This window comes from Muricoccus pecuniae (assembly GCF_014199205.1).
Classification (GTDB): domain Bacteria; phylum Pseudomonadota; class Alphaproteobacteria; order Acetobacterales; family Acetobacteraceae; genus Roseomonas; species Roseomonas pecuniae.
The window spans coordinates 55,176-108,841 of sequence record NZ_JACIJD010000012.1 but is presented as its reverse complement, the minus strand read 5'-3'; the positions used below and the strand labels follow the sequence as shown (position 1 = coordinate 108,841).

The window sequence follows — 53,666 nt, the reverse complement described above, 5'->3', positions numbered from 1 at the left end:
TTGCCCACGCGCAGCTTCGGCCCCTGCACGTCGGCCAGGATGCCGATGGGCCGCCCCGTGCGCCGCTCGATGTCGCGGATGGTCGCGATCCGGGCCGCGTGGTCCTCGTGGGAGCCGTGGGAGAAGTTCAGCCGGAAGATGTCGGCCCCCGCACGGAACAGCCGCTCGATCACCTCGGGCGAGGCGCTGGCCGGGCCGAGGGTCGCGATCAGCTTCGTGCGCCGGCGGCGCCGGATGGGGATGCGGGTGGCCAAACGGGGCGCTCCTGCGGGCTTGGGATCGGGGGAGGCGGGCTGGGCGAGGGTTTCCGGCGGCACCTCCATGATGCGCGCCACCTCCTCCAGCCTCTCCGGCGGGACGCGGCGCCACTGGGAGACGGCGGCGGTGGAGATGCCGAGGCCGGAGGCGATGCGGGTGACGGCACCGCGCCGGGCAAGGAGGTGTTCGAGGGCCTTGTCGCGCATGGCCCTAACTTAGCATCAGTAAGAACCGATCAACAGGAGGGAGCGCCTTACATTTACTAAGTTACGATGACAGCCCGGAAGTCGTTCACATTGGTCAGCGTCGGCCCCGTCACCACGAGGTCGCCGAGAGCCAAGAACACGTCGTGGCTCCGATGGGCGGCGAGGGCGGCGAGCGGGTCCAGCCCGCCGGCGCGCGCGCGGGCAAGCGTGTCGGGCGCGGCGATGGCGCCAGCATTGCTCTCGGACCCATCGATCCCGTCGGTGTCGGCCATGATCGCCCAGATGCCGGGATGCCCGGCCAGGGAGGCGGCGAGGCCGAGCAGGCACTCCCCGTTCCGCCCGCCCGCACCGCTTGCCCCGCCGAGGGTGACCGTAGTCTCCCCGCCCGAGAGGAGCACGGCGGGCGCTCGCGCCGGCAGCCCGTGCGCCGCGACGGAGCGGGCGATGCCGGCGAGCAGCGTGCCCGCCTCGCGCGCCTCGCCCTCCAGCGCGTCGCCGAGGATGAGGGGGGTGAGGCCCAGCGCCTCCGCCTCCCGCGCCGCGGCGCGCAGGGCCATGAGGGGGGTGGCGATCATCCGGTACTCCGCTCGGGAGAGGCGGGGATCGCCGGGCTTGGGCGTCTCCTCCGCGGCGGCCTCCAGATGGGCGCGGACGGCCCCGGGCAGCTCGATGCCGTAGCTCGCGACGATGGCCCGGGCATCGGCGAAGAGGCTGGGATCGGGCACGGTCGGGCCGGAGGCAATGGCGGCGGGGTCGTCCCCGGGGACGTCCGAGATGGCGAGGGTGACCACCCGCGCCGGATGCGCCGCGGCGGCCAGGCGCCCGCCCTTCACCGCCGAGAGATGGCGGCGGACAACGTTCATCTCGTTGATGGTGGCCCCGCAGGCGAGCAGGGCACGGTTGACGGCCTGCTTGTCCGCCAGCGTCAGCCCCGGCGCCGCGAGCGGCATGAGGGCGGAGCCCCCGCCGGAGATGAGCGCGAGCACGAGATCATCCGCCGTGAGCCCCTCGACGAGCTGCAGTATGCGTGCGGCCGCCCTCTCGCCGGCAGCGTCCGGCACGGGATGCGACGCCTCGACCACCTCGATGCGCGCGGTCGGCACGGCGTGGCCATAGCGCGTGACGACGAGGCCCGTCACGGGCAGGTCGGGCCAGGCTTCCTCCACGGCCGCGGCCATCACCGCGGCCGACTTGCCCGCGCCGACCACCACGACGCGCCCCGATGGGCGCTCGGGAAGGTGATCCGCCAGCACGGCGCGGGGATCGGCGCTGCGGATCGCGGCATCGAGCAGGCGGCGCAGCGCGTCACGGGCGCGGGCGTCGTCCCAGGGACCGGTGGTGGTCATCGCGGTTCTTCCTCCATTGTCCCGGACGGCGGGTGCATCATCGCCGCCCCATCCCAGCCGGCAAGCCCGCCAGGAAAAGCGCTCGCCACTGGTATGGATCGTGGTATGGAAGATGGGGCAGAGGGAAGGGGCGTTCCGGATCAATGGCCGGCAAGGCGCATCAGTGGCAGGGAAAGGGTGTGCAGGATCTCCGCGCTTGCCCGCTGCCGGTGCGCGGCCAGGGCCTCGCGGGCGCCCTCCGCATCCCCCGCCTCAATAGCGCGGAGAATGCGGGCGTGCTCCTCGGCCGAGCCGCGCGGCTCCGGGCGCAGCGATGCCGTGGCAAGGCGGGCGCGCTGGGCGAGGTCCGCCGCCTCCCCGGCCATGCGGGCGAGCCGCGCATTGCCGCAGCCGCGGACGAGGGCGCGGTGGAAGGCGTCGTCGGCCGTCGCCCAGGCCCGGCGGTTCCCCTCGGCCAGGGCCGTGCGCATCGCCTCCGTCGCCTCCGCCATCAGCCGCGCCGCTTCCGGGTTGGGATGCGCGGCCAGCCGGGCCGCGGCGGCGCCCTCCAGCGCGATCAGGATCTCGTAGGTCTCGGCCATGCCCGTGGGGTCGATGGGCAGCACGCGGATGCCGCGCCGGGGCTGGACCTCCAGGAAGCCTTCGGATTGCAGGCGCAGCACGGCCTCGTGCACCGGCGTGCGGCTCATGCCGAGCTGGGCGGCCAGCTCCCCCTCCGCGGCTTGGTGGCCGGGCGGCAGGGTCATCTCGAGGATCCGCGCGCGCAGGGCGCGATAGGCGGATTCGCCGAGGCTGCTTCGCCCCTCCGCGGGGGTGGCGGAATCGCTCTTCATCGCGCCGGCATGCCAGCCGGCGCGCTTTTTTCCAACAGCCAGGGACTCCCCTCATCATGCGTCGTCACCGCATCGCCGCCATTCCCGCCGACGGCATCGGCAAGGAGGTCATCCCCGCCGGGCTCCGCGTGCTTGAGGCGCTCGCGCGGCGCGACGGCGGCTTCGCCCTCGATGTCGAGACGCTGCCCTGGGGGAGCGACTACTATCGCGAGACCGGGGTCATGATGCCCGAGGACGGGCTGGAGACGCTGCGCGGCTTCGACGCCATCTATTTCGGCGCGGTGGGCGACCCGGACCTGCCGGACAGCATCACCCTCTGGGGCCTGCGGCTGAAGATCTGCCAGGGCTTCGACCAGTACGCCAATATCCGCCCGACCCGCGTGCTGCCGGGGCTGACCAGCCCGCTCCGCGCCGTGGAGCCCGGCGACATCGACTGGGTGATCGTGCGCGAGAACTCGGAGGGCGAGTATGCCGGCCATGGCGGCCGCGCCCATCGCGGCCATCCGGAGGAGGTGGCGACAGAGACCTCCATCTTCACCCGCGCCGGGGTGGAGCGGATCATGCGGGTCGCCTTCGATATCGCGCGCTCCCGGCCGCGCAAGCTGCTGACGGTGGTGACGAAGTCCAACGCCCAGCGGCACGGCATGGTGATGTGGGACGACATCGCGGCCGAGGTGGCGAAAGGCTACCCGGACGTGACCTGGGAGAAGGAGCTGGTGGACGCCATGGCCGCGCGCATGGTGAGGAAGCCCGCCAGCATCGACACGGTGGTGGCCACGAACCTGCACGCCGACATCCTCTCGGATCTCGCCGGTGCGGTGGCGGGCTCGCTCGGCGTGGCGCCGACGGCGAATCTCGACCCCTCCCGCCGCGCGCCCTCCATGTTCGAGCCCATCCACGGCTCGGCCTTCGATATCATGGGCAAGGGCATCGCCAATCCCGTCGCCACCTTCTGGACGGGCGCGATGATGCTGGAGCAGCTCGGCGAGGCCGATGCCGCGCGGGCGCTGATCGCGGCGGTGGAGCGGGTCTGCGCCGACGGCGTGCTGACGGCCGATCTCGGCGGCACGGCGGATACGGAGACGGTGACGCGGGCCGTGATCGCGGCCATCGAGGGCGCGAATGCGCCCGGGGGCGCGAGAGCCGCAGCCTGAACTCCAGAGACTACAACAAGGAGAGGAAACGTCCCATGGCTGAAATATCCCGCCGCGCAACGATCGCGGCCTCCCTCGCGGTGCTCGCGGCGCCGGCCGCGAAGGCGCAGTCCTTCCCGAGCCGGCCGCTGACCGTGGTCGTGCCCTTCGCCGCCGGCGGGCCGACGGACGTGATCGCGCGGCTCGTCGCGGAGGGCATGGCCAAGGACCTCGGCCAGCCCGTCGTGGTGGAGAACGTCACCGGCGCGGGCGGCACCATCGCCGCGGCGCGCGTGGCCAATGCGCGGCCGGACGGGCACATGCTGCTCGTCCACCATATCGGCCACGCGACGGCGGCGACGCTCTACCGCCAGCTTCCCTACAACGTGGAGACCTCCTTCGCGCCGCTCGGCCTCGTCTCCGACGCGGCGATGACGGTCGTCGCCCGGCCGGACTTTCCGGCCAACGACTTAGCGGGCTTCGTCGCCGAGCTGAAGGCGCAGGGGGACAAGCTGAACCTTGCCCATTCCGGGCTGGGCGGCGCGAACCAGCTCTGCGGCATGCTGGTGCAGCAGGCGGCGGGGACGCCGCTGACCACGGTGGTGTTCCGCGGCTCCGCCCCCGCGCTGCAGGAGCTGATGGCCGGGCGGATCGACGTGTTCTGCGACCAGGCGACGAACACCGCGCCCTTCATCCGGGACGGGCGGATCAAGGCCTTCGCCGTCACGCTCGAGCGGCGGGTGGAGGGGCTGGACCTGCCGACCGCGGCCGAGGCCGGCTCGCCGGGGATCGGGATGAGCACCTGGCACGGGGTCTATGCCCCCGCCGGAACGCCCGAGGCGGTGCAGGAGAGGCTGGCGACGGCGATCCGCGCCGCGCTTCGCGAGGAGCGGCTGCGGGCGCGCTTCGCCGATCTCGTGACGGAGGTCGCGACGCAGGAGCAGGCCACCCCCGCCGCGCACCGGCGGCACCTATCGGCGGAGGTGGCGCGGTGGCGGCCAATTATTCAAGCGGCGGGTCTGTACGCGGACTAGGCCTTCGAGGTGTATCCGGCCGCCCCTGGCGGGGGCGGCCGGAGGGACGGGTTCAGAGGAACAGGATGCCGAACTGGGAAGGTATCTCCCCGCCGACGGTCGCCGCGGTGAGCTGGATGTGCTCGGGGCTCTCGGAGAAGCCAAGAGCGACGTCGGCGCGGCTGAGGGTGCCCGAGTCCAAGGCGTTGACCCAGGCGGCCTTGCCCGCAGCGTCGGGCTCGCGCTCGAGCGTGTTGCGGTACAGAGCCGTTACGAAGGTGTCAGCCGTAGGGAACCCGCCGTAGATCGCCTGCGACTCGGCGCTGTCAATGAAGCCCTGCGCAACCTGATTGGGCCTGAGTTGACCGCTGTCCAGGGCAGAAGCCCAGTTGGCCAGCCCGCCTTTGTCCGGAAGACGCCCGAAGAGCGTATCGTAGAGGCGCGCGACAAGCGCCGCGCTCTCATCCCGGTCCCAGATGCCGGCGGTAACGATGCTCGCGGTTTTCTGCTGATTCTCCAGACTTTCGGAGAATCCGACGAGCATGTCAGCCCGTGTGGCGCCAGCATCGAGCGTGGCGACCCAGGCAGCCTTACCTCCGGGATCGGATGGCCGGTCCAGGACGTTGAGATAGAGCTGCTCCACGAAGCCGTCGTTGGTCAGGGCTCCGTAACGCTGCGCGAATTCAGAGCTGCCGATGAAATCCTGCGCGATGCTGCTGAGCGAGCGACCCTGGTAGATCGCGGCAGTGTAGGAGTTTAGCCCTCCCTGGTCAGGGCCACGGTCCAGCGCAGCAAAGTACAGACGCGTGACCTGCGCCAGCGGCTCCGTCGGCTCGAAGACGAGCCGCCCGTCCAAGAAGTCGATCTGCTCAATATTCGTGTAAACATCGGTGTCAAAGGAACTGGTGATCGTCACCGTCCCAGGGGCCGTCGTGATGACGCCGGACCGATATCCCATGTTGAAGCGATTTACGACGTCGTAAGCCGCCAAGCCGTCGAAGTTGTCGCTCTCGCTCGTGTTGACGAAAACATCCGGCCCATTGGTGCCAACAGCAGTGACCATTGCTTCCTCCTACCCCTGAGGGAAGTCTGATTGACACATGTTGCCGATTCGCAAACCAATAAAGAATGTGTGATTTTTTAGAATGCTTTCCGGTGTGTCGAAGCAAGCTCTGAATTGAGCATCGATGCTCAATGTCCGGTTGTTCGCTCTTGCTGACTATGGGCGGCTGAGGGCGAAAACTGGAACAAACATGCGGAATGCGTGTGCGGCGTGATCGGCGCTGTCCTCATCCCCATTGGTCTGGCCTTGGATCAGTCCGACAGACCGCCGGGGGACACCGTGCTCCTGACCGGATAGCTTGCTGAAGAGGTCTACGCCGCCGGAAGACGAGGAACGAGGAATGGCGCGATGCGGTCCTTCTCCCCATCTCGGCGGCCGAGAGAGGGCCATCCATGACCGAGATCGACGACGCGACCCGCACCGAGCTGGAGGCCGCCGCCTTCCGGCGCCTCGTGCAGCACCTCCGCGAGCGCACGGATGTGCAGAACATCGATCTCATGAACCTCGCCGGCTTCTGCCGGAACTGCCTCTCCCGCTGGTACCGCGAGGCGGCGGAGGGGAGGGGGATCGCGCTGCCCGACCCGGAGGCGCGTGAGATCGTCTACGGCATGCCCTACAAGGAATGGCAGGCCAGGCACCAGCGCGAGGCCTCGGCCGAGCAGAAGGCGGCCTTCGCCGCGGCCAATCCGGGGCACTGAGCGCGCGTGTCCGCCGTGATCGCGAGCCTGACCCTGCCCTTCGGCCAGGTCTTCGAACGCGGCTTCCGGGGGCCGCTCATCAAGGGCGTGCTCGGGGCCGTGCTGACGCTCGGGGCGCTGATCGTGCTGGCGGGCTGGGGGGTGGAGGCGCTGGCGGGGGGCACGGGCTGGCTGGCCACCGCCGCGGGCGTGCTGGGCGGCGTGGCAGGTCTCTTCGCGGCCTTCTGGCTCTTCGTGCCCTTCGCCCTCGCCATCGCCGGCCTCTTCCTGGACGAGACGGCGGAGGCGGTGGAGCGGCGGCACTATCCCGGCCTTCCCCAGGCCCGCGGGGCGTCGCTCGCCGCCCAGGGCGTCTTCAACGTGACGCTAGCGCTGAAGGTCCTGGCGCTGAACCTCGTGCTGCTGCCGGTCGCGCTGCTGCTGCCGCTGATCGGGGCCGCGATGCTCTGGCTGGTGGCCGCGGTCTCGCTCGGCCACGGGCTGTTCGAGGGGGTGGCGCAGCGCCGGATGGGCGTGGCCCAGGCGCGGCTCCTGCGGAAGCGGCGGGAATTCTCGGTGCTCGCCGTGGGAGGGGTGATGGCGCTGCTGGCCCTGCTGCCCTTCGCCAACCTGCTGGTGCCCGTGCTGGGCACGGCGGCGATGACCCATCTCCTCCATCGCGGCGCCGACGGGCCGGTGGCCTGAGCTCCAAGTGTTTGTTCCCTAATGGTTCTCCTTTCCCCATTGAGGCGCGCCGGTCTGCCGGGTAAGACGCGCGCCTTCGCGTAGGGGGAGTTAAGGGTATGTCGGAGACCGAGGTTCAGGAGCAGGAGGCGGACACCGATGTCGGGGGGATCGCGGCCGACCGCCTGCGCTCCATCATCGAGCGGGTCGAGCGTCTGGAGGAGGAGCGCAAGGGCCTCGCCGACGACATCAAGGACATCTTCGCCGAAGCCAAGTCTGCGGGGTTCGACGTGAAGGTGATCCGCAGCATCATCCGCATCCGCAAGCAGGAGCCGGCCGAGGTGGAGGAACAGGAGACGCTGCTCGACCTCTACCGCCGCGCGCTGGGGATGTAGCCTGCCGGGGCCGGGCGATCGTCGCCCGGCCCCATCTAGTAGAGCGCCTCGATGGCTGGCGCCTGGCGCTCCAGCACGACGCGCCGCTTGACCTTCATCGTGGGGGTCAGCGTGCCGTCCTCCACGGTGAAGGGCGCCACGGTCGCCCATTTACGGACCCGCTCGGGGCCGGGGAGCTTCGCGTTCACGCGCCGCACGGCGGCGTCCGGCGCCGCCCCCTCGGCGGGGACGAGGAGGGCGACGATGCCCGGGCGCCCCTCGCCGGCGACCACGGCCTGGGCGATCTCGGGCTCGGCCATCAGCAGCGTCTCGATCCGGGCCGGGCTCACCATGTCGCCGCCGAGGGTCTTGATGAAATCCCGCTTGCGGTCGGTGATGATGATGCGCCCGGCCTCGTCGATTCGCCCGACATCGCCCGTATGGAGCCAGGGGGCCGCCTCCCCGGGGGGGGTGGGGAGGGCGCGGGCGGTGGCCTCCGGGTCGCCCCAGTAGCCGTCCATCACGAGGGGGCCGCGGATGAGCAGCTCCCCGTCGCCCGCGATGCGCGCCTCGACGCCCGCCACGGGGGCACCGACGGTGCGGCGGTGATTGTCCCAGGGCAGGTTCACCGAGACGACCGGGCCCGCCTCCGTCTGCCCGTAGCCCTGCAACACCGTGACCCCGAGGGCGAGGAAAAAGCCGGAGAGGTCGGGGTCCAGCCGCGCCCCACCCGAGACCATGGCGACGAGCCGGCTGCCGAAGCGCGCGCGCACCTTGTTACGGACCAGCCGCTCCAGCACCGCGTCCTCCGCCCGCTCCAGCAGGTTGAGGGGCGGCCCGTCCATCCTCCGCAGCCCGAGCGAGAGCGTCCGCTCGAAGAGGCGCCGCCGCCAGGGCTTCTCCTTCTCCAGCCCGGCCAGGATCCGCGCCCGCAGCACCTCAAAGAGGCGGGGGACGGCGGTGATGATGGCGGGCTCGATCTCCCTGAACTCGGCAGCCAGGCGCTCGGCCCCGCGGGAGAACACCACCTCGATCCCGCAGGCCGGGAAGAGGAAGCCGCCGACCGTGTGCTCATAGGCGTGGGAGAGGGGCAGGAAGGAGAGATAGCAGGCCCCCGACCATTCCAGCCCGAGCTGCCGCAGGAAGGGCCGCACCCCCGCCGTGTTCGCCAGCATGGCGCGGTGGGGAAGCATCACCCCCTTCGGCCGCCCGCCCGTGCCGGAGGTGTAGATGAGGCAGGCGAGCCGCCCCTCCGGGATGTGCTGCACCTCGGCCACGAGCATCGCGAGGTCCCCGGGCGTCGCGGCGAGGGCGGACCAGGGCACTGTCTCCGGGTTATCGGAAGCGGGGGCATCCTCCAGGCAGACGAGGAGGTCCAGCCCCCCCGGCCCCGCGGCCTCCCGCAGGCTCGCGGCCAGGCGCGCGGTGCCGGCGATGGCGGCCCTGGCACCGCTGTCGCGCAGGATATGGGCGTGGTCGGCCACCGTGTTCGTCGTGTAGGTCGGCACGGTGACCGCGCCGATCGCCATGATGGCGGTGTCGGCGATGAGGAACTCCGGGCGGCTCTCGCTCACCAGCACCACCCGGTCCCCGGGCGAGACGCCCCGCTCGCGCAGCCCCGCGGCGATGGCCGCGACGGCGAGCGCGAAGTCCCGCCAGCTTGTGCGGCGCCAGGCGCCCCCTGCCCAGTGGCGGATCATCGGCCGGTCGGGATTGCGGGCGGCGAGGCCGAGCATCATGCCGGGCAGGCTGGTCCAGCCCGCCGCCTCCTCGCCTGTCTGACTCCCCTGCATTTCTCTCCCCGACACCTGTTTCCGGCATCCGCCCCGGGCGCGGCCTTGGCTCGCCCTTGCGGGGGCTTATATCGGGACGGCAAATCCCGATACCACAAGGCGCCCCGTCCTGATGACCCTGCGAAAGCCCAGCGCCCCGCGCGACACCGAGGCCCGGATCGGTTCCGTCCCGGCCGGGGAGGCGTTGCCGGAATGGGACCTGCGCGACCTCTATGCCGGCCCGGAGGACCCCCGGCTGCTCGGCGATCTCGACGCGGCCGAGACGGCGGCGCGGGCCTTCGAGGGAGGGCATGCCGGCCGGCTCGCCTCCCTCTCGGGTGACGCGCTGGATGCGGCGCTGCGGGAATACGAGCGGGTCGAGGAAGTGCTGGGGCGCGTGATGTCCTACGCCCAGCTTCTCTTCAGCGGCGACGCCCAGGATGCCGGGAACGGGCGCTTTTACCAGACGATGCAGGAGCGGGTGACCTCCATCGGCAGCCACCTGCTCTTCTTCACCCTGGAGCTGAACCGGCTCGACGACACGCTGCTGGAGGCGCGCATCGCCTCCTCCCCGGCGCTGGCGCGCTGGCGGCCCTGGCTGCGGGACCTCCGCGTCTTCCGCCCGCACCAGCTCTCGGACGAGGTGGAGAAGCTGCTGCACGAGAAGGAGGTGACGGGCCGCTCCGCCTGGAACCGGCTGTTCGACGAGACGATCGCCCATATGCGCGTGCCCGTATCGCGCGGCGGCGCCCCGGAAGAGATGACGGTCTCGGCCGCGCTGAACCTCCTGTCGGACCGCGACCGCTCTGTGCGCGAGGCGGCGGCGACCGGCATCTCCAAGGCCTTCGGCGAGAATGTCCGCCTGTTCTCGCTCATCACCAACACGCTGGCGAAGGACAAGGAGATCATCGACGGCTGGCGCAACTACCCGCGCCCCGGCACCTCCCGCAACCGCGCCAACATGGTGGAGGACGAGGTGGTGGACGCCCTCGTCTCCGCCGTCGTCGAGAGCTTCCCGCGCCTGTCGCACCGCTACTACGCCATGAAGGCGAAGTGGCTGGGCCTGGAGCGCATGAAGCACTGGGACCGCAACGCGCCGCTGCCCGGGGACATGGACCGCACCATCCCCTGGAAGGACGCGCGCGAGCAGGTGCTGACGGCCTACAACGCCTTCAGCCCGGAGCTGGCCTCGCTCGGCCGCGACTTCTTCGACAAGCCCTGGATCGACGCCGCGCTGCGCCCGGGCAAGGCGAGCGGCGCCTTCGCGCACCCGACCGTGCCCTCCGCCCACCCCTACCTGCTCGTGAACTATCACGGGAAATCGCGGGACGTGATGACGCTGGCGCATGAGCTGGGCCACGGCGTCCACCAGCGCCTCGCCGCGAAGCAGGGCTACCTCATGTCCGGCACGCCGCTGACGCTGGCCGAGACCGCGAGCGTCTTCGGCGAGATGCTCACCTTCCGCGCCATGCTCGATGCGGAGACGGATCCCAAGCGGCGCCGCCTGATGCTCGCCTCCAAGGTGGAGGACATGCTCAACACCGTCGTCCGCCAGATCGCCTTCTACCGCTTCGAGACGCTGCTGCACGACGAGCGGCGCAAGGGCGAGCTGTCCTCCGAGCGGATCGCGGAGATTTGGATGGGGGTGCAGAGGGAGAGCCTCGGCCCGGCCTTCGACTTCACGCCGGATTACGGGGTCTACTGGTCCTACATCCCGCACTTCATCCACACGCCCTTCTACGTCTACGCCTACGCCTTCGGGGACTGCCTGGTGAACGCGCTCTACGGCGTCTATCAGGACGGGGAGGTGAAGGACTTCGCGACCAAGTATCTCGACCTCCTCCGCGCCGGCGGCACGCTGCGGCACCAGGAATTGCTGGCGCCCTTCGGCCTCAATGCGTCGGACCCGAAATTCTGGAAAAGGGGGCTGGACGTGATCGCGGGCTTCATTGACGAGCTGGAAGCCTCCCCGGGGCAGGCCGATGGCTGAGGACCGCGAGAACACGCTGTTCGGCGAGATCCGCCGGATGGCGCGCACCTCCGGCGCGGTCGGCGGTATCGCCGCGCGCGTGGCGGGGGAGCGCTTCCTCGGCATCAAGACCGATAAGGTGGCGCATGCGGAGGACCTGAAGTCGATCCTCGGCGGGCTGAAGGGCCCGCTGATGAAGGTGGCGCAGTTTCTCTCCACCGTGCCGAACGCGCTGCCGGAGGAGTACGCGCAGCAGCTCGCCTCTCTCCAGGCGAACGCGCCGCCCATGGGATGGGCCTTCGTGCGCCGGCGCATGGGCACGGAGCTCGGCCCGGCCTGGGAGTCGAAGTTCAAGGAGTTCGGGCGCGAGGCGGCGGCCGCGGCCTCGCTGGGCCAGGTGCACCGCGCCCTGCTGCACGACGGCACGCGCGTGGCCTGCAAGCTGCAGTATCCCGACATGCCGAGCGTGGTGGAGGCCGACCTCCGCCAGCTCCGCCTCGCCATGGGGCTCTATGCCCGCATGGACAACACGATCCAGCACGACGACGTCTATGACGAGTTGCGTGAGAGGCTGCGCGAGGAACTGGACTACGAGCGCGAGGCCGCGCAGATGCGGATGTACGGCATCATGCTGCGCAACACGCCGGAGGTGCGCGTGCCCTCGCCCGTCTCCGCGCTGACGACGAAGCGCCTGCTGACCATGACCTGGCTCGACGGCCGCTCCATCCTCGCGCGGCTGGAGGAGAACCCCTCGCTGGAGGAGCGCAACGCCTATGCGCGCGCGCTGTTCCAGGCCTGGTACGTGCCGCTCTACCGCTACGGCGTGATCCATGGCGACCCGCATCTCGGCAACTATCAGGTGCGGCCCGATGAGGGGGGCATCAACCTCCTCGATTTCGGCGCGATCCGCGTCTTCCCGCCGCGCTTCATTACGGGGACGCTGACGCTGTACGAGGCGGTGCGGGACGGGGACAACGACAAGGCGGCCTACGCCTTCGAGCTATGGGGCTTTCGCGACCTCAAGCGCGAGACGATGGAGGTGCTGCTGCACTGGGCCCGCTTCCTCTACGAGCCCCTGCTGCAGGACCGCGTGCGCCCGGTGCAGGAGACGAACGACCCGCAATACGGGCGGAAGGTGGCCGAGGAGGTCCATGCCGGGCTCAAGCGCGTGGGCGGCGTGCGCCCGCCGCGCGAGTTCGTGCTGATGGACCGGGCGGCCGTAGGGCTGGGCAGCGTGTTCCTGCGCCTCAAGGCCGAGATGAACTGGCACGACATGTTCCACCAGCTCGTGGACGACTACCGCGAGGAGGACCTGGCGGCACGGCAGGCGGCGGCGCTGCGCGATGCCGGCGTGCCCCCGACCGAGACGCCGCACGTCTGATCCCTCCGCGCGCCGGGCTGCGCTGTCAGCCCGGCGTCAGGGTCTCGGCCAGCGCGGTGCGGGGCGCGTCGCGCAGGTCGCGGCGCATGGCCTCCTCCTCCGTCCAGCGCGTCCCGGCGGGGATGCGGATGGCCTCGCAGCGGAGCGTCAGCCTTTCCTGGCGGAACGGCCAGGGGTCGAGCGACCAGCGGCCCGCGGCCAGCCGCTTCAGGGCCAGCTTCCGGCGGCTCCCATCCTCCATCGGCGCCTCCCCGGCCATTTCCGGCCGCCCGAAGCAGAGGGCGAGGGAGAGCGCGTCCGCCACGGCGACGAGGGCCGCGTTGCGGTCCACCAGCTCCGGCGGGGCGCCGAGGCGCGCGGCCCAGTCCCGCTGCATCGGCTCCTGCTCCGCGAGGTAGCGTGCGGCGGCGGCCTTGTCCGCCTCCGTGTCCCGCTCCGGATTGGCGTAGCGCGTGTAGATCAGCGTGCCGTGGCGGGAGACGAGCAGGGCGGGCCAGAGGCCCCAGGCGGCGCGGGCCATCTCCACGCCGCGCGCCCACATCGGCGCGTGGGTGGCGGGGCCGATCGCGGTAAAGGCGTGCGGCAGGGCGGTGCGCGCATCCAGCGTGGGCGCGGCTTCCCAGGGCATCCAGGCGATGTCGTGCTGCCCGGCGGCGAGGATCACCTCCGCTGCCGGTTCGGGCCGCGCGAAGCCGGGTGCGCCCCAGGCCGCCATGATCTGGCCGGAGAGCAGGGCGTGGGAGGGCTGGGGAATGAGGAGGCGGGCGCCGTCCTCCGGCTCGCGCAGGATCATGCCGCCCTAACGCGCGGCCGGGGCACGGGGTGCGGAGAGAGGCTTGCGCCATTCTCTTCCCCCCGCGATCCTCCCTGCCCACGAGGGATGACGGGAAGGGTACGATGCGGGTTGCCGTGCTGAAGGAGCGCCGGGCGGACGAGGCCCGGGTGGCGGCAACGCCGGAGACCGCGAAGAAGCTGATCGCGCTCGGCTGCACCGTGGCCGTGGAGAGCGGGGCGGGCCTCCCGGCCGGCTTCCCGGACAGCGAGTATGCCGCGGCCGGGGCGCAGGTCTCGCCCGATGCCGCCTCGGCCCTGGCCGGGGCGGGGATCGTGCTGAAGGTGCGCGCCCCCCTCGCGGCGGGGGAGGGGGAGGTGGACGAACTCTCCCTCATGCCCCGCGGTGCGCTGCTGTTCGGAACCCTCGGGGCGGACCGGGAGGCTGCCGGGCGCCTCGCCGCCGCCGGGGTGGACGCGGCGGCGATGGAGATGCTGCCCCGCATCACCCGGGCCCAGAGCATGGACGTGCTCTCCTCCCAGGCGAATCTCGCGGGCTACCGGGCGGTGGTGGAGGGCGCCGCGGCCTTCGACCGCGCCTTCCCCATGCTGATGACGGCCGCCGGCACCATCCCGGCCGCGAACGTGCTGGTGATGGGCGCGGGCGTCGCGGGGCTGCAGGCCATCGCGACGGCGCGGCGCCTGGGCGGCCGCGTCTCTGCAACCGACGTGCGCCCGGCGGCGAAGGAGGAGATCAAGTCGCTCGGGGCCAGTTTCGTCGGCTACGAGGACGAGGAGAGCCGCGCTGCCCAGACGGCCGGCGGCTACGCCAAGCCGATGAGCGCCGAGTTCCTGGCGAAGCAGGCCGAGGTGGTGGCCGGCGCGATCGGCAAGATGGACATCGTTGTCTGCACCGCCCTCGTCCAGGGGCGGCGGGCGCCGATCCTGGTGACGGAGGCGATGGTCGCCTCGATGAAGCCGGGCTCGGTGATCGTGGACATCGCCTCCGATGCCGGCGGCAACTGCGCGCTGACGAAGCCCGGGGAGAAGGTCGTCACGGCCAACGGGGTGACGGTGCTGGGCTGGCGTAACTGGCCCGCGCGCATCCCGGCGGCCGCCAGCAGCCTCTATGCCCGCAACCTCCTGACCTTCCTGACCACTTTCTGGGACAAGGAGTCCTCTCGCCCGGTGCTGCCGGCGGAGGACGACCTCGTGCGCGGCGTGATGCTGACGCGCGGCGGGCAGGTGGTGCATGCGAGCCTTGCGGCCGGCTGAGGGGATACCGAGAGATGAACGCTGAGGAACTCGCCTTCCGTGCCCAGGAGATGGCCGAGCGGGCGCTCGCCCTGGCCCTGGAGGCACGCGCGGCCGCCGTGGAGGCGGTGCCCGTGATCGAGCACGGGGCGGCCGCGGCCGAGCCCTTCCTGCTCCTGCTCACGATTTTCCTGCTCGCCTGCTTCGTCGGCTACCACGTGGTGTGGAGCGTGACGCCCGCGCTGCACTCGCCGCTGATGGGCGTGACCAACGCCATCTCCTCCGTGATCGTGGTGGGTGCGATGCTCGCCACTGGCCTCGGGGATTCCTGGCTGGCCCAGGCCTTCGGCTTCCTCGCCGTCACGCTGGCGGCGGTGAACATCTTCGGCGGCTTCCTCGTCACCCGGCGGATGCTCGCCATGTTCCAGCGGAAGGGCTGAGATCGTGTCCCACACCCTCTCGACCCTCGCCTATCTCGTCGCCTCCGTCCTCTTCATCCTCGCGCTGCGCGGCCTTTCCCATCCCTCCACCAGCCGCCGCGGCAACCTCATGGGCATGGTGGGGATGGGGATCGCCATCCTCGCCACGCTGGCCACGCCCGGGATGCGCCCGGGCGGGATCGCGCTCATCATCGCTGGCCTCGCCATCGGCGGCGGCATCGGCGCGGTGATCGCCAACCGCATCCAGATGACGGCGCTGCCCCAGCTCGTCGCGGCCTTCCACTCGCTCGTGGGCATGGCGGCGGTGTTCGTGGCCGCCGCCGCGCTGCTCGCGCCGCAGAGCTTCGGCATCGGCGTGCCCGGCGCCATCCACCGGCAGTCGCTGCTGGAGATGTCGCTCGGCCTGGCCATCGGCGCCGTCACCTTCTCCGGCTCGGTGATCGCCTTCGCCAAGCTCGCGGGGCGGATGTCGGGCGCGCCGATCCTCTTCCGCGGGCAGCACATGCTGAACGCGGCGCTGGGCGTGCTGCTGCTGCTGCTGGTCGCGGGCTTCGTCTGGTCCGGGAGCCCGGCGCTGTTCCTGCTGATCGCCATCCTCTCCTTCGCCCTCGGCTTCCTCCTCATCATCCCGATCGGCGGGGCGGACATGCCCGTCGTCGTCTCGATGCTGAACTCCTATTCCGGATGGGCGGCGGCGGGCATCGGCTTCACCATCGGCAACCTGCTGCTGATCGTCACCGGCGCGCTCGTCGGCGCCTCGGGCGCGATCCTGTCCTACATCATGTGCAAGGGGATGAACCGCTCCATCCTCAACGTGCTGCTCGGCGGCTTCGGCGCCGAGGCGGGCGGGGCTGCCGCGGCCGGGGGCGCGGCGCAGCCCGCGCGCCCCGTGAAGTCCGGCAGCCCGGAGGACGCGGCCTACATCATGAGGAACGCCGGGAAGATCATCATCGTGCCCGGCTACGGCATGGCGGTGGCCCAGGCGCAGCAGGTCGTGCGGGAGATGGCGGACCTGCTGAAGAAGGAGGGCGCGACGGTGGAGTACGCCATCCACCCCGTCGCCGGACGCATGCCCGGCCACATGAACGTCCTGCTGGCCGAGGCCAACGTCCCCTATGACGAGGTGCACGAGCTGGAGGAGATCAACCCCGAATTCGCCGAGGCCGATGTCGCCTACGTCATCGGCGCGAACGACGTGACCAACCCGGCGGCCAAGACCGACAAGTCGAGCGCCATCTACGGCATGCCGATCCTCGACGTGGAGCGGGCGAAGACGGTGTTCTTCGTCAAGCGCGGCATGTCCTCGGGCTATGCCGGGGTGGAGAACGAGCTCTTCTTCCGCGACAACACGATGATGCTCTTCGGGGACGCGAAGAAGGTCACGCAGCAGATCGTGCAGGCGCTCCAGAAGTAGCGGGGCCGTCGAGGCGGCGGGCCAGCTCCGCCTCCAGGCTCTCCAGCAGGGCGTCGCGCATGCCGTTGCGGCGGAGCGTTTCGGCGGCGTCCAGCAGGTAGGCGGCAGCCGTGCCGTTCGGGCCGCGGCTGCGGGCAAGGATGTCGGCCGTCTGCCCGACCGGCATCTCGCCCGCGAAGAGCGGGTGGTCGTGCCTGGCGACGAAGGAGAGGGCGCGAACCGGCGCGCCCCCCGCCGTGCGGCCGGCGTGCATCACGGCCTCGCACCACTCCGGCCGGTAGAAGCCCGGCCCCATCTCCTGCTTCCAGACGGGCCAGAGACGCTCCTCCACCCCGGGGCCGGGCAGGTGCAGCAGCAGGCCGGTGCAGGCGAGGGCGGGGACGCTCTCCAACCCGAGGGTCAGGCCGGGACGATCCGGCGTGCCACGGTCATGCACGTCGCGCAGCGTGTAGCGGCGGGCGAGGCCGGGCAGGCGGGCGGGCGCGACGATGTCGGGCCGCGCCTCCGCATATTCCCACATCAGCGCGCCATAGGCGAAGACCCAGATGCCGAGCTCTGGATCCCGGCCGTGGAGGAAGACCTGCATCTCGGCGCGCAGCCGCGTCTCGTCGGGCAGGGGCGCTGCCGGGGAGGCGGGGGCAGGGGGGACGCTGCGCGCGATCAACTCGTGGGTGAGGCGGGGCATGGGGCATCCGGCAGGTTGCCCCGGCCAAACGCGCGGGCCCCGGCCCGGTTCTGCCGATACTGCGTGCCCTCGGGCCCGCATCCCGACGGATCAGGGTGCGGACAGGCGCTAGTTCTCGCAATCAGCCTGAACAATAGGGGCAAAACACGGAAGCCGCGGTCCGCGGGTTTGATCCCCGCGCCGCGGCCTTCTGCGTGCTCGGCATTCCTCCCCGCGAGGGGAGGAAAGGCTCAGAAGCCCTCGCGCTCCAGGCGCTTGCGCTCCACCTTGCGGGCGCGGCGAACGGCCTCGGCGGCCTCGCGGGCGCGGCGCTCGGAGGGCTTCTCGAAGTGGCGGCGGAGCTTCATCTCGCGGAAGACGCCTTCACGCTGCAGCTTCTTCTTGAGGGCCTTCAGGGCCTGGTCGATGTTGTTGTCCCGAACGACGACTTGCACGCGGCAACGTCCTCCTTGCCTTGGGGTGGATGGTGAGACGGGTGAACGGCCCGATGGACCGACTCCATCAGGCGAAAGCCCGGCCGTCTAACACGGCCGGGGCGTCATGTGGAAGCCCCAAACGGCCCGGCCCTGCCCCTGGTGACGAATCCGGGCGCGGCCCCAACATGCTGGAGAGGGCAAGCCTGCCCGCACTGCCGATGGAACACCGATGGCGATCCTGAAGATCGCGCGGATGGGGCACCCCGTGCTCCTGCGCCGCGCCGAGCCCGTGGAGGACCCGACCGTGCCCGAGATGCGCCGGCTGGCCAGGGACATGGCCGAGACGATGGTCGATGCCGGCGGCCTCGGTCTCGCCGCGCCGCAGGTCCATGTGCCGCTCCGCCTCTTCGTCATGCGCGACGGCGAGCGGGTTTTCGCCCTGTTCAACCCCGAGGTCACGCCGCTGACCGAAGAGCGCGAGGCGGGCTGGGAGGGCTGCCTCTCCATCCCCGGCCTGCGGGGGGAAGTCCCGCGCGCGCCCCGCATCGCCTGGCGCGGGCTGGATGCGGAGGGCCGCGCCGTCTCGGGCGAGGCGGACGGGATGGCGGCGCGGGTGATGCAGCACGAGTTCGACCATCTGGAGGGACTTCTCTATCCCATGCGGATGGCGGATCTGGCCCGGCTGGGCTTCGTCGAGGAATTGTCGCGGCACCAGGCGCCCCAGCGGCCCGTGCGCGCGCCCGTTGAGGAGGAAAAGGCGTGATCGAGCGTAGCGCCGAGCGGGACGCCGCCGTGCTGGCGGCCCTGCCGCATGTGCCGCAACTCGGATGGACGGAGGCTGCCCTGGAGGCCGGGCTGCGCGGCGCGGGCATGGACCCCGTCGCCCATCGCTGGCTCTTCCCCTCCGGCCCCGTCGGGGCCGTGGAGGCCTGGATCGACCTGACGGATCGCCGGATGGAGGAAGCTGCCGCGCGGGAGGACCTCTCCGCCCTCCGCACCCCGGCGCGGATTCGCCGGCTGATCGCCATCCGGCTGGCCGAGATCGAGCCGCACCGCGCCGCCCTCCGGCGCGCGCTCGCCCTGCTCGCCCTGCCCTGGAACGCCCGGGCGGCCGCGCGCAGCCTGGCCCGGACCGTGGACGCGATCTGGGCGGCGGCCGGGGACCGCTCGGCGGACTTCTCCTGGTACACGCGCAGGGCCTCGCTCGCCGGCATCTACCTCGCGACCGTGGCCTTCTGGCTGCGCGAGCCCGGCGGCCTGAATGCCGCCCTGGAATTCCTTGACAGGCGGCTCGCCAGCCTGGGGCGGCTGCACCGGGCGCGGCGCCAGGGAGCGTCCTGACGGGCAGGGGCGCGCCTCCGCCGCGCGCCCCCGCCGGGCCTGGGCGCGGCCTTGCCATGGCATTTCCGCCACGCCGCCTAAACCTCTGGGCGTATTAGCCTCGGGCGTTCAAAAAGCCGCGTGCATCCGGTGCCGCGACTGGGTAGATGTCGCGCCGGGGCGGAGATGCCGCCTCCCAGATGCCTCGGGAGATCCCGGTTAAGATGTCGCCGTTTCGCTTCCTCGCCGCCGGCCTCGTGGCCGCCGTCGTTGCGACCCCTGCCATGGCGCAGACCTGCGTGCAGCCCGCCGAGAAGGCCGCCTTCGACGTGCGCGCCCTGCAGAGCCAGCTGATGGTCGCCGCGCTCTCCTGCCAGCAGGACGAGCAGTACAACACCTTCGTCCGCCAGTATAAGGGCGAGCTCGAGGGTGCCTACCGCGGCATCAACGCGCATTACCGCCGCACCGCCGGCGCGCGCGGCCAGTCCTCGCTGGACGGCTACATCACGCAGCTCGCCAATGCGCAGTCGCAGGACGGCATCCGCCAGGGCTCGCATTTCTGCCGCAACGTCGCGCCGCTCTTCACGGCCGCCCTTGCGGCGCCGAAGAGCTCCGAGGCGCTGGCGACGATCGCCCAGCAGAACAACCTCTCCAACCCGCATGGCCGCAACGACTGCGGCGCCTCGGCGGCCCCGGCCACTCCGGCGGCCCGCCCGGCGCCGGAGCGCCGCGGCACCACGGTCCGCAAGGTGTCCACCTCCGGCCGCTGATCGGCGGGCAGGAGCGGAACGGTTCGAAGGGCGCCGCGAGGCGCCCTTCGTCATTTCAGGGCACCGGCGAGAGCCCGGCCACCTCTCCGAGCCGGGCGATGCCGCGGTCGAGGTGGCAGCGCTCCCAGCGTGCCGAGCCCGGCTTGATCCCGCGGCCGCGGCAATCGGCATGGGCCGCCTGAAGAGCCGCCTCGGCAAGGCTCCGCTCGGTCGCTGCCATCTGGCTCGGAAGCATGAACTCGGAGGGGGTTCCGGCCTCCGCCCGGGCGAGATCCCTCTCCAGCCCGGGTGTCGTGCATCCGGGAAGTCCGGCGCAGGCCTCACGCGCGTCGCGTGCCGCCGTGAGGATGTGGAGATAGCCGGCCAGCCCGGGCTCCCGCGGGGCCGGGGTGCAGGCCGCCAGGATGAGCAGGGGCGGGAAAAGGGTGGCGGCGCGCATCGCCCGCGGCTCCTCGGCGCAGAGGGTTTCTCCTCCGCAAGGATTCGCCCGCGCTCCGTGCTTGTCCAGCATCGCGGCAGGGGGCGCGTCGGATCGAAAAGAAAGGGGGCGGGACCTTTCGGTCCCGCCCCCTGGACGCCCTCGCGGGAGGCCGTTCTGCTTAGCGCAGCACGATCTCGACGCGGCGGTTCTGCGGCTCGCGCACGCCGTCGGCGGTCGGCACCAGCGGGCGGCTCTCGCCGAAAGCCTGGACCGAGATCTGGTTGCGCGAGATGCCGCGGCGGGCAAGCTCGGCCGCCACCGCCTCGGCGCGGCGCTGGGACAGGCGCTGGTTGTACTGCGGCGTGCCCGAGCGGTCGGCGTGGCCGGCCACTTCGAGGCGCGTCGTGCCCGTCGAGTTCACGGCCTGGGCCGCCTCGCCGATGATCTGGCGGGCGCGGTCCGTCAGGTCGGCGCGGTCGAAGTCGAAGAACACGAGGTAGGTGCGCGCCGGGGCAGGAGCCGCCGCCGGGGCCGGAGCCACTGCCACCACCGGCGCCGGGCGCGGCGCGTTGAAGGCGTAGCGCAGACCGATCAGGACGGAGTGGTTGTAGTTGTCCACGTCCAGGCGGCCACGGGCGTTCGTCTGGGTCGCCGGGTTGGCGGCAACCGTGCGCGTGCCGAGATTCGCGTCCAGCTCATGGCCGAGCGTGCCGAGGAAGCGGTACTCGGCCGTCAGGGCGAGGCCGGGAACGCCGAGGTTCAGCGCCACGCCGGCGATGCCCTGATAGGCGAAGCTGCCGTCGCGGTCGTCAACGGTCAGCGAGCGGCTGGCAGCGCCCGGGCCGAAGGCGGTGCCGCGAACGCTGTCATACTCGTGCCACTGATAGCCGACGCCACCACCGATGTAGGGGACGACGGGGATGCCGGGCAGGGCGAGGTCGAACAGCACGTTGCCCATCGCACCGTAGGTGCGGGCGCGGCCGCCCTGGCCGGCGGGGTTCACGTTGCCGAAGCGGAAGTCCGCCACGTCGTTCTCGCGGTAGCTGCCCTCGGCCTCGAGGCGCAGGCCGTTGCCGAAGCCGTAGCCGATGCTGCCGACGCCGACCCAGCCGGTCTCAAAGTTGGTCTTCGTGCGGGCACCGACGACGCCGAGCGCGGTCCCGGCCGGGCCCTCGACCCCGTCGTTCGTGCTCTGCAGCCAGTTGAAGCCGGCGCCGGCGGCGATGTAGACGCCGGTGACAGGCTGGGCCTGCGCGGCGAGCGGCAGCGACATGATCGTCGCGGCCAGGAGGGCCTTCTTCAGGCTCATGGTATGAACTCCCGATCCACCAGGGACGCGCGGCGTGGAGGTCAGGGTTTCCCGATTCCGGCGCCGCGTGACGTTTCTCTACCATTCGACCGGGGGACGCGCACCGCGACACGCCGCGCGCGGAACGGGTTTGGGGGTCGATGTGGCAGATCAGCCACAGCGTACCCTGGCATTTCGGTCACAGATGGTTGAGGAGATCCGTCTCATCCAGGGTGGCAAGCGCACCCATAGGGAGCACCCGCGTGGCGTGCCCCATCTTGCGCCCTGGCCGAGCCTCCACCTTGCCGTAGAGATGCGGCGAAACGCCTGCCGCACCGGCCAGAGCAGGCCACCGCGCCATCCCCTCCGGCCCGACGAGGTTGCGCATCACCGCGTCGCCGTGCCGCTCTGCGGGCGCGAGGGGCAGGCCGGCAACGGCGCGGGCGTGCTGGTCGAACTGGCTCGCCTGGCAGGCGTCGATCGTCCAGTGGCCGGAGTTGTGCGGGCGCGGGGCGATCTCGTTGCCGAGAAGGCTTCCGTCGGGAAGGAGGAAGAACTCCACCGCCAGCACGCCGACCAGCTCCAGCGCCTCGGCCACGGAGGCGGCGTGGCGGCGCGCGGCCTCGGCCGCCTCCTGCGCGACCCGGGCGGGCGCGAAGGAGAGGTCCAGGATGTGGTGGGCGTGGCGATTCTCGACGGCATCGTAGGTCACGCAGTCGCCATCCACCCCGCGCGCGGCGATGGCCGAGATCTCCGCCGCGAAGGGGACGAAGGCCTCCGCGATCAGCGGATGGGGGGAGAGGCGGGCGAGGGCCGCCTCGGCCTCCTCAGCCGTGCGGACCACCGCCTGGCCGCGGCCGTCATAGCCGAGGCGGGTGGTCTTGAGGACGGCGGGCAGGCCGGTCGTCGCCAGCGCGGCCGGGAGGTCGGCGGCGGAATGGATGGCGGCCCAGGGGGCGACAGGCACGCCCGCCCTGGCCAGGAACTCCTTCTCCAGCAGCCGGTCCTGGCAGATGGAGAGGGCGCGCGTGCCAGGCCGGCAGGGGACGATGGCGGCGAGCCGGTCGAGCGTCGCGGCGGGCACGTTCTCGAACTCGAAGGTCACCACATCCACCGAGCGCGCGAAGTGGCCGAGCGCCTCCTCGTCCTCATAGGGGGCGACCGTGCTCTCGGCGGCGACCTGGGTGCCGGGCTCGCCGGGGGTGGGGGAGAAGACGTGGCAGCGATAGCCGAGCCGCGCGGCGGCGAGCGCCGTCATCCGCCCGAGCTGGCCGCCGCCGAGGATGCCGATGGTCGAACCCGGGGGGAGGGGGCCGGGGTTGGCGCTCACGCCACGCTCTCCGACACACCCTCGGTCTGGGCGCGGCGATGCGCCTCCAGCCGGTCGGCCAGGGCGGAGTCGGAGAGGGCGAGGATGGCGGCGGCCATCAGCGCCGCGTTCACCGCGCCGGCGCGGCCGATGGCCAGCGTGCCGACCGGGATGCCGGCCGGCATCTGCACGATGGAGAGGAGCGAATCCTGGCCCCGCAGCGCGTGGCTCTCCACCGGCACGCCGAGGACGGGCAGGCGGGTCATGCTGGCCGTCATGCCCGGCAGGTGGGCGGCGCCGCCGGCGCCAGCGATGATGACCTTCAGCCCGCGGGAGACGGCCGATTCGGCGTAGTCCACCATGCGCCGCGGCGTGCGGTGGGCGGAGACGACGCGGCATTCGTGCGGCACCTCCAGCCCTTCCAGCATCTCGGCGGCGTGGCGCATCGTCTCCCAGTCGGAGCGGGAGCCCATGATGATGCCGACCAGCGGCGGGCGGGCGCCTCTCACGCGATGATATCCGGGACGAGCTGGCTCTCGAGCCAGGCGATCTCGTCCTTCAGCTTCAGCTTGCGCTTCTTCAGGCGCTGCAGCTGGAGCTGATCGTAGCGGCTGTCCTCGATGCGGGCGATGACGGTGTCGAGGTCACGGTGCTCGCTCCGCAGCTCGTGGAGGCGGCGCAGGAGGCTGTCGCGTTCGGCCAGCATGATCCCCCGGATGGGTCGGGCCGCCCCTGCGGCCAGGAGCGGGGGCGGGTTGATAAAGGCGTGAGAATTCTCGCGCCTGGGGCTAGGTCTTGCCATATCATCTCCCGCGCGGCGGCGACAGACGCCGCGCGGATACGACCGAAAACCGACGAATCTGGCAGGACAAGGATCAAGCGTATGCTGAACCCGCACCGGCTGCAGTCGCTCAAGGACCGTCACAACGCGCTGGACGCGCGCATTCTCGCCGAGGATGCCAGGCCCATGCCGGACAGCCTCGAACTGGCGCGCCTCAAGCGGGAGAAGCTTCGCCTGAAGGAGGAGTTGGAGCGGCTGGAGGCGCAGCGTCGCCGGCCGCAATAGGCGCCGCGCAGGCCCCATGAGGAAGGGCGGGTCCCCCGAGGGGGCCCGCCCTTTTTTCGTCCTCGCCGCGGTTTCCGCGAGGCGGCCGGATCAGGCCGCGTCGTCCTCCACCGCCGTCGGGGCGGGCTCCGCGCCGATGGAGACGATGAGCGCGTTCAGGTCGGACTGGCTGCACAGGCCGAGGATCACGGGGTCCCGCGGCTTGATGTTGGCCGCGTTCCAGTGGCTGCGGTCCCGCACCTTGGCGATGGTCTCCTTGGTCGTGCCGAGGAGCTTGGCCACCTGCGCGTCGGTGAGCTGGGGGTAGTTCCGCAGCAGCCAGGCGATGCCGTCCGGCCGGTCGTTGCGCTTGGCCACGGGGGTGTACTTCGCGCCCTTGCCGCGCATCTTCGGCTGAGGAAGGTTGCTCTGCATGATCTGCAGCCGCGCCTTCGGGTCCGCCTCGCAGCGGGCGATCTCCTGGCGGGTTAGCTGCGCATTCGCCACGGGGTCGTAGCCTACGATGCCCTGCGCCACCTCGCCGTCGGCGATGGCCTGGACTTCCAGGGGGTGCATGCCGACGAACTCGGCCACCTGGTCGAAGGTAAGGGAGGTCTTGTCGATCAGCCACACGGCGGTGGCCTTGGGCATCAGCGGAGTGGGCATAGGGCGGGAACCTCGTCGCGACCGGGGGAATGGTCGGCGGGGGCCGGGCAACCCCCTGGGCTGTTGCGTGCGGATATAGAGAGGGGGATGGAGCCGGTCAAAGCCGGAAGAGAGGAGTCCGCGGATGTTTGAGGAAGAGGAGCGGCGCCGCCCGGAGATGGGCTTCGCCCCGCAGAAGCTGGACGGCTGGTCCGAGGAGGCGCTGCGCCACTACATCGAGGCGCTGCGGGCAGAGATCGCGAAGGCCGAGGCCGCCATCGCCGCGCGCGGGGCCCAGCGGGCGGCGGCGGACGCCTTCTTCCGCAAGCCGGGGTAAGGAAAAGGCCGGCGGATCGCTCCGCCGGCCCCTTTTCATGCGAGTCCCCTGGGGATCAGGCCGCCTGGGCCTGGCCGTCCTGGGTGTTCGCCGCCTCGGCACGGCCCTCGATCGCCGGCTGCTGCGGGCGGGAGGAACCGATCGCGATGCGGCGGGGCTTCAGCGCCTCGGGCACCTCGCGCTTCAGGGCGACGTGGAGAAGGCCGTTCTCCAGGCTGGCACCCTCGACGCGGAGATGGTCCGCGAGGACGAAGCGGCGCTCGAAGGCGCGGCCGGCGATGCCACGGTGGAGGAAGCGGCCCTCATCCTGCGCCTGCGGGGCCTTGCCGGAGACCACGAGGACGTTGTCCTGGGCGGTGATCTCGATGTCGTCCTGCCCGAAGCCGGCCACGGCCATCGTCAGCGTGTAGGCGTCATCGGCCGTGCGCTCGATGTTGTAGGGCGGGTAGGACGGGGCGTCGGCGGCCGCGCGGGCCGTGTCCATCAGGCGGGCGAGACGATCGAAGCCGATGGCGGTGCGGAAAAGGGGAGAGAAGTCGAGAGCGTTCACGAGAAACCTCCTGCGAGAGCAAGGTCACGTCGGTTTGCGATGCGGGGCTCTCCGGCTCGATGCACCCCCGATTGGGCCGTGCGTCCGGTTCGCCCCACGCCAACGGCCCCGTACGGGCACCGCTGACAGGGCCTGAAATGGGAAAAGGGCCCCGGCGCTTCAAGCGCCGGAGCCCTTCCCATTCTGCGTCTGATGCAACCCTGCTATGCGCAGGAAGCCGATCAGCCCTTGCGCGTGCCGATGCCCGCGAACTTCTTGTTGAACTTGGCGATCTGGCCGCCCGTGTCCACGATGCGCTGCACGCCCGTCCAGGCCGGATGGGACTTGGGGTCGATGTCGAGGCGCAGCGTGTCGCCTTCCTTGCCCATGCAGGAACGGGTCTTGTAGGTCGTCCCGTCGGTCATGATGACCGTGATCTCGTGGTAGTCGGGATGGATGTCGGACTTCATCGGGCGGATTCCATGGAGTTTGGCGCCGCCGATGCCGACCGGAAGCGCGAATTGCGGGCGTTTAGCGGAGGGGAACGGGGGGTGCAACATCTGCCTGCTCCCCCGGGGGCCGTTGCCCCGGACTAACCCGCCGCCTCCGGCCAGAGCCAGCGGAGCAGGAGGGCGAAGCCGGCCAGCCAGATGAGGATGACGAAGCCCGCGCCCGCCCTGCTGGAGGGCCGGCGGGAGGCGGCGAGAGCGGCGGCCCGGTGCTCCGCCATCAGCGCCTGCGGGATCAGGCGAATCGCCAGCCGGATGGCAAGGGGAAGCAGGATCGCCTCGTCCAGCAGGCCGAGGACGGGGATGAAGTCCGGGATCAGGTCGATCGGGCTGAGGGCATAGGCGGCGATGGCCAGGGCGAGGGCGCGCGCGTACAGGGGCGTGCGATGGTCCCGCGCCGCCAGGAACAGGGCGTGGACATCCCGCCGGATCGCGCGCGCCCAGTCGCGAAGCCGTTTCAGCACCCCGTCCTCCCGCCCGCCTCGTTGACCGCTCCCGGCCCGTTTCCCAGAGTGCCCGCCGGAACGTCCAGGAGAATGGAACCATGCGCCTACAGGGCAAGCTCGCGCTCGTCACCGGTGCCGCTTCGGGCTTCGGCGAGGGGATCGCGCGGGAATATGCGGCTCAGGGCGCGAAGGTCGCCGTCGCCGACCTCAACCTGGAAGGGGCGCAGCGCGTCGCCGGGGAGATCGGCGGCGTGGCGCTGGGAGGGGACGTCTCCCGCGCGGCCGACATCCAGGCGATGGTGGACGGCGCCGTCTCCGCCCTCGGCGGGCTGGACATCGTGGTGAACAATGCCGGCTGGACCTATCGCAACCAGCCCTCCCTCGACGTGTCGGAGGAGGAGTTCGACCGCGTCTTCGCCATCAACGTGAAGTCCGTCTTCCTCATGGCGAAGTCGGCCTTTCCCGCGCTGAAGGCGCGGGGCGGCGGCAGCTTCGTCACCATCTCCTCCACCGCCGGGCTCCGGCCCCGCCCCGGCCTCACCTGGTACAACGGCACGAAGGGGGCGGTGAACGTCTTCACCCAGGCGCTCGCCCAGGAATGGGCGAAGGACAATGTCCGGGTGAACGCCGTCTGCCCCGTGATGGGCGTGACGGGCCTGACCTCCGCCTTCATGGGCGTGGAGGACACGCCGGAGAACCGGCAGCGCTTCCTCGCCACCATCCCGATCGGCCGCCTTTCCACCCCGGCCGACATCGCCAATGCCTGCGTCTGGCTGGCCGAGGACGCCTCCTCCTTTATCACGGGCGTGCTGCTGCCCGTGGATGGCGGGCGCTGCGCCTGAGGCCTCTCCACCCGGCGTGACAGCCCGGGCGGGGCGGGGCTAGGGAGGGTCGCCGCACGCCGCCCCGCGGGCGAGGCGGCGATTCCCGGTGCCGCGCGGGGTGGGTTCTGCGATGAACATCCTCTCGATCCAGTCCTGGGTCGCCTACGGCCATGTCGGCAATGCCAGCGCGGTCTTTCCCCTCCAGCGCCTGGGAGCGGAGGTCTGGGCGGTGAACACCGTGCAGTTCTCGAACCACACGGGCTACGGCGCGTGGCGCGGCCAGGTCTTCGGGGCGGAGCTGATCGGCGACCTCGTCCAGGGAATCGAGGAGCGCGGCGCGCTGCCGCGCTGCGACGCCGTGCTCTCCGGCTACATGGGCGACGCCTCGATCGGCGAGGCGATCCTGGGCGCCGTGGAGAAGGTGCGCGCGGCCAACCCCGCCGCGATCTGGTGCTGCGACCCCGTGATCGGCGATGTCGGCCGCGGCGTCTTCGTGCGCCCCGGGATCCCCGAGTTCATGCGCGACAGGGCAGTGCCCCAGGCCTCCATCGTGACCCCCAACCAGTTCGAGCTGGAATGGATGACGGGGCGGCAGGTGGTCTCGCTGGACGACGCGAAGGCGGCCGTCCGCACGCTCCAGGCGCGCGGCCCCCGCACCGTGCTCGTCACCAGCCTTGAGGTGGAGGACACGCCGGCGGACGCGGTGGACCTCCTGGCCGGGGAGGACGGGCGCTTCTGGCGGGTGCGGACGCCGCGCCTTCCCATCTCGGTCAATGGCGCGGGGGACGCGATGGCGGCGCTCTTCCTCTTCCACCGACTGCGCTGGGACGATTCGCGCCTCGCCCTCTCCGCCGCCACATCCTCCGTCTTCGGCCTGCTGCGCCGCACGGCGGAGGAGGGGTCGCGCGAGATCCTGACGGTCGCGGCGCAGGAGGAGTTCGTCACGCCGTCGCGCGTGTTCATGGCCCAGCCCTGCTAGGCCCAGGGCCGGGCGCCGCGAGCCCCGGCATGGTCGTTGCAGGGATTGCGGGGTCGGCCGGGTGGCGCGCAACATCCCGGCCCCGCTCATCCATCGCCCCGGAGGCCAGCATGCTCCCCATCCTCTCCCGCCGCATCGTGCTCGGCGGCGCGCTGGCGATGCCCTTCATCCGGACGGCCTCCGCCCAGGGGACCTATGAGTTCGTGGCGGGGTCGCTCGGCGGCGGCTGGTACACGATGGGGGCGGGGATCGCGGCGCTGGCGAAGGACGAGGCGGACCTCCAGATCCGCGTGGTGCCGGGCGGGGGGCTGGCGAACCCGACGCGCATCAACAACGGCCAGTCCCAGATGGGCTGGGGAATCGATGCCTTCACCGCCGCCGCCGTGCGGGGGGAGGAGCCCTATCGCGCGAAGCACGACAAGATCCGCACCCTCGGCACGGGCTACTCGCCGACCGAGCACAATTTCCTCCGCGCCGCCGACAAGCCGCTGGAGGACATGCGCGCGATCCTGACGCAGCGCGGCCTCCGCATCGGATGCCCCCAGCGCTCCTCCACCGACGAGATGACGCTGCAGCGCATCATGAAGTTCATCAGCACCTCGCCCGAGAAGATCCGGGCCGATGGCGGGACCTATCTCAACGGCTCCTACAACGACATCGCCGCCGCCTTCTCCGACGGGCAGGTGGACTACATGTACTGCGCCCTCGCCAAGCCCGCCGCGGTGCTGACGGAGATCGGGCAGGGGCGGCGCGCGGCGCGGCTGGTGGGCTTCCCCGACGACATCCGCAAGCACCTGATCGACGCCTATGCCTACAACCAAGGCATCCTTCCCGCCGGCACCTATCCCGCGCTGCAGGGCGCCGACCTGCCGGTGACGACGATGGACAGCGTCATCGTCGTGCATGAGAGCGTGCCGGAGGAGGTGGCCTACAAGCTGACCAAGGTGCTGATCGCGGCCAAGGGCGCGCGGCTGACGCAGATCCACGCCTCCATGGCCGCCTACGACCCCGCGGTGGCCTGGAAGTACGAGGGCGCGCCGCTGCATCCCGGCGCGGCCCGCGCCTATCGTGAAGCCGGCGCGATGCCGGGCTGAGCGGTCCCCCTTGCGCGAGCTGAAGGGGCCGTTGGGCCCGGTCCTCTCGGGCTGGCTGGCGCTGGCCGCGGCGGTCCACCTCCTGTTCGGCGGCATCGGCTTCCCCGAGCCGATCGCCATGCGGGCCTTCCACCTGCTGGCCCTCGTGCCGCCAATCTTCCTTCTCTGGCCGGCGCGGGCCTCCAGCCCGGCCAGCCGGCCGAGCGCGCTCGACTGGGCCTGGTTCGCCGCCGCCGCCGCGCCGCATCTCTGGGTCTGGGTGAATGCGGGCGCCGTCTCCGACCGCATGGAATACGTGGACGACTTCACCCCCGTGATGTCCGTCATGGCCGTGCTCGCCATCGTCACCCTGCTGGAGGCAACGCGGCGCGCGGTGGAGCCGGGGCTCGCCTGGATGGTGATCGGCAGCATCGCCTACATGGCGCTCGGCCACTTCCTGCCGGGCGTGCTGAACACGCGCCCCTTCTCGGTTGCCGAGATCCTGGAGGCCTCCTGGCTCGTGCCCACGGCCGGCGGTGTCTACGGGCCGCTGACGGGGATCGTGGCGACGACCATCGCGGTCTTCATCATCTTCGGCGCCTTCATGGCGGGCAGCGGCACGGGGCGGCTGTTCAGCAACCTCGGCGCGGCCGCGGCCGGGCGCTTCACGGGCGGGCCGGCGAAGGTGGCCGTGATCACCTCCGGCCTCTTCGGGACGATGAGCGGCTCCTCCGTCTCCAACGTCATCACCACGGGCGCGATGACGATCCCGCTGATGAAGAAGATCGGCTACAGGCCCGCCGTCGCGGGCGGGATCGAGAGCGCGGCCTCGGTGGGCGGCGCGATCATGCCGCCGGTGATGGGGGCCGCGGCCTTCGTCATGGCGGAGATCACCAACATCCCCTACGGCGAGATCGTAGTCGCCGCCGCGATCGGGGCGGCGATGTACTACTTCGCCATCCTCGCCGCCGTGCATTTCGAGGCCAAGCGCGCCGGCATGGCGCCGATGCCGAAGGCCGACATCCCGCCCTGGCGCGAGGTCCTGGCCGACGCGCATCTCGTCATCCCCATGGGCGTGCTCGTCTACCTCATGATGGAGCGCTGGTCGGGCAACTACGCCGCCTTCTGTGCCACCCTCGCCATGGTGGCGGTGGCCGTGCTGCGCCGGCGCACGCGGATGTCGCCGCGCGCGATCTTCGAGAGCCTGCTGAATGCGGGGCTGACCATGGCGCCGCTGGCGGTGGCCATCGCGGGGGCGGGCATCGTCGTCTCGGCGCTGACGGCCACGGGGATGGTCGTGGCCTTCGGCGGCATCATCAAGGACCTGGCGGGCGGCTCGCTGCCCCTGCTGCTGATCCTGCTCGCGCTGACCGTGCTCGTGCTCGGCATGGGGCTGCCGACCACGCCTTCCTACATCATCGCCGCGGCGATCGGCGTGCCGCAGCTCATCGCCATGGGCGTGGACGTGCTGCCCGCCCATCTCTTCCTCTTCTACTTCGCCGTGCTGGCGGATGCGACGCCGCCGGTGGCCGCCGCCGCCTTTGCCGCGGCCTCCATCGCCAAGGCGGGGCCCACCATCACCAGCCTGCACGCCACGCGCTTCGGCATCGCGGGCTTCACCGTCGGCTTCGCCTTCATCTACGACCCCGGGATCATGATGCGGGGCGGGCCGGTCGACATACTGCTCGCCACCGCCATCCAGGTGGCGGCGCTGGTCGCGATCACCGCCTCCTATGCGGGCTATCTCACCGCGCCGCTCGGGCCGGTGCCGCGGCTGCTGCTGGGCGCGGCGGGTCTCGTGGCGGCCTTCGTGCCGGCTATTCCCGCCCCAGGGCGGCTGGCAGTGGCGCTGGCGGCGATGGCGCTGGCCTGGGCGCTCGGGCGCGTGGGGGCGCCCGCGCGGCGGCCGGCCTGAGCGGGGTTCAGAACCCCGCGCAGCCCGGGCGGAGGTTGCGGAGCACGCTCTCCTGCCCGAAGCGCGCCCGGTAGGCCTCGGCGAGGGGGGCGGTGCGCGCGGCGGCCTCGGCCATCGAGGCGCCGGGCAGGACGAGCAGGAGGAGCTTCGCGGGCTCTCGGGCGATGCGCCCGTCCGCCCCGCGCCATTGGCCCTGCGCGTCCATGGCGGTGAGGCCGTCGGGGAAGCGGGGCGTGGCCTCCTCGGCCAGGAAGGCGGCCCAGTCGGCCTCGCCCACCCGCAGCGCGCCGTCCCCGCCGTTGCGGCCGAAGGCGAGTTCCGCGACCGCGGCCGGAGCGGTGCCGGTGGGGCAGGAGGGCGTTGCGGCGCAGGCCGCGAGGAGAAGCGGCAGGAGGGCCGCCGCCCTCATGCGCTGGCGAGCACCACCACGCCGAGGCTGATGAGGCCGATCGCGACGAGCTTCTGCGTGCCGAGCCCCTCGCCGAAGACGAAGTGCCCGATCAGCACCGCCACGACATAGGAGACGGCGGTGAAGGGCAGGGCGACCGACATCGGGATCCGGCGGAGGGCCACGATGTAGAGCAGCGCGGCCCCGCCGTAGAGGCCGAGCCCGATGATCGTCTGCGGCCGGAAGAGCTGGGTGACGAAGTTGCCCTCCCCGATCGCCCCGGACTTGAGCAGGATCTGTCCGACCATCGAGGTGACGATGGCGACGGCCAGGGTGATCCAGTAGGTCGTCACGCTGCGTCTTCCAGCCTTGCGTCCATGGCGGAGGGGCGGGCGCGGACGACTTCCCGCACCACGCCCTGCGGCGTGCCGTTGGCCGAGAGGAAGGAGCGGCCGACATACTCGCCGAGCACGCCGAGGATGAGGAACTGCACGCCCGAGAGCAGCAGCGTCACCGTCATGGTTGAGGCCCAGCCCGAGGGCGTCTCGCCCATCATGGCCTCCACGATGACGAAGAGCGCGGCGATCACGCCGAGCACGCCCATGGCGATGCCGGCGAAGACCGCGAGGCGCACGGGCAGGAGCGAGAAGTTGGTGGCCAGGTTCAGCCAGAGCCGCACGAGGCGCCGCAGCGTGTAGTTGCTGCGCCCCTCCACGCGCTTGAGGTGCCGCACCTCGATGGAATCGATGCGCTGCGTCACCTGCATGATCAGCCCGTCGATATAGGGGTAGGGGCCGGCATAGCGCGTGACCTCGCGCACGACGAGCGCGCTCATGCAGCGGAAGGAGGAGAGGTAGAGGCCGCGCGGCTTGTCGATCAGCAGGTCCGCGATCCAATTGGCGAAGCGGCTGCCGAGGTTGCGCCAGCCCTCGTGCTCCTTCACGGCGTAGCGGGTGTAGACGACGTCGAACCCGCCGAGCCGCGCGTGGTCGTAGAGCTTCAGCACCTCCTCCGGCGGGTTCTGGAGGTCGTCGTCCATCGTGATGACGTAGGAGCCGCGCGCGACGCGGAGGCCTGACATGACGGCGTTGTGCTCGCCGAAGTTCCGGGCGTGCTCGACATAGGTGAGGGGAACCGTCGCCTCGGCGGCGAGCTGGCGGCAGACCTCCCCGGAATTGTCGGGCGAGCCGTCGTTCACCAGCACGATCTCGATCCCGCCCGCGGGGCGCAGCGCCGAAAGGGCGGCCACCAGCGTGCCGACCGTGGCGGCACCGCGATAGACGGGGACGACGATGGACAGGCCCACCGTGTCGGGAAGGGACGCCATGTTGTCCTGGGCGCGCATGGATAGGGGGTCCTTCAGGGTCGCGTCGCGGTCAGCAGCACGGAGCCGCCGGCCGGAAGGGAGAGGCGGGCGCGGCGCTCGATCTCCGAGACGCCGTGGAGGAGGCTGTCCAGCCAGGGCGGGAAGTCGCCGACATCGCTCGCATGGTTCGCCCCCCGGGCCAGCACCTTGCGCTGGAGAACCATCAGGGGGAGGAGGAGGCTGTTCCAGTAGCGGGCCGAGACCTCGGTGAAGCCGGCGGCGCGCAGGGTGGCGACCGCGCCAGCCGCCGTGTAGCGCCGGGCGTTGTGGACCCGGATGTCATGGGCCGAGAACATCCACTCGAAGGCCGGCAGGTTCAGCACGAGGCTGCCGCCGGGCGCCAGCACCCGGTGCAGCTCGGCCAGCGCGGCCCCCTGGTCCACGGCGGAGTGCGAGAGGACATCCACCGAGACGGCGGCCCCGAAGGCGGCGTCGGGGAAGGGAAGGGCGTTGATCGTGCCGGCGGTCGCGGGCAATCCGGACTTCGCCGCGGCCCGGGCAGCGGCGCGGGGATTGTAGTCCAGCCCGAAGGCCGGCCGCGCGGAGCCGCGCGAGAGGCGGGCGAGGAAGCCGCCCGTGCCGCAGCCGGCATCCAGCATGGGCAGGGCTTCCACCCCCGGGCGCTCGGCCAGGGCGGCCAGCAGGCGGGCATGGATGGCGCGGTACCACCACATGCCGTCCTCGGCGGCGTCCATCAGGGTGTATTCGGCGTCTTCCAAAGGGCGACTCGGGGCTGGCGCGCTGGGCGGCCGGGATCGGCCTGATGTCCGGCTTGTGACAGGGGGCTGCGGCAGGGACAAGGCAGACGCGCCCAGGGGGCGCCGCAATCGGGCCCCATAACCTGGGATAAGCGGCGCTCTGCCCCCTTTCCGGCCCGGGGGTCGGTTGCGCGTCCGCCCGGAGCCACCCAGGATGCGCCCGCAGAAACGCCACGCATGAACGCCCCCGTCCCGCCTCTCTCCAAGGCCGAAGCGGCCTCGGTTTCCACCGCCTCGCGCCCGCGCCTCCTCGCCGGCTCCGCCGCGCGGCTGTGGCGGGCCCTCGCCCTGGCGCCGGCGGGCCTGTTCCTGCTGACAGTGCTCTCCCCGCCGCTGAACCACGACGTGGCGGCGGTGCTCAACTTCACCCAGCGCTGGATCGCGGGGGAGCGGCTCTATTCCGGGCTCATCGACGTCAACCCGCCGCTGATCTTCGTCCTCAACCTCATCCCCGGCTACCTGGCGGAGTGGACGCCGCTGGACGGGGTGAGCGCGCTGCTCCTCTGCCTCGTCGGCCTTGCCGCGCTCCTCTGGCGCCTCTCGGCGCGGCTGCGGCGGGGCATCCCGCAGGGCTCGGTGGAGCGGGCGGCGATGGGCGCGCTGGTGCCGCTCGCCCTGCTGCTGCCGGGCTACGACTTCGGCCAGCGCGAGGTGCTGATGGGCAGCGTGGCCATCCCCTACGCGGTGCTGGCCGCGCGGCGGATGCTCGGCCTTCCCACGTCACGCGCGATGACATTCGGCGTCGCGGTGCTCGCGGCGCTCGGCTTCGCCCTGAAGCCGCACTTCCTCGCCGTGCCGCTGCTGGTAGAGGCGGCGGTGGTGCTGCGCCATGCCGGGCGCTTCGGCTGGAGGCGGATCGGCGCGCCGCTGCTCGATCCCGTGCCCTGGACCATGGCGGGCGTCTGGCTGCTCTACCTCGCTTCCATCCCGCTCTTCTTCCCCGACTTCTTCGGCCATGTCGTGCCGCTGGTCTGGGACTACTACGTCGATCTCGGCGGGCTTTCCGCCTTCGGCGCGCTGCTGACGGAAAACCTCGGGGTCGCGGCGCTGCTCCTCCTCGCTGTGTCGGCGCTCTGCCTTCTCCGCCGCTTCGGCCCGCTCGTGCTCGCCCTCTGGGCGGCGATGGCCGGGGCCTTCATCTCGGCCTGGGTGCAGCACAAGGGCTGGACCTACCATATCGCCCCCGTCCTCATGCTCGGCGGGCTCACGGCGGGGCTGATGGCCGCCCGCTGGCTGGACGAGGCGCTGCCGCCCGGGCGGGCGCGGGGCTCGGCGGCGCCGATCTCGGCGGTGATCGCCGCGGCGCTCTTCCTTCTCGTCATCCGCGGCGGCGAGGCGCCGCTGCGCGAGATCAACTTCGAGACCGCAAAGGCCGGCCGGCTCACCGCCTGGCTCAAGGCCGAGGCCTGGAACGAGCGCCTGCTGGTGCTCACCCCGGATATCTGGCCGATCTACCCCGCGCTGAACTACGCGCGCAGCCAGTCCACCCTGCGCTTCATGAATCTCTGGCTGCTGCAGGGGGTGAACGGGCGCTGCCCGGAGAACGGCGAGCGCTACCGCGAGCCCTGGGAGATGTCGCGCGCGGAGTTCTTCGTCTACCGCACGGTGGCCGAGGACTTCGCGGCGGCCCCGCCCTCGGCGGTGCTGGTCACCCGGCATGTGGGCATTCCCTGGTGCGGGAAGGAGTTCGACTTCATCGAGTATTTCTCCCGCCACCCCCTGTTCGCGGAGGCGTTCCGGAACTACCGCCAGCAGGGCGAGATCGAGGGCTACAAGCTCTATGTCCGGGAGGACTAGGGGCGGCAGGGGGGAAGCATGGCCTATGAGGACTATGTCGGCCGCGAGGAGGTGCGGGAGGACCGCGCCGATCGCCGCCTGGCCGAGCGCATGGCCGCCACGCTCGGCCGCCCGCTGGAGGGCGAAGCCTGGCCGGCGCTGTGGCACTGGACCCTGTTCCAGGACTGGCGGATGCCGGATGAGTTGGGGCCGGACGGCCATCCCCGCCGCGGCGGCTTTCTTCCCCCCGTCCACGATCTCCCGCGCCGCATGTGGGCCGGCGGCCGCGTGACCTTCCGCGCGCCCGTGCGGACGGGGGACGCCTTGCGGAAGGTGAGCACGATTCTCTCGGTGAAGGAGAAGTCGGGCGGCTCCGGGCGGCTCGTCTTCGTCACCGTCGGGCATGTCCTGCACGGCCCTGCCGGGGTGCTGGTGGAGGAGGAGCAGGACATCGTCTATCGCGGCGCCGAGGGCGCGGCGGTGAAGGACGCGCCGGCCGCGCCGGCCTGGGATGGGGCGCTCGAGGCCTCGCTGGTCCCGGATCCCGTGATGCTGTTCCGCTACTCCGCCCTCACGGGGAACGGCCACCGTATCCATTACGACCACCCCTATGTCACGGGGGAGGAGGGCTATCCCGGCCTCGTCGTCCACGGCCCGCTCCAGGCGACGCTGCTGGCCCGCCACGCGCTCGACCTCGCCGGGCCCGGTGCCGCGCTGGCGCGCTTCGCCTATCGCGGCAAGCGCCCCTGCTTCCACGAGCGGCGCCTGGCCCTGCTCGGCCGGCGGGAGGCGGACGGCACGATCCGCCTTGAGACCCGCGACGAGACCGGCGCCACCTGCCAGGAGGCCGAGGCAGTTCTTGCCTGACCCAGGGGGAGGCGCGCCCGAGGGGCGGCCGGAGGAGGCGCTGCGCGGCATCGGGCTGATCATGCTCGGCTACGCCATCGTCACCGTCTCCGACGCCGCGGTGAAGTTCGTGCTGCCGGAGATCGGCATCGCCGCCGCGATGATCCTTCGCGGCACGATCGGGGCGGCGGTGGTGGTCGCCCTCGGCGGCGGGCTGAGCGTGCGGGCGGTGAACCGTCGCCTGATGCTGGCGCGGAGCCTCGTGCACTGCGTGGTGACGGTGGCCTTCTACCTCGCCTGGGCGCGCGGCATGGCGCTGGGAGACAGCTACGCCGTCGCGGCGATGGGGCCGCTGGCCATGACTCTGCTCGCCGTTCCTCTGCTGGGCGAGAAGGTCGGGTGGCGGCGGGCGCTCTCCACTCTCGCGGGCTTCCTCGGCGTGCTGGTGATGGTGCGGCCCGGCGGCGACCTCTGGCGCCCGGAGGCGGCGGTGCTGTTCGTCGGCGTCCTCTTCATGGCGCTCAGCCGCATCTGGACACGGGTGCTGGCGCGGACGGACCGGCCGGCCTCCATCGCCTTCTGGCTCATGGCGGCGCATCTGCCCCTGGGCCTCGCGCTCCTCCCGGTCTTCCCGCCCGTCGCCTGGCCGGGGCCGGGCGGGTGGCTAGCGATCCTGCTGCTCGCCCTGGGGAACGGCACGGCGCATTTCCTCTTCGCCCGCGCCTTCGCCCTCGCGCCGGTGGGGCTGCTCGCGCCCTTCGAGTACACCACCCTCGTCATGGGCACGGTGCTCGGCCTGCTCGTCTGGGGCGACGTGCCGGCCTGGACGACGGTGCTGGGCGCCGTGGTCGTCGTCTCGGCCGGGCTCTACAACCTGCACCGGGCGCGGGTCCGGGCGCGGGAGGCGGCCGCCGCTGCTCTCACCACGTCGGGCGGGCGCTGATGCCGCTGCGCCACGACATGCGCCGTGGCGCGCTGATGATGCTGGGCGCGACGGCCTGCTTCGCCCTGATGGGCGTCTTCGTGAAGCTGCTGAGCGCCCGGCTCTCCTTCCTGGAGCTGATGTTCTTCCGCAACCTTCTCTCCCTGCCCGTGGTGCTGGCGGCGGGGCTGGGGACGGGAGCCCTGCTGCGGACGCGCCGCCTGGGCGGGCATGCCCTGCGCGCCCTGTCCGGGATGATGGGGATGGGCTGCGCCTTCCTCGCCCTCACCCTCCTGCCCCTCGCGGAGCAGACGGCGCTCAACTACACGCAGCCCCTCTTCATCATCCTCCTCAGCATCCCCTGGCTCGGCGAGCGCCCGGGGGTGATGCGCTGGGCGGCGGTGGGGATCGGCTTCCTCGGCGTCCTCGTGATCGCGGCTGGCCAGGGGGCGGGGGCCTGGGCGGGCGGCCCGGCGGCGGGCTACGCGATCGCCGCGCTGGGCGGGTTCTTCGGCGCGCTCTCGACCATGCTGGTGCGCCAGCTCTCGGCGACCGAGCCGAGCACGACGATCGTGCTCTGGCAGGCCCTGATGATGACGGGGATGTCGGCCCTCGGCCTGCCCTTCGTCTGGGTGACGCCGGGCTGGGGCGAGCTCGGCCTCCTTCTCGCCATGGGGTTGGTCGGCGGCGTGGGGCAGGTGCTGAACACCGAGGCCTTCGCGAGCGCCCAGGCCTCCTCCCTCGGGCCCTATACCTATAGCGGGCTGCTCTGGGCGGGGCTGCTGGGCTGGCTCGTCTGGGGCGAGGCGCCGGGCGCGGCGATGCTGGCGGGCAGCGCGCTGATCGTGGGCGCAGGCTTTCTCGTGCTGCGCGGCGAGTTCGGAAGGGGAAAGGCATGAGCCCTGATTTTCGCCGGGACGACCCACTCCGGCCGGGCGAGGTGGAGTGGATCGCCCCCGGGCTGCGGCGCATCATCTGCGCCAATCCCGGTCCTTTCACCTATCGCGGCACCAACACCTACCTCATCGGCCGCGGGAGCGTGGCGGTGCTCGATCCCGGGCCGGACGACCCCGCGCACCGGGCCGTCATCCTGGCCGCGCTCGCGGGGGAGAGGGTGAGGGGCGTCCTCGTCTCCCACACCCACCGGGACCACTCGCCCGGCGCCGCGCCGCTCGCGGCGGCGACGGGCGCGGAGACGCTCGGCTTCGGCCCGCACCTTACCCCGGCCGGAGCGGGCGGGGAGGGGGGCGACCACGCCTTCCTCCCCGACCGCCGGCTGGCCGATGGGGAAGGCGTCGAGGGCGATGGCTGGCGGCTGACCGCGCTGCGCACCCCCGGCCACTGCGCGAACCATCTCTGCTTCGCCCTGGAGGCCGAGCGGGAGCTGGCGCCCGCCGGCGTGCTGTTCAGCGCCGACCACGTGATGAGTTGGTCCACCAGCGTCGTCTCCCCGCCCGACGGCGACATGGCGGACTACATGCGCTCCCTCCGCCGCGTGGCGGCGCGGGAGGACCGGCTGCTGCTCCCCGGCCACGGCCCCGCCCATGACGCGCCCGGCCCCTTCATCGCCGCCCTCATCGCGCATCGGGAGGAGCGGGAGGCGCGGGTGCTGGAGGCGCTCCGCCGGGCCGGGCGGCCGGTGGACGCGCCCGCGCTGGTTCCCGCCGTCTACGGGCCCGCCCTCGACCCCGGCCTGGCGCCGGCCGCGGCGCGGAGCCTGCTGGCGCATCTCGTGAAGCTCGCGGGGGAGGGACTGGCCATGGCCGAGGGGGAGCTCTTCCGGGCGGTGTAGTCCCGCCCGTGCCGGCAGGCGCAACAACGGCGCGGCCTGGCCGTTTATCCGCCATGCCATCCCACACGCCCCGCCACTCCGGCGGTCTCGCGGCCCATGCCGGGGAGGCGCGCCCGCCGCGCGCCCCCATCCCCCCGCCGGGCAAGCTCCTCCTGCAGCCGCTGAAGGCCGCGCTCACGCGGCCGGTGGTCGCGCTGTTCAACGACCGCAGCAAGGGCGAGGCGCCGATCCAGCGGCGGACGGACGGGCTGTTCGGCCCGCGCTCCGTTGCCTGGGCGGTGCATGGGGACGTCACCTCCATGCTGGTCGGGGGCGTCGCGGGCCTCCTGCTCCAAATGCTGCATCCCGCCGTGCTGGCGGGGGTGTGGGACCATTCCCGCTTCCGCGCGGACATGCACGGCCGGCTCCGCCGCACGGCGCGCTTCATCGCCCTCACGACCTATGGCGGCCGGGAGGAGGCGGAGGCGGCGATCGCGCGGGTGCGCGGCATCCACGGCCATGTCCGGGGAACCCTGCCGGACGGCACGCCCTATGCCGCGAACGATCCCGCCCTGCTCGCCTGGGTGCATGTGACGGAGACGACGAGCTTCCTCGAAGCCTGGATCCGCTACGCCGAGCCCCGCATGTCGGTGGCGCGGCAGGACCGCTACTTCGAGGAGATGGCGCGGGTGGGTTCCGCCCTCGGCGCCGATCCCCTCCCGCGATCCCGCCGGGAGGCCCTGGCGCTGATCGAGGCGATGCGCCCGGGGCTCCTCTGCGACTCGCGGACCCGCGAGGTGGCGCGGCTGGTCCTCGAGCAGAAGGCGGCGAACCCGGCGACCGAGCCCTTCCAGGTCCTCACCCTGCAGGCCGGGGTGGACCTGCTGCCGGACTGGGCGCGGCGGATGCACGGCCTGCCCGCGCCGCTCGGCCGCCCCCTCGTGCGCGCCGGCACGCTGGGCATCGCCCGCACCCTGCGCTGGGCCTTCGGCTGACCCCTCAGCCCTGGCGTTCCAGCCGGCGCGTGTCGCGCCCCTGGTACCAGACGAGCGGCCGCGCCTCCCGCTCCCTCTCGGGAAGGGCCATGAGGTCGCGGAACTCGGCCAGGACCTTCGCCGTGATCGGGGCGATCTCGTGCGGCGGGGTCTCGTCCACGGCGTGGAAGGCGAGGTGCTCCAGCTCCCCGGAGCCGCCGAGCTCCCCCGTCGCGCACTCGGCGGGGGCGGTGAGGAAGCGGGCGTTGAAGCGCACGGGGCTCATCGTCGGGGTGAGCGCGCGGCAGAGATAGCGAAGCGGCGCGAGGTCGGCCTGGAGCCGCCCGCCCTCCATCCGGCCCATCAGCAGCCCCGTCTCCTCCTGCAGCTCGCGGACGGCCGCGACGGCGAGGGCGCGCGCCAGGCGCGGCGTGGCGCGCAGCTCGAGTGCCTTGCGGGTGCGGGGGTGCAGGTCCGAGGCCACGGGGGCCGTCCGGTCCTCCCGGTCCACCCGGCCGCCGGGGAAGACGAGGCGGCTGGGCATGAAGCGGTGCCGCGCGCTGCGGACGCCCATCAGCACCTCCAGCCTCCCGCCGCGCTCGCGCCAGAGAAGGATCGTCGCGGCGTCCCGCGGGCGGACGGGCCTTTCCGGAGCGGCCTCGCCGGCGGCGGTGAAGTCGGTGAGGCGCATGGGCTCGGTCACGTCGCTTCCTCTCCACCGGGGTTGCGGATCTTCTAGGGCGGGGGCGGGAAGGGCGGAAGGGGCTGGCCCCCGGGCCCAGTCGCGAATCAATCGCAAGTCCTTGTTTTCAGCGGTCACGCGGGCGTGGGCGCCTTGACACCGGAGAGGCGGCGACGCATCTGACGGCATACCGGACCGCTGGGGTCTGGTATTGAAGAACTGGCCCGATCACACCGTGCTGCGCCTGTCGAAACTCGCCGACTACGCCGTCGTCCTCCTCGCCCGGCTCGGCCAGGAAGAGGGGCTGCACACCGTGCCTGCCCTTTCCGCCACGACCGGCATCGCCGAACCGACCGTGGCGAAGGTGCTCCGCATCCTCTCCCAGTCGCTGCTGGTCGAGGCTCAGCGCGGGGCACGGGGCGGGCACCGGCTCGCCCGGCCGATCTCGGCCATCTCGCTCGCCGAGGTCATCGTGGCGATGGACGGGCCCATCGCGCTCACTGCCTGCGTGGACGGCAATACCGGCGGCTGCGAGGCCGAGGGCCACTGCCCCGTCCGCGGCCGCTGGGACCCGGTGAACGAGGCGGTCCGCGCCGCCCTCACCGCCGTCACCATCGCCGATCTCGCGCGGCCGTCCTGCACCGGGATGCACCGCCGCGCCCCCGTTTTCCCCGCCAACCCGGGAGCCGGCCTGACGGCCGCTCCTCTGGCCGCCGAGTAAGGGACCAAGGATGCCCGCCGTCGAAGAGACCCTCGATACCGTCCGGGACGCCACGCAGGGCGCCTATAAGTGGGGGTTCGAGACCGAGATCGAGATGGAGTTCGCTCCCAAGGGGCTGGACGAGAGCATCGTCCGCTTCATCTCCGCCAAGAAGAACGAGCCGGAATGGCTTCTCGAGTGGCGGCTGCGCGCCTTCGAGGCCTGGAAGGGCATGGAGGAGCCGCGCTGGCCCGCCGTGACCTATCCGCCGATCGACTACCAGGACGCCTACTACTACGCGGCGCCCGTGAACAAGGTGAAGCCGAAGTCGCTGGACGAGGTGGATCCGGAGCTGCTGCGTACCTATGCCAAGCTCGGCATCCCGCTGAAGGAGCAGGCGATCCTGGCCGGTGTCGAGGGCGCGGGCGAAGTGCCGGCCGATGGCGGCCGCATGCCCGTCGCCATCGATGCCGTGTTCGACAGCGTCTCCGTCGCTACGACCTACAAGGACCGTCTGGAGAAGGAGGGGATCATCTTCTGCGCCATCTCCGAGGCGGTCCAGAAGTACCCTGAGCTCGTGCGGAAGTACCTCGGCACCGTCGTGCCGCATACGGACAACTTCTTCGCCGCGCTGAACAGCGCCGTCTTCACCGATGGCAGCTTCGTCTACATCCCCAAGGGCGTGCGCTGCCCGATGGAGCTGTCCACCTATTTCCGCATCAACGCCAAGAGCACGGGCCAGTTCGAGCGGACGCTGATCATCGCGGACGAGGGTTCGACCGTCTCCTATCTCGAGGGCTGCACGGCGCCGCAGCGCGACGAGAACCAGCTCCACGCCGCGGTGGTGGAGCTGGTCGCGCTCGACGACGCCTCGATCAAGTACAGCACGGTGCAGAACTGGTACCCTGGCGATGAGAACGGGGTGGGCGGCATCTACAACTTCGTCACCAAGCGCGCCGCCTGCCGGGGCAAGCGGAGCAAGGTGAGCTGGACGCAGGTGGAGACGGGGTCGGCCATCACCTGGAAGTACCCGTCCTGCATTCTGCAGGGCGAGGACTCCGTGGGTGAGTTCTACTCGGTGGCCATCACCAACAACCATCAGCAGGCCGATACCGGGACCAAGATGATCCATCTTGGCAAGGGCACGCGCTCGACCATCGTGTCGAAGGGCATTTCGGCGGGCAAGGGCCAGAACACCTATCGCGGCCTCGTGCGGATCAGCCCGAAGGCGACCGGCGCGCGCAACTTCACCCAGTGCGACAGCCTGCTGATCGGCGATCTCTGCGGCGCGCACACGGTTCCCTATATCGAGAACCGCTGCATGACCGCGAAGACCGAGCACGAGGCGACCACCAGCCGCATCGCGGAGGACCAGCTCTTCTACTGCCGGCAGCGCGGCCTCTCGCAAGAGGACGCGGTGGGCCTCATCGTGAACGGCTTCTGCCGCGAGGTGCTGAAGGAGCTGCCGATGGAATTCGCGGTCGAGGCGCAGAAGCTGCTTCAGATCAGCCTGGAAGGGAGCGTCGGGTGAATACCCGCGAGGAGTGCATCTGATGCTCAGCATCGAGAACCTGACCGCCGAGGTCGATGGCAAGGAAATCCTCAAGGGTCTCACCCTCGAGGTGCCGGACGGCGAGGTCCACGCCATCATGGGGCCGAACGGCGCCGGCAAGTCCACCCTGTCCTACGCGCTCTCCGGGCGCGAGGGCTACGAGATCACGGGCGGCTCCGTCACGCTGAACGGGCAGGACCTGCTGGAGATGGAACCGGAGGAGCGCGCCGCCGCCGGCCTGTTCCTCGCCTTCCAGTATCCCGTCGAGCTCCCGGGCGTTGGCAACGCCAACTTCCTGCGCACCGCGCTGAACGCCATCCGTCGCACGCGTGGCGAGGCGGAGGTGGATGCGATGCAGTTCCTCAAGCTGGCGCGCGCCCGCATGAAGGAGCTGTCCATGCCCGAGGACATGCTGAAGCGCGGCGTGAATGTCGGCTTCTCCGGCGGCGAGAAGAAGCGGAACGAGATCCTGCAGATGGCACTTCTTCAGCCAAAGATCGCCGTGCTGGACGAGACCGACAGCGGCCTCGACATCGACGCGCTCCGCATCGTGGCCGATGGGGTGAACGCGATGCGCGGGCCGAACTTCTCGGCGCTGGTGATCACGCACTACCAGCGCCTCCTGAACCACATCGTGCCCGACCGCGTGCACGTGCTGGCCGACGGCCGCATCGTGGCCTCCGGCGGGCCGGAGCTGGCGCATCGGCTCGAGGCCGAGGGCTATGCCGGCGTGCTGGGCGAGGCCGCATGAACATCCAGACCCCATCGGGCAACGCGGCCGGCTTCCTGCACCGCTATGCCGGGCTGGCCGAGCGCCTGCCCGGCGCAGGGGTCGAGGCCGTGCGCCGGCTGCGCGAGGCGGCGGCGGAGACGCTCGCCGCCGCCGGCCTGCCGAGCCGCCGCGTGGAGGCCTGGCGCTACACCGACCTCACTCCTGTGCTGCGCGCGGAGTTCCGCGAGGCGCTGACACCCGTGGACGAGGCGGTGGAGCTTCCGCCCGCCCGCGCCGAGCGGCGCGCGGTGTTCGTGGATGGCCGTTTCCGGGCCGACCTTTCCTCGCTCGACGGTCTCGATGCTGCGGCGCTGTCGGATGTGGTGGGCGATGTCGCCGGGCGGCTGAACACGGTGGCCTCGGCCTCCCAGCCCATGGTCACGTTGAACACCCTCCTCTTCGAGGACGGGCTCGTGCTGGACGTCGCCGAGGGCGTCGATGCCGGGCGGCTAGAGCTGCTCTCGCTCGCTTCCGGCGAGACGGAGAGCACGATCCACCCGCGCCACCTCATCCGCCTCGCGCGCGGGGCGCGGCTGGTGCTGCTGGAGACGGCGGCCTCGCCTTCCGGCGCGCGCCACCTGCACAACCCCGTCTTCGAGATCGAGGTCGCCGAGGCTGCCGTGCTCACCCATGTGCGCGTCCAGCGCGAGGCGGCCGGGGCCTATCACCTCGCCCATCTCGGCGTCCGCGTGGCCGAGGGCGGCACCTATGACGGCTTCGTGCTGAACGCCGGCGGCAGGATCAGCCGCAGCGAGACGCATCTCGCGCTGCTCGGTCCGCGCGCGACTGCGCATCTGAACGGGGCGCAGCTCGTGGCCGAGGGGCAGCTCGCGGACACGACGACGGCGCTGGACCATGCCGCGCCGAACTGCGCCTCCCGCCAGACGGTAAAGACGGTGCTGTCCGGGCGCTCGCGCGGCGTGTTCCAGGGCAAGATCCTGGTGCGGCGCGAGGCGCAGAAGACCGACGGCTACCAGATGAACCAGGCGCTGCTGCTCTCGGAGGATGCCGAGATCGACAGCAAGCCGCAGCTCGAGATCTACGCCGACGACGTGAAGTGCAGCCACGGCGCGACGGCCGGCGCGCTGGACCCCGACAGCCTCTTCTACCTTCGCGCCCGCGGCATCCCGGCCGACACGGCCCGCGCCATGCTCGTCCGCGCCTTCCTGCAGGAAGCCGTGGAGATCGTGGAGGACGAGGTGGCGCGCGACGCGTTGGACGAGGCGGTCCAGGGCTGGTGGGTCGGACACGGGGGGGAGGCCGCGTGATGGACGGCACCCTCCGCCCCGCGCTCGACGTCGGGCGTATCCGGCAGGATTTCCCGATCCTGTCCACGAAGGTCCACGGCAAGCCGCTGGTCTTCCTGGACTCCGGCGCCTCGGCCCAGAAGCCGCGCGCGGTGATCGACGCGATGCGCGAGATGTTCGAGACGAGCTACGCGAATGTCCATCGCGGCGCCTACCGGCTGAGCGAGGCCTCAACCGCCGCCTATGAGGCGGCGCGCGAGGCGGTGGCGCGCTTCCTGAACGCGGGCGACGCGCGGGAGGTGGTGTTCACCGCCAACAGCACGAGCGCGATCAACCTCGTCGCCCATTCCTACGGGCGCGGCCTGCTGAGGCCGGGGCAGGCCGTAGTGGTCACCGAGATGGAGCACCACGCGAATTTCGTGCCCTGGCAGATGCTCGCCCAGGCGCACGGGATCGAGCTTCGCATCGCCGACGTGACCGAGGCGGGCGAGCTGGACATGGCGGACCTGGAAGCGAAGCTGGCCGACGGCAAGGTCGGGCTCGTCGCCGTCACGCACATGTCCAACGTGCTCGGCACGGTCACGCCCGCCGCGCGGATCGCGGCGCTGGCCCATGCCCATGGCGCGAAGGTGCTGTTCGACGGCTCCCAGGCCGTGGTGCATCGGCGCGTGGACGTGAGGGCGCTGGATGCGGATTTCTACGTCTTCACCGGGCACAAGCTCTACGGCCCCACGGGGATCGGCGTGCTCTGGGCGCGGATGGAGCTGCTGGACGCCATGCCGCCTTTCCTCGGCGGCGGCGACATGATCTCGGAGGTGACGCGCGAGGGATTCCGCCCCGCGCCGGTTCCCGCGAAGTTCGAGGCGGGCACGCCGGCCATCGTGGAGGCCGTTGGGCTGCATGCGGCCATCGACTACGTCACCGCCATCGGCATGGAGGCGATCGAGGCGCATGAGCGCTCGCTGGTGGACCGCGCCATGGCGAAGCTCTCGGTCATCGAGGACCTGACGCTGATCGGGCGCGCGCAGGACCGGGGCGGGGTGTTCTCCTTCGCGCTCGGCAACGCCCACGCGCACGACCTCTCCACCTTGCTAGACCGCGTGGGCATCGCCGTGCGCGCGGGGCGGCACTGCGCCGAGCCGCTGCATGTCCGGATCGGGCATGACAGCACCTGCCGGGCCTCCTTCGGCCTGTACACGACGCATGAGGAGGTCGATTTCCTGGCGGAGGCGCTGACTTCCGCGCGGAGGTTCTTCACCTGATGTTCGACGATCTGCGCGATCTCTACCAGGAGGTCATCCTGGATCACGGGCGCAAGCCCCGGAACTTCCGTCGGCTGGAGACGGCCGATCTCAACGCGCGCGGCGACAATCCGATGTGCGGGGACCGCATGGAGCTGTTCCTCGGCATGGAGGGGGACCGCATCGCGGACGCCGCCTTCCAGGGCCGGGGCTGCGCCATCTCCATGGCCAGCGCCTCGCTCATGACGGAGACGGTCAAGGGCAAGACGGCGGAGGAGGCGCGGGGGATGGCCGCGCGCTTCCGCGAGATGGCCATGACCGGCACCTGCCCCGATTGCGGCGGCGCGTTGGAGGAGGAGATGGACCGCCTCCAGGCTCTGTCGGGCGTCCACGAGTATCCCAGCCGCGTGAAGTGCGCGACGCTGGCCTGGCACACCCTCAACACCGCGCTCAGTGGCGGTAAGGAGGCTTCGAGTGAGTGAACCGCTGACCCAGCAGGGCGCGACGCACGAGGCCTGGTCGCCGGACGGGCCGATCCCGCCGGCGGACCGGGTGAGCGAGGTCGCGGTGCTGGACGCGCTGAAGACCGTGTTCGATCCCGAGATCCCTGTCGATATCTACGAGCTCGGCCTGATCTACGCCGTCGAGATCGGGGATGATGGCGCGGTGAAGATCGACATGACGCTGACCACCCCTTCCTGCCCCTCGGCCCAGGAGTTGCCGGGGATGGTGGAGGAGGCCGTGCGCGGCGTGCCGCAGGTCACCTCCGCGAAGGTGGAGATCGTGTGGGATCCGCCCTGGGACCCGTCCCGCATGAGCGAGGACGCGAAGCTGGCGTTGAACATGTACTGATGGGGGGCCAGATGGATTCCACCATGAGCACCACCACCGAAGCCCCGAAGACGCGCCGCGCCCTGCCGCCCCTGATGTCCCTCTCGAACACGGCGGCGGAGCGGCTCCGTGCGCTCTATGCCAAGGGCGAGGGCAAGATGCTGCGCGTCTCCGTCTCGACCAAGGGCTGCTCCGGCATGTCCTACCAGATGGACTGGGTAGATGCGGCGGGGCCGGGGGACGAGGTGGTCACCGACAAGGGCCTTACCGTCCTCGTGGACCGCAAGGCGACGCTGTTCCTGATCGGGACGGTGATGGATTACGAACGCAAGGCGATGTCCGCCGGCTTCACCTTCACCAATCCGAACGAGAAAGGCCGCTGCGGCTGCGGCGAGAGCTTCCACATCTGAGGGAGGCGCCGCCCGCGTCGAAGCGGGCGGCACCGAGGATCAGATGACGCTGCTCCACTCCGCCGGGATAAGGCGGTAGCCGTTCCCCTCCTTCGCCACCGTGCCATTGGCCGGGAAGGGCCAGTGATAGGCGACGCACCGAATGCGGTCGGCCGCCACGCGGTCGAACATGCGGCGGCGGCTGGCCTCGGCGGCGATGGGGTCCATGTCGAAGATGACGTGCCAGCCGGGATTGGTCAGGTTGAACTCCGGCCGGCTGGTCACGTCGCCCAGGATCATGGCCTGCGCGTTCCCGTCCGAGAGGTGGTAGGAGGTGTGGCCGGGGCTGTGGCCGTTCGTGTTCACCGAGCGGATGCCCGGCAGCACCTCCGCATCGTCCCCGATGCGCTCCACCCGGCTCTCATAGGGCGAGAAACGGCGGCGGGCATTGGCGAAGGCGGGGCGCATGGCTTCCGGCGCGCGGCCGGCCTGCGCCTCGTCCATCCAGAAGACCCACTCCCTCTCCGGCACCATGATCCGCGCGCGCGGGAAGGCGGCCGCGCCGGCGCCGTCCAGCAGCCCGCCGATATGATCCCCGTGGAAATGCGTGAAGGCGATGATGTCGATCGAGGCGGGGTCGATGCCGGCCGCGGTGAGGTTGGCCTGAAGCTGGCCCATGCGGCTGTCGGCCGCCGTCTGCGGCCCGTTGCCGGTGTCGAACATCACCGTCCCGCGCGAGGTGCGGACGACCGGGATGGTGTAGGGATTGGTGAGCTGGGCGGGGTTCAGCCCCTGGGCCCGCATGCTGTTGGCGACCTCCTCGGAGGAGGCGTTGCGGACGAAGCCCTCGGTCGGGTTCTGGCGGATCGCCTGGCCGTCATAGACCATGGTGACCACGGCCTCGCCGACGCGGAAGCGGTAGAAGCCCGGCGCCTGGGCCGGCATCGGGGCCGGGTCGGGCGCCGGTGCCTGGGCGCCGGCAGTGGAGAGCAGGGCCGGGGCGGCAAGGCCCGTCCCGAGAAGCGCGCGTCTGTTCATGGGCTGGATTCCTCCGAGGTTTGTTCAATTTTTTGCAACAGGGCTCGCCCGTCAAATCACGCGCGCGAGGGTAACGACCGCCTCCACCTGCGATGACCAGAGGAACTGGTCCACCATGACCGCCCGCTCGACTTTCCAGCCGGGCGCGCGGGCGAAGGGCTGGAGGTCCCGCGACAGGGCGGCGGGGTTGCAGGACACGTAGATCACCCGGGGGATGGTGGAGCGTGCGAGAATCGCGGCCTGCTCCGCCGCGCCCGCGAAGGGCGGGTCCAGCACCAGGGCGGCGGCGCCGTTCAGCTCGGCCGGGAGGAGGGGCTGGCGGACGAGATCCCGCCGCACGGACTTCACCCGGGCGCCGGCACGTCCCGCGGCGGCCTGTAAGGCCGTGGCCGCCTCGGGCGCGCCCTCATAGGCTTCCACCCTGCCCTTGCCGGCGAGCGGGAAGGAGAGGGTGCCCAGCCCCGCATGCAACTCGATGATGCGCGGCCTGCCGGCCATGCGTGCCGGAAGCCCCGCGAGCACGGCGGCGACGATCGCGGCCTCGCCCTGCGGGGTGGCCTGGAGAAACGCGCCGGGGGCGGGCGAGACGGGCACGCCGGAGAGGGTGACGATGGCCGGGCCTTCCTGGGCCGCGATCTCGGGCGCCTCGCGCGTGCCCTCCTTCGACCAGGCGATGCGGGGGATGCCATGAGCCGCCGCGAAGCCGGCGAGCTTCGTCCGGTCCCCCGGGGTGAGCGGGCCGTCCGTGCGGATCCAGAGATCCGGGCCGGTGTCCAGCAGGTTGACCATCGCCGAGCCCGCGCGGCGCAGCGCGGCCAGCGAGCCCATGAGCGCGCGCAACGGCTCGACCAGGGCGAGGATGCGGGGATCGATAACGAAGCAGACCGCCATGTCGAAGGGCTCGGAGGAGCCGCGGGCGTGGAAGCCGACGGCAACTCCTTCCGCCCGGCGCCGGATGGCGAAGTCCGCGCGGCGCCGGCTGTTGCGCGGGCTCGGCGGCGCGGGCTCCACCGGGGAGCCAGGAAAGCCGGCGCGGGACAGGGCCTCGGCCACGCGCGCGGCTTTCCAGGCCGCGACGGGCTCATCGGCCCAGTGCTGCACGGCGCAGCCGCCGCAGATGCCGAAATGCGGGCAGGGCGGGGGAACGCGGTCGGGGGAGGGGGTCTCGACCGCCGTCAGCGCGGCGACCCGGCCCTCCCCACGCGCGGGGCCGGGCTCGGCCTCCACGACCTCGCCGGGCAGCGCGAAGGGGATGAAGAGAGGGCGGCCGGCCTCGTCGCGGGCGATGCCGTCGCCGGCGGCACCCATAGCCTCTATCGTCACGCGCATGGTGGTTTCCAAATGGGAAAGGGGCGGCCCCGTGGGACCGCCCCTTGTGAACGCGGTGCAGCCCGGCTGATGAGCCGAAGGCGTTCGGCCCGGCTGATCAGCCGAAGGCGTTCAGCCCGGTCTGCGCGCGGCCGAGGATGAGGGCGTGCACGTCGTGCGTGCCCTCGTAGGTGTTCACCGTCTCCAGGTTCATGACGTGGCGGATGACGTGGTACTCGTCCACGATCCCGTTGCCGCCATGCATGTCGCGGGACACGCGGGCGATGTCGAGCGCCTTGCCGCAGTTGTTGCGCTTCATCATGGAGATCATCTCCGGCGCGGCCTTGTGCTCGTCGAAGAGGCGCCCGAGGCGCAGCACGCCCTGCAGGCCGAGGGTGATCTCGGTCTGCATGTCCGCCAGCTTCTTCTGCACGAGCTGCGTCTGGGCCAGCGGGCGGTTGAACATCTTGCGGCCGAGCGTGTACTCGCGCGCCGCGTGCCAGCAGAACTCGGCCGCGCCCAGCGCGCCCCAGGCGATGCCGTAGCGCGCCCGGTTGAGGCAGGAGAACGGGCCGGCGAGGGACTTCACGCCGGGAAGGCGGTTCTCCTCGGGGACGAAGACCTCGTCCATCATGATCATGCCCGTGGTCGAGGCCCGGAGGGACATCTTGCCCTCGATCTTCGGGGCGGTCAGGCCCTTCATCCCTTTCTCCAGGATGAAGCCGCGCAGCACGCCCTCGTCGTCCTTCGCCCAGACCACGAAGACGTCGGCGATGGGGGAGTTGGTGATCCAGGTCTTGGAGCCGGAGACGGAGTAGCCGCCGTCCACCTTCTTCGCCCGGGTCCGCATGGAGCTCGGGTCCGACCCCGCATCGGGCTCGGTCAGGCCGAAGCAGCCCACCCACTCGCCCGTGCGGAGCTTGGGCAGGAACTTGTCCTTCTGCGCCTCCGAGCCGAAGGCGTGGATGGGATACATGACGAGCGAGGACTGGACGGAGAAGGCGGAGCGGTAGCCGCTGTCCACCCGCTCGACCTCGCGCGAGATCAGGCCGTAGGAGACGTAGCCGACGCCCGCGCAGCCATGGCTGTCCAGCGTCGCGCCGAGGAAGCCCATCTCCCCGAACTCGTTCATGATCTCGCGGTCGAAGTGCTCGTTCCGGTTGCCCATGAGGATGCGCGGCATGAGCTTGGACCCGCAGAACTCGCGCGCTGCGTCGCGGATCATGCGCTCGTCCTCGGTGAGCTGGTCCTCCAGCAGGAGCGGGTCGTCCCACACGAAGTTGCCCATCTTCTGCGGGACGCGGGCCTGGGGGGCCTCCGGCAGGACCTGGGTGACGACGTTCATGGATGCGTTCCTCTCCGTGATCTTGGCCGCGAAAGGGGCGCATCCTGCCCGAGAGGGCGAGGGACCGCCATCCCGGGAGAGCCGCGAGGCTCTCCCTTCGGTGCTCGGCCGGGGAGAGCTGGGCTGCCCTCCCCAGAGACCTTTCAGGCCGCCTCGGCCTCGTCCTCCCGAACCCGGCGCGGGCGGGGAACGGGGATCAGCATGAAGGCCGGGATCGCGTCGCCGAAGCCGACCACGGCGGGGCCGAGATCGTCCTGGCGATAGCGGCGCTCGTCGCGGTCGCGGCGCGGGCGGTCCTCGCGGCTCCGCTCGTCACGCCGGTCCTCGCGGCGGGGATGGTCCTCGCGGGCGGTCCAGTCGCGGGCAGCGTCGCGGTTCACCTCCTCCAGCACCCGGTCGCCCGAGCGGGACTCCCGCTCGCGGCCGGGACGGGCCTCGCGGGCGGGGCGCTCATCACGGGCGGGCCGCTCCTCGCGGGACGGCCGCTCCGCGCGGGCAGGCCGCTCCTCGCGGACCTCCTCGCGCGGGGCGCGCTCGTCGCGGCGGCCACGGCCCTCGCGGCGGCCGCCCTCGCGCGCCTCGCCGCCGCGCTCGCGCCGGCCAGTCTCGCGCCCGCGGTCGCCGCCACGGCCCGAGCCGCCGCGCGCCTCGGCACCCCGGCCGCGCCCGCGGCCCCGGCCGGTCGCCTTGAGCGCCGCCTGGATCTCCTCAGGGTCGACGGGGTCCAGGCCCTCGATCGTCATGGGCGGGATGGGGCGGCCGGTCAGGCTCTCCACCGCGGCCACGGCCTTCGCCTCGTCGGCGGTGGCGAGGGTGTAGGCATGGCCCTCGCGCCCGGCCCGGCCCGTGCGGCCGATGCGGTGGACGTAGTCCTCGGCATGGAAGGGCACGTCGAAGTTGAAGACGTGGGAGAGGCCGCCGATGTCGATGCCGCGCGCCGCCACGTCGGAGCAGACGAGAAGCTGCAGCTCGTTGTTCTTGAACTTCTCGAGCGTCGCGAAGCGCACGGACTGCGCCAAGTCGCCATGCAGGGCGCCGACGTTGAAGCCGTGCTTCTTCAGGCTCTTGTAGAGGATGTCCACATCGACCTTGCGGTTGCAGAAGATCAGCGCGTTCTGCACGGCCTCCCGCTTGATCAGCCGCCGTAGCGCCTCGCGCTTGTCGCGCTCCCCCACCCAGATCAGCCCGGCGGTGATGGTGGTGGCCACTGAGGCCGGGGCGGAGACGGTGATCTCGCGGGGGTTCTGCAGGAAGGCATCGGCCAGCCGGCGGATCTCAGGCGCCATGGTGGCGGAGAAGAACAGCGTCTGGCGGAGCTTGGGCAGCATGGAGACGATGCGCTCGACATCGGGGATGAAGCCCATGTCGAGCATCCGGTCCGCCTCGTCGATCACCAGCACCTTGCAGTCGGCGAGCAGGATGCGGCCGCGGTCGAAGAGGTCCAGCAACCGGCCGGGCGTGGCGATCAGCACGTCCACGCCCTTCTCCAGCACGGCCTTCTGCTCGTCCATGCTCTCCCCGCCGATCAGCAGGGCGTGGGTGAGGGAGAGGTGCTTGCCGTACTTCACGAAGTTCTCGGCCACCTGGAGTGCCAGCTCGCGCGTCGGCTCCAGAATGAGGCTGCGCGGCATGCGGGCCTTGGCACGGGAGCCCGCCAGGATGTCGAGCATCGGCAGGGTGAAGCCGGCAGTCTTGCCGGTGCCGGTCTGGGCACAGCCGAGCACGTCCCGGCCCATGAGCACGACGGGGATCGCCTGCTCCTGGATCGGGGTGGGGTGGACATAGCCGGTCTCGGCCACGGCCTTCAGGATCGGCTCGGAGAGGCCGAGATCGGCGAAGGTGGTGCGGGGGGCCGCGGCCTCCTCGTCCTCCTCGTCGTCCTCCTCCTCATCCTCGTCGTCCTCGGAGTCGTCGTCGGAGGCGTCACCCCCAGCTTCGTTGTCGCCAGCTTCGTCGTCGCTGGAGTCGTCATCCTCGGCGTCATCGTCGAGGTCGGAGCCGGTCCCACCGACCTCCTCGCCATCGGCACCGGTCCCGCCGACATCGTCGCCGTCCGCACCGGTCCCACTGGCATCCGTGCCGTGGGTGCCGGCCGCCAGCGCCTGGACGGGCTCGGGGGATTCGAAGACGGCGGGCCGATCGCGGAAGCCCTCGGCGCTTCCCTCGCCCACGGGGTCGCCGTCAGCGGCGCCCGCGATCACGGGCACCTCCGTCGGGGCGGGCGTGTCCGCGCCGGGTTCCCCCACCGGGATCTTCTGCTCGGCGCTGTCGTCGGAGGCGGGGTGGTCGTGTTCGGTCAAGCGTGGGTTCCTGTTCCGCCGCCCGGCCGGTCGTGGCGGGGACGGCGAGAGTCGGGGCTGCTTCGCCATGGGTCGGGCGCGGTGCGGCAGGCCGGAGGCGCCCGGCCACGGGTCCGGCGTGGCGCGTGAACCGGCGATTCGCCGGGCCGCGCGGCACGCAGCCGCTCGCGCGCGATATGCGCCCGCGGAGCAGCGGATGCAAGGTTGGAACGAGCTATCCGGCCGTTGCACCGGGGCTTTCGGCGTGATTAGCACATCCGATGCCGCGTCTCACCCTCCTTCTGCTCCCCGGGTTGCTCTGCGACGCCCGCTTGTGGCGCGACCAGCTGGCCGGGCTGGCCGATGTCGCCGATCCCGTGGT

At 71.5% G+C, this 53,666-nt stretch carries 60 protein-coding genes (2 of these 60 cut by a window edge); 34 read left to right on the top strand and 26 right to left on the bottom strand.

Annotated elements, in window-relative coordinates:
* The 3 genes from pyk to FHS87_RS14175 form a co-directional block, all read right to left on the bottom strand.
* A protein-coding gene (gene pyk / locus FHS87_RS14185) for a pyruvate kinase (RefSeq protein WP_246418413.1) crosses the window boundary here: on the bottom strand, positions 1–254 show its start. Its footprint begins 1,180 nt before the window's first position; only the first 254 of its 1,434 coding nucleotides appear in the window; it begins with the start codon at positions 252–254; the stop codon falls past the left edge of the window.
* A gap of 266 nt (positions 255–520) precedes the next feature.
* Positions 521–1,810 carry a glycerate kinase type-2 family protein gene (locus FHS87_RS14180; protein ID WP_184519523.1) on the bottom strand — a complete coding sequence of 430 codons (1,290 nt, stop codon included), beginning with the start codon at positions 1,808–1,810 and terminating at the stop codon, positions 521–523.
* Between the two features lie 140 nt (positions 1,811–1,950).
* Positions 1,951–2,643, bottom strand: coding sequence for a GntR family transcriptional regulator (locus FHS87_RS14175; RefSeq protein WP_184519521.1), 693 nt, complete (start codon positions 2,641–2,643; stop codon positions 1,951–1,953).
* A gap of 56 nt (positions 2,644–2,699) precedes the next feature.
* Between FHS87_RS14175 and FHS87_RS14170 the strand changes: the two genes are divergently transcribed.
* Both FHS87_RS14170 and FHS87_RS14165 read left to right on the top strand, forming a co-directional pair.
* Entirely contained in the window at positions 2,700–3,797 is a 1,098-nt protein-coding gene (locus FHS87_RS14170; RefSeq protein ID WP_184519519.1) for a tartrate dehydrogenase, read from the top strand.
* Between the two features lie 35 nt (positions 3,798–3,832).
* The gene (locus FHS87_RS14165) at positions 3,833–4,810 is read left to right on the top strand and encodes a tripartite tricarboxylate transporter substrate-binding protein (RefSeq protein WP_184519517.1); all 978 of its coding nucleotides are present in this window, start codon (positions 3,833–3,835) and stop codon (positions 4,808–4,810) included.
* Between the two features lie 52 nt (positions 4,811–4,862).
* On the opposite strand, the gene FHS87_RS14160 is transcribed toward FHS87_RS14165, so the two are convergent.
* A complete protein-coding gene (locus tag FHS87_RS14160; RefSeq protein WP_184519515.1) occupies positions 4,863–5,852 on the bottom strand; it encodes a DUF4214 domain-containing protein in 990 nt (329 codons plus the stop codon).
* A gap of 392 nt (positions 5,853–6,244) precedes the next feature.
* On the opposite strand from FHS87_RS14160, the gene FHS87_RS14155 reads away from it, so the two are divergent.
* From FHS87_RS14155 to FHS87_RS14145, 3 genes are all read left to right on the top strand, one after another.
* Positions 6,245–6,550, top strand: coding sequence for a DUF1244 domain-containing protein (locus tag FHS87_RS14155; protein ID WP_184519513.1), 306 nt, complete (start codon positions 6,245–6,247; stop codon positions 6,548–6,550).
* A 6-nt stretch (positions 6,551–6,556) separates the two neighbouring features.
* Positions 6,557–7,234 carry an EI24 domain-containing protein gene (locus tag FHS87_RS14150; protein ID WP_184519511.1) on the top strand — a complete coding sequence of 226 codons (678 nt, stop codon included), beginning with the start codon at positions 6,557–6,559 and terminating at the stop codon, positions 7,232–7,234.
* Between the two features lie 98 nt (positions 7,235–7,332).
* Positions 7,333–7,608, top strand: coding sequence for a DUF2312 domain-containing protein (locus FHS87_RS14145; RefSeq protein WP_184519508.1), 276 nt, complete (start codon positions 7,333–7,335; stop codon positions 7,606–7,608).
* Between the two features lie 35 nt (positions 7,609–7,643).
* Here FHS87_RS14145 and FHS87_RS14140 read toward each other — a convergent pair whose 3' ends face one another.
* Complete coding sequence (locus tag FHS87_RS14140) at positions 7,644–9,380, bottom strand: AMP-dependent synthetase/ligase (protein WP_184519505.1); 1,737 nt, start codon at positions 9,378–9,380, stop codon at positions 7,644–7,646.
* Positions 9,381–9,492: 112 nt separating this feature from the next.
* On the opposite strand from FHS87_RS14140, the gene FHS87_RS14135 reads away from it, so the two are divergent.
* Both FHS87_RS14135 and FHS87_RS14130 read left to right on the top strand, forming a co-directional pair.
* A complete protein-coding gene (locus FHS87_RS14135) occupies positions 9,493–11,349 on the top strand; it encodes a M3 family oligoendopeptidase (protein ID WP_184519503.1) in 1,857 nt (618 codons plus the stop codon).
* A complete protein-coding gene (locus tag FHS87_RS14130) occupies positions 11,342–12,709 on the top strand; it encodes an ABC1 kinase family protein (protein WP_184519500.1) in 1,368 nt (455 codons plus the stop codon). Before FHS87_RS14135 ends, FHS87_RS14130 begins: the two co-directional genes overlap by 8 nt.
* A 25-nt stretch (positions 12,710–12,734) precedes the next feature.
* Here FHS87_RS14130 and FHS87_RS14125 read toward each other — a convergent pair whose 3' ends face one another.
* A complete protein-coding gene (locus tag FHS87_RS14125) occupies positions 12,735–13,502 on the bottom strand; it encodes a DUF3891 family protein (protein WP_184519497.1) in 768 nt (255 codons plus the stop codon).
* Positions 13,503–13,606: 104 nt separating this feature from the next.
* On the opposite strand from FHS87_RS14125, the gene FHS87_RS14120 reads away from it, so the two are divergent.
* Genes FHS87_RS14120 through FHS87_RS14110 form a run of 3 tightly spaced genes read left to right on the top strand, consistent with a single transcriptional unit; the run spans position 13,607 to position 16,588 of the window.
* Positions 13,607–14,755: a Re/Si-specific NAD(P)(+) transhydrogenase subunit alpha gene (locus FHS87_RS14120; protein WP_184519494.1), complete on the top strand. Its 1,149-nt coding sequence runs from the start codon at positions 13,607–13,609 to the stop codon at positions 14,753–14,755.
* Between the two features lie 14 nt (positions 14,756–14,769).
* Complete coding sequence (locus FHS87_RS14115) at positions 14,770–15,174, top strand: NAD(P) transhydrogenase subunit alpha (protein ID WP_184519491.1); 405 nt, start codon at positions 14,770–14,772, stop codon at positions 15,172–15,174.
* Positions 15,175–15,178: 4 nt separating this feature from the next.
* Positions 15,179–16,588 carry an NAD(P)(+) transhydrogenase (Re/Si-specific) subunit beta gene (locus FHS87_RS14110; RefSeq protein ID WP_184519488.1) on the top strand — a complete coding sequence of 470 codons (1,410 nt, stop codon included), beginning with the start codon at positions 15,179–15,181 and terminating at the stop codon, positions 16,586–16,588.
* On the opposite strand, the gene FHS87_RS14105 is transcribed toward FHS87_RS14110, so the two are convergent.
* Complete coding sequence (locus FHS87_RS14105; protein WP_184519485.1) at positions 16,554–17,273, bottom strand: gamma-glutamylcyclotransferase; 720 nt, start codon at positions 17,271–17,273, stop codon at positions 16,554–16,556. The two genes, FHS87_RS14110 and FHS87_RS14105, sit on opposite strands and share 35 nt — an antisense overlap.
* A 230-nt stretch (positions 17,274–17,503) precedes the next feature.
* On the bottom strand, positions 17,504–17,707 hold the full coding sequence (gene rpsU / locus FHS87_RS14100; RefSeq protein WP_043829268.1) for a 30S ribosomal protein S21: 204 nt from the start codon (positions 17,705–17,707) through the stop codon (positions 17,504–17,506).
* Positions 17,708–17,918: 211 nt separating this feature from the next.
* Between rpsU and def the strand changes: the two genes are divergently transcribed.
* From def to FHS87_RS14085, 3 genes are all read left to right on the top strand, one after another.
* A complete protein-coding gene (def, locus tag FHS87_RS14095) occupies positions 17,919–18,452 on the top strand; it encodes a peptide deformylase (RefSeq protein ID WP_184519482.1) in 534 nt (177 codons plus the stop codon).
* Positions 18,449–19,030, top strand: coding sequence for a COQ9 family protein (locus FHS87_RS14090; protein ID WP_184519479.1), 582 nt, complete (start codon positions 18,449–18,451; stop codon positions 19,028–19,030). The genes def and FHS87_RS14090 overlap by 4 nt, the downstream gene beginning before the upstream one ends.
* Before the next feature lie 203 nt (positions 19,031–19,233).
* Positions 19,234–19,779, top strand: a complete 546-nt coding sequence (locus FHS87_RS14085) for a hypothetical protein (RefSeq protein WP_184519476.1) — start codon at positions 19,234–19,236, stop codon at positions 19,777–19,779.
* A 55-nt stretch (positions 19,780–19,834) separates the two neighbouring features.
* Here FHS87_RS14085 and FHS87_RS14080 read toward each other — a convergent pair whose 3' ends face one another.
* The 5 genes from FHS87_RS14080 to FHS87_RS14060 all read right to left on the bottom strand — a co-directional run bounded on the left by FHS87_RS14080 (position 19,835) and on the right by FHS87_RS14060 (position 23,503).
* Complete coding sequence (locus FHS87_RS14080) at positions 19,835–20,218, bottom strand: hypothetical protein (protein WP_184519474.1); 384 nt, start codon at positions 20,216–20,218, stop codon at positions 19,835–19,837.
* Positions 20,219–20,378: 160 nt separating this feature from the next.
* On the bottom strand, positions 20,379–21,509 hold the full coding sequence (locus FHS87_RS14075; RefSeq protein ID WP_184519472.1) for an OmpA family protein: 1,131 nt from the start codon (positions 21,507–21,509) through the stop codon (positions 20,379–20,381).
* Between the two features lie 178 nt (positions 21,510–21,687).
* Positions 21,688–22,818 (bottom strand): 5-(carboxyamino)imidazole ribonucleotide synthase, encoded by a 1,131-nt coding sequence (locus tag FHS87_RS14070; protein ID WP_184519469.1) that lies wholly within the window; start codon positions 22,816–22,818, stop codon positions 21,688–21,690.
* A complete protein-coding gene (gene purE / locus FHS87_RS14065; protein ID WP_184519721.1) occupies positions 22,815–23,270 on the bottom strand; it encodes a 5-(carboxyamino)imidazole ribonucleotide mutase in 456 nt (151 codons plus the stop codon). Before purE ends, FHS87_RS14070 begins: the two co-directional genes overlap by 4 nt.
* Before the next feature lie 32 nt (positions 23,271–23,302).
* Entirely contained in the window at positions 23,303–23,503 is a 201-nt protein-coding gene (locus tag FHS87_RS14060; protein ID WP_184519465.1) for a YdcH family protein, read from the bottom strand.
* A gap of 177 nt (positions 23,504–23,680) precedes the next feature.
* Here FHS87_RS14060 and FHS87_RS14055 point away from each other — a divergent pair, with 177 nt between their 5' ends.
* Positions 23,681–23,863, top strand: a complete 183-nt coding sequence (locus FHS87_RS14055) for a YdcH family protein (RefSeq protein WP_184519463.1) — start codon at positions 23,681–23,683, stop codon at positions 23,861–23,863.
* Positions 23,864–23,953: 90 nt separating this feature from the next.
* On the opposite strand, the gene FHS87_RS14050 is transcribed toward FHS87_RS14055, so the two are convergent.
* Complete coding sequence (locus tag FHS87_RS14050) at positions 23,954–24,508, bottom strand: DUF1013 domain-containing protein (RefSeq protein WP_184519460.1); 555 nt, start codon at positions 24,506–24,508, stop codon at positions 23,954–23,956.
* Between the two features lie 124 nt (positions 24,509–24,632).
* Between FHS87_RS14050 and FHS87_RS14045 the strand changes: the two genes are divergently transcribed.
* A complete protein-coding gene (locus tag FHS87_RS14045) occupies positions 24,633–24,824 on the top strand; it encodes a DUF1192 family protein (protein ID WP_184519457.1) in 192 nt (63 codons plus the stop codon).
* A gap of 55 nt (positions 24,825–24,879) precedes the next feature.
* Here the strand turns inward: FHS87_RS14045 and FHS87_RS14040 are convergent, their stop codons facing one another.
* From FHS87_RS14040 to FHS87_RS14030, 3 genes are all read right to left on the bottom strand, one after another.
* On the bottom strand, positions 24,880–25,374 hold the full coding sequence (locus tag FHS87_RS14040) for an Hsp20 family protein (protein ID WP_312861998.1): 495 nt from the start codon (positions 25,372–25,374) through the stop codon (positions 24,880–24,882).
* Between the two features lie 221 nt (positions 25,375–25,595).
* Entirely contained in the window at positions 25,596–25,823 is a 228-nt protein-coding gene (gene rpmE, locus FHS87_RS14035) for a 50S ribosomal protein L31 (RefSeq protein ID WP_184519454.1), read from the bottom strand.
* Positions 25,824–25,945: 122 nt separating this feature from the next.
* Positions 25,946–26,326, bottom strand: coding sequence for a YkvA family protein (locus tag FHS87_RS14030; RefSeq protein ID WP_184519451.1), 381 nt, complete (start codon positions 26,324–26,326; stop codon positions 25,946–25,948).
* Positions 26,327–26,406: 80 nt separating this feature from the next.
* Here FHS87_RS14030 and FHS87_RS14025 point away from each other — a divergent pair, with 80 nt between their 5' ends.
* From FHS87_RS14025 to FHS87_RS14010, 4 genes are all read left to right on the top strand, one after another.
* Complete coding sequence (locus FHS87_RS14025; protein ID WP_184519448.1) at positions 26,407–27,150, top strand: glucose 1-dehydrogenase; 744 nt, start codon at positions 26,407–26,409, stop codon at positions 27,148–27,150.
* A 112-nt stretch (positions 27,151–27,262) separates the two neighbouring features.
* Complete coding sequence (gene pdxY, locus FHS87_RS14020; RefSeq protein WP_184519445.1) at positions 27,263–28,111, top strand: pyridoxal kinase PdxY; 849 nt, start codon at positions 27,263–27,265, stop codon at positions 28,109–28,111.
* A 110-nt stretch (positions 28,112–28,221) separates the two neighbouring features.
* Positions 28,222–29,205 (top strand): TAXI family TRAP transporter solute-binding subunit, encoded by a 984-nt coding sequence (locus FHS87_RS14015; protein ID WP_184519442.1) that lies wholly within the window; start codon positions 28,222–28,224, stop codon positions 29,203–29,205.
* Positions 29,206–29,215: 10 nt separating this feature from the next.
* Positions 29,216–31,099 (top strand): TRAP transporter permease, encoded by a 1,884-nt coding sequence (locus FHS87_RS14010; protein ID WP_184519439.1) that lies wholly within the window; start codon positions 29,216–29,218, stop codon positions 31,097–31,099.
* 7 nt (positions 31,100–31,106) lie between these two features.
* On the opposite strand, the gene FHS87_RS14005 is transcribed toward FHS87_RS14010, so the two are convergent.
* The 4 genes from FHS87_RS14005 to FHS87_RS13990 are packed head-to-tail and all read right to left on the bottom strand — an operon-like array spanning position 31,107 to position 33,572.
* Positions 31,107–31,508 carry a DUF3574 domain-containing protein gene (locus tag FHS87_RS14005; RefSeq protein ID WP_184519436.1) on the bottom strand — a complete coding sequence of 134 codons (402 nt, stop codon included), beginning with the start codon at positions 31,506–31,508 and terminating at the stop codon, positions 31,107–31,109.
* The gene (locus FHS87_RS14000; protein WP_184519433.1) at positions 31,505–31,840 is read right to left on the bottom strand and encodes a DMT family transporter; all 336 of its coding nucleotides are present in this window, start codon (positions 31,838–31,840) and stop codon (positions 31,505–31,507) included. The genes FHS87_RS14005 and FHS87_RS14000 overlap by 4 nt, the downstream gene beginning before the upstream one ends.
* The gene (locus FHS87_RS13995) at positions 31,837–32,832 is read right to left on the bottom strand and encodes a glycosyltransferase family 2 protein (RefSeq protein ID WP_221299908.1); all 996 of its coding nucleotides are present in this window, start codon (positions 32,830–32,832) and stop codon (positions 31,837–31,839) included. The genes FHS87_RS14000 and FHS87_RS13995 overlap by 4 nt, the downstream gene beginning before the upstream one ends.
* A gap of 14 nt (positions 32,833–32,846) precedes the next feature.
* Positions 32,847–33,572 carry a class I SAM-dependent methyltransferase gene (locus tag FHS87_RS13990; RefSeq protein ID WP_184519430.1) on the bottom strand — a complete coding sequence of 242 codons (726 nt, stop codon included), beginning with the start codon at positions 33,570–33,572 and terminating at the stop codon, positions 32,847–32,849.
* 216 nt (positions 33,573–33,788) lie between these two features.
* Between FHS87_RS13990 and FHS87_RS13985 the strand changes: the two genes are divergently transcribed.
* The 6 genes from FHS87_RS13985 to FHS87_RS13960 are packed head-to-tail and all read left to right on the top strand — an operon-like array spanning position 33,789 to position 39,921.
* Positions 33,789–35,408: a hypothetical protein gene (locus FHS87_RS13985; protein WP_184519427.1), complete on the top strand. Its 1,620-nt coding sequence runs from the start codon at positions 33,789–33,791 to the stop codon at positions 35,406–35,408.
* 18 nt (positions 35,409–35,426) lie between these two features.
* Complete coding sequence (locus FHS87_RS13980; RefSeq protein ID WP_184519424.1) at positions 35,427–36,254, top strand: FAS1-like dehydratase domain-containing protein; 828 nt, start codon at positions 35,427–35,429, stop codon at positions 36,252–36,254.
* On the top strand, positions 36,247–37,176 hold the full coding sequence (locus tag FHS87_RS13975; protein ID WP_246418402.1) for a DMT family transporter: 930 nt from the start codon (positions 36,247–36,249) through the stop codon (positions 37,174–37,176). The genes FHS87_RS13980 and FHS87_RS13975 overlap by 8 nt, the downstream gene beginning before the upstream one ends.
* Positions 37,176–38,054, top strand: a complete 879-nt coding sequence (locus tag FHS87_RS13970) for a DMT family transporter (protein WP_184519421.1) — start codon at positions 37,176–37,178, stop codon at positions 38,052–38,054. The genes FHS87_RS13975 and FHS87_RS13970 overlap by 1 nt, the downstream gene beginning before the upstream one ends.
* Complete coding sequence (locus FHS87_RS13965) at positions 38,051–38,947, top strand: MBL fold metallo-hydrolase (protein WP_184519418.1); 897 nt, start codon at positions 38,051–38,053, stop codon at positions 38,945–38,947. Before FHS87_RS13970 ends, FHS87_RS13965 begins: the two co-directional genes overlap by 4 nt.
* A 53-nt stretch (positions 38,948–39,000) precedes the next feature.
* Complete coding sequence (locus FHS87_RS13960) at positions 39,001–39,921, top strand: oxygenase MpaB family protein (RefSeq protein WP_184519416.1); 921 nt, start codon at positions 39,001–39,003, stop codon at positions 39,919–39,921.
* Positions 39,922–39,925: 4 nt separating this feature from the next.
* Here FHS87_RS13960 and FHS87_RS13955 read toward each other — a convergent pair whose 3' ends face one another.
* Positions 39,926–40,603, bottom strand: a complete 678-nt coding sequence (locus FHS87_RS13955) for an NUDIX hydrolase (protein ID WP_312861997.1) — start codon at positions 40,601–40,603, stop codon at positions 39,926–39,928.
* 214 nt (positions 40,604–40,817) lie between these two features.
* On the opposite strand from FHS87_RS13955, the gene FHS87_RS13950 reads away from it, so the two are divergent.
* Genes FHS87_RS13950 through FHS87_RS13915 form a run of 8 tightly spaced genes read left to right on the top strand, consistent with a single transcriptional unit; the run spans position 40,818 to position 47,335 of the window.
* A complete protein-coding gene (locus tag FHS87_RS13950; protein ID WP_184519706.1) occupies positions 40,818–41,303 on the top strand; it encodes an SUF system Fe-S cluster assembly regulator in 486 nt (161 codons plus the stop codon).
* Between the two features lie 10 nt (positions 41,304–41,313).
* Complete coding sequence (gene sufB, locus FHS87_RS13945) at positions 41,314–42,813, top strand: Fe-S cluster assembly protein SufB (RefSeq protein ID WP_184519413.1); 1,500 nt, start codon at positions 41,314–41,316, stop codon at positions 42,811–42,813.
* A 22-nt stretch (positions 42,814–42,835) separates the two neighbouring features.
* On the top strand, positions 42,836–43,585 hold the full coding sequence (sufC, locus tag FHS87_RS13940; protein ID WP_184519410.1) for a Fe-S cluster assembly ATPase SufC: 750 nt from the start codon (positions 42,836–42,838) through the stop codon (positions 43,583–43,585).
* On the top strand, positions 43,582–44,874 hold the full coding sequence (gene sufD / locus FHS87_RS13935) for a Fe-S cluster assembly protein SufD (protein WP_184519407.1): 1,293 nt from the start codon (positions 43,582–43,584) through the stop codon (positions 44,872–44,874). The genes sufC and sufD overlap by 4 nt, the downstream gene beginning before the upstream one ends.
* Entirely contained in the window at positions 44,874–46,115 is a 1,242-nt protein-coding gene (locus tag FHS87_RS13930) for an aminotransferase class V-fold PLP-dependent enzyme (protein ID WP_184519403.1), read from the top strand. The genes sufD and FHS87_RS13930 overlap by 1 nt, the downstream gene beginning before the upstream one ends.
* Positions 46,115–46,576 (top strand): Fe-S cluster assembly sulfur transfer protein SufU, encoded by a 462-nt coding sequence (sufU, locus tag FHS87_RS13925; RefSeq protein WP_184519400.1) that lies wholly within the window; start codon positions 46,115–46,117, stop codon positions 46,574–46,576. Before FHS87_RS13930 ends, sufU begins: the two co-directional genes overlap by 1 nt.
* Entirely contained in the window at positions 46,569–46,946 is a 378-nt protein-coding gene (locus FHS87_RS13920; RefSeq protein WP_312861996.1) for an SUF system Fe-S cluster assembly protein, read from the top strand. The genes sufU and FHS87_RS13920 overlap by 8 nt, the downstream gene beginning before the upstream one ends.
* A 23-nt stretch (positions 46,947–46,969) precedes the next feature.
* Complete coding sequence (locus tag FHS87_RS13915) at positions 46,970–47,335, top strand: HesB/IscA family protein (protein ID WP_184519394.1); 366 nt, start codon at positions 46,970–46,972, stop codon at positions 47,333–47,335.
* A 39-nt stretch (positions 47,336–47,374) separates the two neighbouring features.
* On the opposite strand, the gene FHS87_RS13910 is transcribed toward FHS87_RS13915, so the two are convergent.
* The 4 genes from FHS87_RS13910 to FHS87_RS13895 form a co-directional block, all read right to left on the bottom strand.
* The gene (locus FHS87_RS13910; protein ID WP_184519391.1) at positions 47,375–48,352 is read right to left on the bottom strand and encodes an MBL fold metallo-hydrolase; all 978 of its coding nucleotides are present in this window, start codon (positions 48,350–48,352) and stop codon (positions 47,375–47,377) included.
* 51 nt (positions 48,353–48,403) lie between these two features.
* Complete coding sequence (locus tag FHS87_RS13905) at positions 48,404–49,681, bottom strand: class I SAM-dependent RNA methyltransferase (protein ID WP_184519388.1); 1,278 nt, start codon at positions 49,679–49,681, stop codon at positions 48,404–48,406.
* A 97-nt stretch (positions 49,682–49,778) separates the two neighbouring features.
* A complete protein-coding gene (locus FHS87_RS13900; RefSeq protein ID WP_221299907.1) occupies positions 49,779–51,005 on the bottom strand; it encodes an acyl-CoA dehydrogenase in 1,227 nt (408 codons plus the stop codon).
* Positions 51,006–51,148: 143 nt separating this feature from the next.
* Positions 51,149–52,804 (bottom strand): DEAD/DEAH box helicase, encoded by a 1,656-nt coding sequence (locus tag FHS87_RS13895; RefSeq protein WP_312862004.1) that lies wholly within the window; start codon positions 52,802–52,804, stop codon positions 51,149–51,151.
* Positions 52,805–53,565: 761 nt separating this feature from the next.
* On the opposite strand from FHS87_RS13895, the gene FHS87_RS13890 reads away from it, so the two are divergent.
* On the top strand, positions 53,566–53,666 hold the 5' end (the start) of the coding sequence (locus FHS87_RS13890) for an alpha/beta fold hydrolase (protein ID WP_184519382.1). It continues 592 nt past the right edge of the window; the window shows 101 of its 693 coding nt (coding positions 1–101); it begins with the start codon at positions 53,566–53,568; its stop codon lies off the right edge, out of view.

Excerpts from the sequence above, each read along its gene's own strand:
- FHS87_RS14180 (WP_184519523.1), bottom strand. The coding sequence starts at position 1,810 with ATGACCACCACCGGTCCCTGGGACGACGCCCGCGCCCGTGACGCGCTG.
- FHS87_RS14175 (WP_184519521.1), bottom strand. The coding sequence starts at position 2,643 with ATGAAGAGCGATTCCGCCACCCCCGCGGAGGGGCGAAGCAGCCTCGGC.
- FHS87_RS14170 (WP_184519519.1), top strand. The coding sequence starts at position 2,700 with ATGCGTCGTCACCGCATCGCCGCCATTCCCGCCGACGGCATCGGCAAG.
- FHS87_RS14165 (WP_184519517.1), top strand. The coding sequence starts at position 3,833 with ATGGCTGAAATATCCCGCCGCGCAACGATCGCGGCCTCCCTCGCGGTG.
- FHS87_RS14160 (WP_184519515.1), bottom strand. The coding sequence starts at position 5,852 with ATGGTCACTGCTGTTGGCACCAATGGGCCGGATGTTTTCGTCAACACG.
- FHS87_RS14155 (WP_184519513.1), top strand. The coding sequence starts at position 6,245 with ATGACCGAGATCGACGACGCGACCCGCACCGAGCTGGAGGCCGCCGCC.
- FHS87_RS14145 (WP_184519508.1), top strand. The coding sequence starts at position 7,333 with ATGTCGGAGACCGAGGTTCAGGAGCAGGAGGCGGACACCGATGTCGGG.
- FHS87_RS14140 (WP_184519505.1), bottom strand. The coding sequence starts at position 9,380 with ATGCAGGGGAGTCAGACAGGCGAGGAGGCGGCGGGCTGGACCAGCCTG.
- FHS87_RS14135 (WP_184519503.1), top strand. The coding sequence starts at position 9,493 with ATGACCCTGCGAAAGCCCAGCGCCCCGCGCGACACCGAGGCCCGGATC.
- FHS87_RS14130 (WP_184519500.1), top strand. The coding sequence starts at position 11,342 with ATGGCTGAGGACCGCGAGAACACGCTGTTCGGCGAGATCCGCCGGATG.
- FHS87_RS14125 (WP_184519497.1), bottom strand. The coding sequence starts at position 13,502 with ATGATCCTGCGCGAGCCGGAGGACGGCGCCCGCCTCCTCATTCCCCAG.
- FHS87_RS14120 (WP_184519494.1), top strand. The coding sequence starts at position 13,607 with ATGCGGGTTGCCGTGCTGAAGGAGCGCCGGGCGGACGAGGCCCGGGTG.
- FHS87_RS14115 (WP_184519491.1), top strand. The coding sequence starts at position 14,770 with ATGAACGCTGAGGAACTCGCCTTCCGTGCCCAGGAGATGGCCGAGCGG.
- FHS87_RS14105 (WP_184519485.1), bottom strand. The coding sequence starts at position 17,273 with ATGCCCCGCCTCACCCACGAGTTGATCGCGCGCAGCGTCCCCCCTGCC.
- def (WP_184519482.1), top strand. The coding sequence starts at position 17,919 with ATGGCGATCCTGAAGATCGCGCGGATGGGGCACCCCGTGCTCCTGCGC.
- FHS87_RS14085 (WP_184519476.1), top strand. The coding sequence starts at position 19,234 with ATGTCGCCGTTTCGCTTCCTCGCCGCCGGCCTCGTGGCCGCCGTCGTT.
- FHS87_RS14080 (WP_184519474.1), bottom strand. The coding sequence starts at position 20,218 with ATGCGCGCCGCCACCCTTTTCCCGCCCCTGCTCATCCTGGCGGCCTGC.
- FHS87_RS14075 (WP_184519472.1), bottom strand. The coding sequence starts at position 21,509 with ATGAGCCTGAAGAAGGCCCTCCTGGCCGCGACGATCATGTCGCTGCCG.
- purE (WP_184519721.1), bottom strand. The coding sequence starts at position 23,270 with ATGGGCTCCCGCTCCGACTGGGAGACGATGCGCCACGCCGCCGAGATG.
- FHS87_RS14060 (WP_184519465.1), bottom strand. The coding sequence starts at position 23,503 with ATGCTGGCCGAACGCGACAGCCTCCTGCGCCGCCTCCACGAGCTGCGG.
- FHS87_RS14055 (WP_184519463.1), top strand. The coding sequence starts at position 23,681 with ATGCTGAACCCGCACCGGCTGCAGTCGCTCAAGGACCGTCACAACGCG.
- FHS87_RS14050 (WP_184519460.1), bottom strand. The coding sequence starts at position 24,508 with ATGCCCACTCCGCTGATGCCCAAGGCCACCGCCGTGTGGCTGATCGAC.
- FHS87_RS14045 (WP_184519457.1), top strand. The coding sequence starts at position 24,633 with ATGTTTGAGGAAGAGGAGCGGCGCCGCCCGGAGATGGGCTTCGCCCCG.
- rpmE (WP_184519454.1), bottom strand. The coding sequence starts at position 25,823 with ATGAAGTCCGACATCCATCCCGACTACCACGAGATCACGGTCATCATG.
- FHS87_RS14025 (WP_184519448.1), top strand. The coding sequence starts at position 26,407 with ATGCGCCTACAGGGCAAGCTCGCGCTCGTCACCGGTGCCGCTTCGGGC.
- pdxY (WP_184519445.1), top strand. The coding sequence starts at position 27,263 with ATGAACATCCTCTCGATCCAGTCCTGGGTCGCCTACGGCCATGTCGGC.
- FHS87_RS14015 (WP_184519442.1), top strand. The coding sequence starts at position 28,222 with ATGCTCCCCATCCTCTCCCGCCGCATCGTGCTCGGCGGCGCGCTGGCG.
- FHS87_RS14005 (WP_184519436.1), bottom strand. The coding sequence starts at position 31,508 with ATGAGGGCGGCGGCCCTCCTGCCGCTTCTCCTCGCGGCCTGCGCCGCA.
- FHS87_RS13995 (WP_221299908.1), bottom strand. The coding sequence starts at position 32,832 with ATGCGCGCCCAGGACAACATGGCGTCCCTTCCCGACACGGTGGGCCTG.
- FHS87_RS13985 (WP_184519427.1), top strand. The coding sequence starts at position 33,789 with ATGAACGCCCCCGTCCCGCCTCTCTCCAAGGCCGAAGCGGCCTCGGTT.
- FHS87_RS13980 (WP_184519424.1), top strand. The coding sequence starts at position 35,427 with ATGGCCTATGAGGACTATGTCGGCCGCGAGGAGGTGCGGGAGGACCGC.
- FHS87_RS13970 (WP_184519421.1), top strand. The coding sequence starts at position 37,176 with ATGCCGCTGCGCCACGACATGCGCCGTGGCGCGCTGATGATGCTGGGC.
- FHS87_RS13965 (WP_184519418.1), top strand. The coding sequence starts at position 38,051 with ATGAGCCCTGATTTTCGCCGGGACGACCCACTCCGGCCGGGCGAGGTG.
- FHS87_RS13960 (WP_184519416.1), top strand. The coding sequence starts at position 39,001 with ATGCCATCCCACACGCCCCGCCACTCCGGCGGTCTCGCGGCCCATGCC.
- sufB (WP_184519413.1), top strand. The coding sequence starts at position 41,314 with ATGCCCGCCGTCGAAGAGACCCTCGATACCGTCCGGGACGCCACGCAG.
- sufC (WP_184519410.1), top strand. The coding sequence starts at position 42,836 with ATGCTCAGCATCGAGAACCTGACCGCCGAGGTCGATGGCAAGGAAATC.
- sufD (WP_184519407.1), top strand. The coding sequence starts at position 43,582 with ATGAACATCCAGACCCCATCGGGCAACGCGGCCGGCTTCCTGCACCGC.
- FHS87_RS13930 (WP_184519403.1), top strand. The coding sequence starts at position 44,874 with ATGGACGGCACCCTCCGCCCCGCGCTCGACGTCGGGCGTATCCGGCAG.
- sufU (WP_184519400.1), top strand. The coding sequence starts at position 46,115 with ATGTTCGACGATCTGCGCGATCTCTACCAGGAGGTCATCCTGGATCAC.
- FHS87_RS13915 (WP_184519394.1), top strand. The coding sequence starts at position 46,970 with ATGAGCACCACCACCGAAGCCCCGAAGACGCGCCGCGCCCTGCCGCCC.
- FHS87_RS13910 (WP_184519391.1), bottom strand. The coding sequence starts at position 48,352 with ATGAACAGACGCGCGCTTCTCGGGACGGGCCTTGCCGCCCCGGCCCTG.
- FHS87_RS13905 (WP_184519388.1), bottom strand. The coding sequence starts at position 49,681 with ATGCGCGTGACGATAGAGGCTATGGGTGCCGCCGGCGACGGCATCGCC.
- FHS87_RS13900 (WP_221299907.1), bottom strand. The coding sequence starts at position 51,005 with ATGAACGTCGTCACCCAGGTCCTGCCGGAGGCCCCCCAGGCCCGCGTC.